The organism is Pseudomonas sp. RGB, from assembly GCF_007713445.1.
Taxonomy (GTDB): Bacteria; Pseudomonadota; Gammaproteobacteria; order Pseudomonadales; family Pseudomonadaceae; genus Aquipseudomonas.
The window spans coordinates 227,560-283,074 of sequence record NZ_VMSH01000006.1 but is presented as its reverse complement, the minus strand read 5'-3'; the positions used below and the strand labels follow the sequence as shown (position 1 = coordinate 283,074).

Below are 55,515 nucleotides of genomic sequence, written 5' to 3'. Positions count from 1 at the left end.
ATCACCACGTCGGGGAGTTTCAGTGCGTCGTCGCGCTCGAAGCTGTCGGCCAGCAGGTCAGGGGCGGGCAGCAGCAGCAAGGGCAGGGCAAAGCGAAGGCGGTTCATGGGCTGTCCATAGCATTTATCAGCAATACAAAACCAATGTGGGAGCTGGCTTGCCTGCGATGCAGGCACCTCGGTTTGTCAGTAAGACCGAGGTGATGCTATCTCAGGCAAGCCAGCTCCCACATTTTTTGAGCCGGTTTCTACAGGCCTAGCAGTGCCATGCGCGCGCGCACCGACGCTTCAATGCCAGCCTCGTCCAGCCCACATTCCGCCAGCATCTGCGCCGGCTTGGCGTGTTCGACGTACACATCCGGCAAGCCCAGGTGCAGCACCGACTTGAGGATGTTCTCCCGCGCCAGGAATTCACTGACTGCCGCACCCGCGCCGCCCATGATGGCGTTTTCTTCGACGGTCACCAGCAGCTCATGGCTAGCGGCGATGTCGCGTACCAGGGCGTCGTCCAACGGTTTGACGAAACGCATGTCGACCACGGTGGCGTCGAGCTTCTCAGCGACTTTCAGCGCTTCGGCCAATTGCACGCCGAACACCAGAAACGCCGTCTTACTGCCCTGGCGCCGCACGATCCCTTTACCGATCTCGATCGGCGCCAGGTCTTTCTCGATCACTGCATTCGGGCCATTGCCGCGCGGGTAACGCACGGCGGCCGGGCCGTTGTACAGGTGGCCGGTGCTGAGCATTTTGCGCAGTTCGTTCTCATCACTCGGCGTCATCACCAGCATGCCGGGAATACAGCGCAAGTAGGACAAATCGAAACTGCCGGCGTGGGTCGGGCCGTCTTCGCCGACCAGGCCGGCGCGGTCGATGGCAAACAGCACATCGAGGTTCTGCACCGCCACGTCGTGAACCAGTTGGTCATAACCGCGCTGCAGGAAGGTGGAGTAGATCGCGACCACCGGCTTGGCGCCTTCACAGGCCATGCCGGCGGCGAACGTCACGGCGTGCTGCTCGGCAATCGCCACGTCGAAATAGCGCAGCGGGAAACGCTCGCTGAACGCCACCAGGTCGGAGCCTTCCTTCATCGCCGGAGTAATGCCCACCAGGCGCGAGTCGGCGGCGGCCATGTCGCACAGCCATTCGCCAAACACACCGGAGTACTTCGGCCCGCTGGCCTTTTTCGGCGCGGCGGCGGGGGCGTTGAGCGGTTCGAGTTTGGTGATCGCGTGGTAGCCGATCGGGTCAACTTCGGCCGGGGCGAAGCCTTTGCCTTTCTTGGTGACGATGTGCAGGAACTGCGGGCCCTTGAGGTCACGCATGTTGCGCAACGTGGCGATCAGGGTTGGCAGGTCATGGCCATCGATGGGGCCGATATAGTTCCAGCCCAGCTCTTCGAACAGGGTGCCGGGCACCAGCATGCCCTTGGCGTATTCTTCGGTGCGGCGGGCAATTTCCCACGCGCCGGGCAGACGCGAGAGCACCTTTTTGCTGCCTTCGCGCATGCTGGCATAGGTGCGGCTGGAAAGAATTTTTGCCAGGTAATTCGACAGGCCACCGACATTGCGCGAAATCGACATGTCGTTGTCGTTGAGGATCACCAACATGTTGGCGTTCACTTCCGGCGCATGGTTCAGGGCTTCGAACGCCATGCCGGCGGTCAACGCGCCATCACCGATCACCGCGATTGCCTTGCGATCGCTGCCTTGCAGGCGGGCGGCAATGGCCATGCCCAGCGCTGCGCTGATGGAGGTGCTGGAGTGGCCGACGCCAAAGGTGTCGTACTCGCTCTCGGCGCGACGCGGGAAGGCGGCCAGGCCGTCCTTCTGGCGCAGGGTGCCCATGCGCTCGCGACGGCCGGTAAGGATTTTATGCGGATACGCCTGGTGGCCCACGTCCCACACCAGCCGGTCGTCCGGGGTGTCGAACACGTAATGCAGGGCGATGGTCAGCTCGATGACGCCCAGGCCGGCACCAAAATGCCCACCGGTCTGACCGACCGTGTAGAGCAATTCCAGGCGCAACTCATCGGCCAGGGTTTCCAGCTCGGCTTCACCCAGTCGACGCAGGCCGTCCGGCGTGGCAGCACGGTCGAGCAGTGGCGTGGACGGGCGTTTGCGGGGAATCTCTTGAAACGTCGTGGGCATCAGGCGAATCGTTATAGGTATAGAAGAGGCGGCAGTTTACCTCAAGCGGTGCAAACTGCCCACGCAGAGCGCCGAACTTGGCCGATATGCGGCTGCAATGGCCGCCATTCTCAGTGGCGGCGTTCGACGATATACCGCGCCAGGTCGCGCAGAGGCTCGGCCGCCGCGTCGAAAAGTCGCAGGGCATCCAGGGCTTGGTCGCGCAGTTCCAGGGCATATGCCTTGGCTGCGTCAAGGCCAAGCAGGGCTGGATAGGTCGGTTTGTCGCGTGCGGCATCCGCGCCTTGGCGTTTGCCCAGGGTCGCGGTGTCACTTTCGACGTCGAGAATGTCGTCCTGCACCTGAAACGCCAGGCCGACAGCCCGGGAATAGGTCTGCAGGGCGGCCAATTGCGCAGCGTCGGCACGGCCACTGGCCAACGCACCCAAGTGCACGGCGGCTTCGATCAGCGCGCCGGTCTTGTGGCGATGCATATGTTCCAGGGCCTGTTGATCCAGCTTGAGGCTGACCGAACCCATGTCGATCGCTTGCCCGCCGACCATACCGGCCGGGCCTGCGGCCAGGGCGAGGGCGGTGACCATGCGCAGGCTGTTTTCTGCGTTCACGCTATTTAAGCGCGGGTCCAGCAGGGCGCTGAACGCCAGGCTCTGCAGGCCATCGCCGGCCAAAATGGCATAGGCTTCATCAAAGGCTTTGTGGGTGGTCGGCTGGCCGCGACGCAAATCGTCGTCGTCCATCGCCGGCAAATCGTCATGCACCAGGGAATAGGCGTGAATCAGCTCCACCGCACACGCCGCGCCATTGGCCTGCTCGGCCGGCGCGCCCAGCGCTTCACACGCCGCATACGCCAGCAACGGGCGCACACGCTTGCCGCCATTCATCACGCTGTAGCGCATGGCATCGTAGAGACGCTTCATTTCCGGGCTTGGCGCAACAAACAAGGGCTCGAGCGCCGCGTTGACCCGGGCTTGGCTACTGGCCTGATACGCGTCGATCATTCCGGCTGTTCCGCATCGAAAGGTTCTTCGGCCAACTCCCCGTCACGTTCCAGCAGAACCTGGACCTTCTGCTCCGCCTGCGCCAACGCGCTCTGGCAGTCGCGCGTCAGGCCGATGCCTTGCTCGAACGCCGTCAACGAGTCTTCCAGCGACAACTCGCCGTTCTCCAGACGCTCGACCAGTGTTTGCAGGTCAGCGAGGGATTGTTCGAAATCGAGTGCAACTTTTTTGCGGGCCATGGCGGCTATTCCGGTAGACGGTAAACCGGCGCGACACTAGCAGACATGGGGATTGTGGGCAAATGAGCGGGTGGCTTCAGTCGCTTCAGCCATTGATTTGATAGCGCGTACTACGGCCTCCGCCAGGCAAACGGACCAGGCAGTTTTTTTCCAACAGATCAGTAAGATGCCGGGTTGCGGTGGCCTTGGACACCTTCGCCACTGCCTGGTACTGCGCGGCGTTAATGCCGTGTTCGAAGCCTTTTTCACCGCCGTCGAGCAGGCGGTTGAGTACCTTGATCTGTTCGGCAGATAACGAGAGGTCGCGGTGCTGCTGCCAAAACCGGGTCTTGGCCAGAACTCGGTCAATTCGCGCCATCGCCTGCTCCAGGCTGCGCAGCAAGGTTTTCAGGAACCATTCCAGCCAGTCGGTGATATCCAGTGTGGCCTTCTGGCTGGATTCCAATGCGTTGTAGTAACCGGCGCGATCCTCAAGAATGCTGGCTGACATGGCATAAAAACGGATGGCCTGATGCTCGCCTTGTGCCAATGCCAAGTCAGTGATTGCGCGGGTCAGGCGACCATTGCCGTCATCGAACGGATGCAGCGTGACAAACCAGAAGTGCGCGACGCCTGCGCGAACCAACGGGTCCAGCTCTGGCTGGTTGCGGCTGGTTTCGAACCATTCGAGGAAGTCATCCAGCGCTTGCTCCAGTCCCCGGCGCGGTGGCGCCTCGAAATGGACCGTCGGTCGATCCAGTCGCCCCGAGACCACCTGCATGGGCTCATCTCCCCTCAGAGCGCCGACATTGAGCGCGCGCGCGGCAAAGCCCGCTTCCGGGGTCGGGAACAACCAGTGATGCCAGTTCAATAAGCGCGCAAGGGTGAACGGCTGTGCGAATTGTTTGGTGGCGTCCATCATCAATTCGGCGAGGCCTTCACTGCGGCGGCTCACCTGGCCATCTTGCAGTGCCTCCAGGCCCAAGCGGAGCGCCAAAGAGGATCGCACGGAGCCGACATTCAGCTGCTCGCCTTCGATTGCCGAAGACGTCAGGATGTTTTGCAGCAAAGCATCCAGCTCATTCTGCGCACTGACCGCCTGACTAACGGCGCCGAGCATGCCTAGCAGCTTGCCTTGGGCTTGCGTGCACTCGCGCAGCAAGACAGCCAGGCGTCCGGGCTGCCAATGGAAGTGAGGCCAGTCAGTGTGTTGCCAGATCCAGGAAGGAGAATCCATGAAGGCGTGCCTAGGTGCGTGAGCCGAATAAATGGGCTATTCGGCTCATTCAGTGAGCCGATTGTGCATTCTATTCGGCTCATCGTGCTGTTTTCAAACTATTCGAGAGAGTCATTAGCCGCTTGCTCCAAGCCTCGGCGTGGATATGCTTCAAAATCTAGAGCTTTGCGCTGGACGCCTTTTTGTGAATACAAAAAGGCGATGGGGGCTGATCTCACTGTCAGGCTCAGCGAAAACTAGCGTCAATTCTTTGAACTTTTAATTTAATAAAGTGCTCGTTACATTCGGGGTGTTCGTAGTGGATATCTTCATCGCTCAGCGAAGTGAAGGTAAGAAAAATCTCATTGAGTAGCTCTCCGTAGAGGAAGTAGCAATAACCATAATTCGCCTTTTCAACCAGTATTTTCCTCGGTTCAACCCGTTCAATCTCGTAGTCGTCGGAAAGGTTTAGGGTGAGTTCTATGTCGTAGGTTTCTCCAACTTCGATAGTGTAGGGGCAGTAGCTGACAAAACAGTTTATAGCTGTTCCCTCAATGAGAAATATCACATCATCATTTGCATGCTTATTGAGTGCTATCACTTTTCCTTTTTTATAGTGGTTTGTTATAGGGTCTGATGACTTTTTCAGTAGAGTAATCATTTGTCGTCCTTCAGAAGTCTTTTTGGCATACGGAGGGGGATACGGTCGGTTTTATTTCTCGCCGGTTCTCATATGAACCCTGCGTTGGAGGACCGCGCGATAGTAGTGGTGATGTTTGCCTGGGCGATCAGCGATTCGGTGCTGGAGAGGTGTTTAAAAAACTGGGCGGGTGGAGGTTGGTGCGGTTGGATACGTATTTTCATTTGCCGTTTTGTTCGGTGTCGGGGTTGTTGATGGCCGCGTGAGGGAAAGTTGTTTTTCAGGGATAAGCCCAACTAACGCAATCATGCTCGTCCATGTAGATCAGAAATCCAAAGCTCATGTCCGTCATCCAGAATGGGTATCCAGTGGTATCAGATAAAATACGCTCAAGTTGTTGGGGAGAGGCGATTTCCCATGCTCTATAGGACGTGTCGAACACAACGAAAATCAACTGATCACTTTGAATGTGCTTTGATACCTCTTGCCAGAAATCAGGGTTGTACTCCGTGCGGTTAACCCGTAACTGAGTTGGATCAAGATGGTTGGCACTCTCGCAGAAAAACGCGTTGCCAAGAGATGCGATTAATATATCTAAGTCTTTGGGGGCAAGTTTTCTACTCTGAATACCTAAGTTTTCTAAGCTTTCGTCGATCTCTGCTTCTAGGTAACTCATTGTGCAATACCAATCCTGGAGCGGTTGACGGGGGTTAGGTTCAGCAAGATATGGGCTCTTTTGGCACCTCCGTTACCGCGCTTTCCGGCAGTCTGGTAGCCAATATGAGGTGAGCGTGGGCCGTTGGTACTCGGGACCAGCAAAGGGTTATCTATATGTTGTCGACGCTTTTGCTGATGCGCCGACCAAATGGGTCATAGCGGTAGCTGGCTGTTTGCCCGTTGGGTTGGGTGATGCTAATTAGCCGGTGCTGACAGTCGTAGCGATATTCGGTGACGAGTTGATTGGGGCGCCGGGTTCACTCATTTTTTGAGGGTGAACTTTGGTATCTGGTGAGTAGGTTTGTTGTGATGAGCAGGCTTATTGTGGCGAGCAGGCTTGCCCTGGGTTTGGCTTGGGAAACGCGTAGGGTTTATTGGGGCTGCTTCGCGGCCCAACGCGAGCAAGCTCGCTCGCCAACAACGTTACGGTTCATGCGTTTGCTTCTAAGTTGTAACGTATAAGGCACTCAAGCAATACTTTCATGAACTGTCTTTTATCAATGATTTCGTCATTGAAGTAAGTGTCGAAAAGGTAAAAAACAGCTTCGAATGTTTCCTCAGTGTTTAGAAAGTATTCTAGGGTCTGGATGTGTCGCTGTCTTTCCTCATGTTTATATCTGATAAATTCTGGTCTGGTCAGCTTGTCGAACAGGTCTTTAAGCTCTTTCGAGTTGTTAACATCTGTGAAAGCAATAAGCTCCTCTCTGTCAGGGTTTCTTGCATTTTCGATGCAATATGTAAAAAGCAGACCTTGGATTGTTGAAAGGCTTGGTTTGATTTTCATTCGAAATCCGTAAAGGCTGTTATGGGGTTTCCGTCTTCATTCAAAAAAACTCTGGCTTTTTTCTGTTTTCCATATTCGTAGCCGTCCCGTTTGTATCCTTCTCCGATTATCTTTCCCATGTTCATTGGTGCTGTCCTCTGCATGGCTGACCGAATCCAGCGCCCGCGCATACCAGGCGCTCATCTGCTGGCGATACTCCGCCAGGCTCTGATGGAAGCCATTGAGCTCATGTTCGATAAAGGCAATATGGGCAGCGTGGGTCATCCGTGACGTCTCGGCAAAAGGGCAAGGCGTCGGAGCATGCCGCAGGAAAAAGCGCCTGGATGAACGGCTGGAAAAATCAGAAAGGGACTGCGCAGAGAACGAAAAAGTCGGTGTCAACTCAAGGCTGACGGCTACCTCAACTAGCGAAAATGCTTATTGACGGGCACTGCCCTTGCGCGTCCTTGAGCTGCGCTTCAAACGCCATCAACTCCGCCTGCATCTGCTGCAACCTGGCAATCTGCCCGGCCAGTTCGCGCTTCTTGCTGGCGATAGCCTGGTCTGCACGCTCCCAAGGCAAAACATCGCCCTCGCGCCCGTGCAGAATTCCCTGCAACTCCTTGAGCTTGAACCCCAACTGCTGGGCGCACTTGATCAACGCCAGCAGCTCGACACTTTGCGCCGAATAGACCCGATAACGCCCCTCCCGCTTCGGCGCTGGCAACAGGCCTATCGCCTCATAGTGACGAATCGCCTTGATGGTCGTGCTCGACAGTTGCGCGGCTTTGCCGATGTACATGAAAACTCCCTTTTCCCATTAGTCCGCCAGCCTGAGTCAGCCACTTTGCCCGCTGCGCTGGCGTAGAGGCCAGCACCGGCCCGAACATCAACGTCTTGGTCGGCTTGATGCCGCAAAACGCCAGTGTGGTGCTGCGCACCTGATGAATGCCGGGCATGCGGTAGAACCAGCGGTAATACCACGGCGGCGTGTCCAGGGTCACCAACACGTGCGCGGTTCGGCCGAGCAGCAGCTTGTCAGGAAACGACTTGCCTTCGCGGTATTTAAAGGCAAAGCCGGGTAGGAAAATACGGTCGATAAAGCCTTTCAATAACGCCGGGATGCCACCCCACCAGATCGGGAAAACGAATGCCAGATGGGTGGCCCAGAGGATGTCGGACTGGGCGCTGAGCAAGTCAGGTTCCAATGGTTGGATCTGTGTGTAGCCGTGGTGAAGCACGGGGTCGAAAGTGAGGTCGCCCAAGGGTAGGACGCGTACCTGGTGGCCGGCGATTTTTGCACTGTGGATGTAGGCATCGGCCAAGGCTGAGCAGAAGCTGGTGCCGCGAGGGTGGCCGAGGATGACCAGGATGCGCTGGGGCATGGGGTGATGTCCTGAAAAGGAAGCTTTCAGGGTAGGGTGTGCCGTATAGGGGAGAGTCAAGCGCCGGACCATACCGCGCCTCAAGGCCGCTCAGTTAGGCGAGCGCAATACGCCACGCAGCGACGATCAACTGTGGGAGCGGGCTTGCCCGCGAAGACGTCGGCCCAGCAAACAATGATGTTGACTGAACCAGCGCTTTCGCGGGCAAGCCCGTTCCCACAGGGATTTACGCTTGACTGAACAGCATGGGCTTGGCTGATAAATGCCTACGCAACATCAAGCCGTGTGCTTGCTCCCCGTTTCCATGTCCGTGCTGCCCCAAGGCCGCCAGTCGTCGGTGTGCCGTTCACTGCCGTGCGGCCGGCTGGAGCTGGTGCCGCCTGCGAGGAATTTTTCCCATAGGTTTTTGCTGTCCGGGTCGCTGTCTTTGTGCAGGTAGGGCGCCAGTCGCGCCAGCGAGCTGCCTTTTTTGTCTTCGGTTTCCTGGAAGTGTTTCCACTCGTCCGACTGATACTCGAACATCGACTTGTCGTCCGGCGTGTCGCGGCCGCCGTACATGTAGGTGGCATAGCGCGCGTATTCGAGCTTGTCGCCCCAGTCGTCCTTGGTCACGCCGGCGTCGGCGAGGTCTTTGAAGAACTTGCCTTGGGAGTCGGTGAGTTTTTGCATTTTGGCATGCTCGACCGCCTCGGCAATCAGGGTGCCTGCGACCCCGAAGATCACACCCGCCACGGCGAAAACCGGACCCGCCACACGCGCGCCGATGGCGAGCCCGCGTATCACCGTCGCGGCAACATCACCGGCCAGTTTGCCTGCCAGGTGAGCACCTTTGGGGGCGAACATCGCGATGGTATTAGCGATCGCCATACCCGTACCGGAAGCACCCCCGCCCAACGTGAAGGCAGCGTCAGTTTTTTCCAGTGCGGTCTTGGCGTTTTTCAGTTTGCGCGCGCCGGAAACGATGTCCATCACGCCGCCGGTCAAGTCCAGGCCGGAGCCGCCCATAAACCGCAGGAACGAGCGCCCGGAGGCGATCGCAATTTCGGATTTTGAAGCCGGCGTACCTTTGCCGGGGAGGTCCTTGACGCCCATGTGTTCGCCCAGGGTTTTGGCGGCGCTGTCGTACTCCTTCACCTCATCGGCCGACAGATTGCCCACGTCGAGTTTCTTGAGAGTGTCGGAAGCTTCCTTGACACGGGTGCTGATGGATGCGGCCAGCGCGTCAGATTTTTCTGTGGTTTTCTTGCCCCAGATGTCCGGAAGATTCTCATCGATCAGCCCGAGCCATTCAGTGGCCTTGATTTTTGCCGGGCCTTTACCGTCTTTGTCCACGTCAGGTTCATAGGGTTTGGTGCCACCCAGGGTTTCCACAATGTTCGAACCGAACTTGAGGAAGTCGTTGGTGAAGCTCAAGCCGGCGACCAGGTCTTTCGCGGCGGCGATCTTCTGGTCGTCGGTCATGTTGCCGCCGCCATTGGCGAGCTGCAGCGCGCCGCTGACCAGGTTCATGGTGCCCGCCATGGCACTGAGCCCGCCGGTGGAGCTGGCGGTGTGCAGCACTGTCTTCAGGGAGCCAGCGGCCGCTTCGCGATTGGCGCCCAGGCCCTTCAATTGAGTGTCGACCACCTTGTCGATGGCTTTCGGGTCGCCGCTGGCAGCCGCGAGACGAATGGCCGCTGCGATCTGTTTGTTCTCTGCCGGTGTCAGCCCTTTGATATGGCCGTCGAGGATGTCGATCTCATCCTTCATCTTTTTGTACATGTCGTAGGCTTTGTCGCCCTTGTCCAGGCCACCCAGGGCGGCGTTGATACCGCCCTTGATCATCGTGAACGAGGCCTTCAGCCCACTTTCGGTATTTTCCGGCGAGACCTTGTCGGGGTTTTCCATGTAGGTGTTGAGCTGGTGCGTCATCATGTTCTGGTCGAACGTCTGTTTGCGCGCGGTGTAGCTGTCCGGTTCGAGAATGCGCAGCGACTCGAAATAGCGGTCTACATCCAACTCGGCCATTTCCGATTTCTTCGGATCACCCGAGTCATTCATCGCGATCACATATTCCTCGAAGTTCAAGTTGGCATCACGGGTGCCGTCTTTGAAGAGGGCCGGGAATACTTGTTCGCGCACTTCATTCAACCGATCTTGCGACAAACTTCCGACACTTTTCTGTAGTTCTGCGTCGTAGCGGTCCTTAATCCCTTCCTTGCCCATCAACGTGGAAATTTCTTTGGCGAGTTTGTCCTCGTCGACCATCTCTTTGACGTCTTTGCCGTTCAACTGCGTCGGCGTCTTATCCGTCTCACGGTAAGTGCCGCTGCCCAGGTTGATGCTCTCCGCGTAGCCGTACAGTTCGTAGCCGTTGTCCAGCGCGGCCTGGGCGTCCATCAGCTTGACGATCTTGGCTTCATCCGAGTCTTCGGCCAGCTTGCCGCTCTTGATGTCATCGCGGATGCCCTGCACAAAGTTCTCGGCCGTCTGGCCGCCCACGGTCTTGTCGTTGGGCAACTCCATGTCCATCAGGCCTTCGGCGCCGAAGGTCGGGATGTTGTATTTGTCGCGCAGGGCCTGCACGTCTTCGGGCTCATCAGGCGGCGCGGCCTTGTCGGTGTGCGTCGCGTCTTTGACGTGCATCAGGTCGCCTTTGAGGCTCGAATAGCCGTACTTGCCGAAATCCTGCAAGCGCCCGGCCTCGGTGCCATGGCGGGCTTCCTTGTCTTTGGTGAAACCGTCGATGCTGTCGTTGTCTTTATTCCTGGCATCGACGCCAGTGAGCAAATGGCCGTTTTCATCGATGCTCACCACATGTTCCAGCACCTGGGTGGCGCGGTACGCGGCGTCGGCGTCGTTCTCGAAATCGCCCACTTGCTTCTTGAGGTTGTCCTTCACGTTGCTCTGGTTGCCGAGGTTTTTCAGCAGCGGTGTGGCGTCGATAATCTCCTTGGCCGAGCGCGTGTCACCGTCGGGGCGCTTCTGCTGGTCGCCCAAATCCGACTTCACCACCTCGCCGCGCAGGCTGGAATAGCCATACTTGCCGAAATCCTGCAGCCGGCCCGCCTCAGTGCCATGCCGCGCCTCGCCATCTTTGGTGAAGCCGTCGATGCTGTTGTTGCCCACATCCTTGCCATCGGTCAGCTTGCCGTCTTCGTCGATGTATTCGACATGCTCCAGCACTTTGGAGGCGCGATAGGCGGCGTCCGCGTCTTTCTCAAAATCGCCGACCTGCTTTTTAAGGTTGTCCTTCACCCCGCTTTGATTACCGAGCTGGGCGAGCAGCGGCGTGTCATCAATAATTTGCTGGGCCGAGCGGGTATCACCTTCGGGGCGTTTCTGGCCTTTACCCAACTCGTCCTTGGGTGCAGACGCTTTTTCGACGGATTTTTCCCAGGCAGCGACGGAGCTTTTTTGAGTGACCGCTGCGTCCTTTGGGGTCGTTTCTACCTTCGCTACCATGGTACTTCTCCTGATCTAATTATTACGCCTGCCACTTTTAAAACGCGCAGGGCCGCACAACTTCCCAGGTAACTTACCCGAGGCGGTTTATTGAATAACGAGAGGGCGGCCTTAGTTGGTTGGCCGCTGGGCGTTGCTGCTGTGAAAGATGACGTCACGGAACTTAGCACGGACTATTAGCCCATTCGCAAAGCCTTCACAACAATTCACAACGTTGAGGTTATTTCGGAACATTTATGGAGTAGGGCGGGTATTGGCAAAAGAGCCTGACGTTCAACGCGGGCTTATCGTAGAGCGCGGCAAGCTGGGTGATGGTGCGCCGCCTCCGCCCAAGAACCGTTCATCAGATTTCAATGCCGGCAGAGGCATTCTTGAGCGGAGGGTGCTTTTTGACCGGCGCGACGAACCAGGAAAAATCTCACGCGTGAGCTATTGAGCATCGCCAACATTGCCTGTAGATTTTCTCACGCGTGAGTTTTTCACAACGAGGTCAGCACCATGAAAAGCAGCTCTCCATCGAGCCCGCCTGCAGGGCCCGATCCTGATTCAGCAAGCCGCAAGGGAGAGCGCTTGAAGTCGCCCGCGAAAAAACCATCGAGCTTTTACATGAAGCAGATGCGCGCGGGCCTGACGGCCGCCGGTTATGTGAAACACGAGACTTGGGTGCTTCCCGAAAACCGAAGCCTGCTCAAGCAAATGGAGAAACAGCTTCGCCAACCGATTCTGGCTGGCTCATTCATGTCGGAGAATTTCATGAGCGCAGGTACTAACTGGAATATCGATCGCCTCTTCACAGCGCTTCAGGCCTTGGATGAAGTGGTTTCCAACGACATTACGCTTTCTCTCGTTCAGGGCGCCGAGTCCAGCATCAAGCTGGAAATGAACGACTTCGGGGGCTTGCCGATTTACATCGCGGTGGTCGGCGAACAGATCATCGTGGACACCGTGCTGGTCGACGTCGAGTCCATCAATGACGTAACGGCATTCAATGACGCGGTGCTGCGCAGCCGCGAAATGTTCCCGCTTTCGTCGATCGGCATCGAGTCCATGCCTAACGGCCAAGTTGTTTACAACATGTTCGGTGCATTGAGCTCCGACTCCAGCCTGACCAACATCGTGACTGAGGTGAAAACCCTGGTCGACAACGTGCAGCGCGCCAGCGAAGCCTTCGAACGTTTCTTCAATTAAGTATTCGGGAGTATCCAATGACTCAGTCCATCTGGAGCAAATTGTTCACCGCGCTGCGTGGCGGTGCCAGCGAAGTCGGCGAATCGATCGTCGACCAACAAGCCCTGCGCATCCTCGACCAGGAAATTCGCGACGCCGACACGGCGCTGGCCAACGCCAAGCGTGAGCTGGTGAGCATCATGGCCAAGCACAAACTGGCGACTGATCGCGTCGGTGAGTACGACGCCAAGATCAAGGACCTGGAGTCCAAGGCCATGGCCGCTATCCAGGCCAATCGTGAAGACCTGGCCATGGAAGTGGCCGAAGCCATTTCGACCCTGACCAACGAACGTGACGTCGAGCAAAAGCAGGCCACCGAGTTCGGCGGTTACGCCGACGGCATGCGCAAGGACATCACCAAAGCCGAAAGCCGGATCAAAAGCCTGCGCCAGCAAGTGGACATGGCCAAGGCGCGCGAAAGCGTACAGAAGGCCCAGGTCAGTGCGTCCATCGCCAGTGGTGGCGCCAACGGCAAGCTGGAAACCGCCGTCGGTACCCTGAATCGCTTGCAGGCCAAACAGCAGCAACGTGCCGCTGAACTGCAAGCCCAGGATGAACTGGCTGAGGCATCCACGGGCACCGACCTGGAGCGCAAGCTGCGCGACGCCGGCATCACGCCGGACACAGGCAGCGCCAATGCGATTCTGGAACGCCTGAAGCAAAAGTCGGCTGAGTAAGCCGCGCCGAAGCAAGAAGGGCAGGCGCTGCCCTTCTTTTTTTACATCGAGGTCAGGATGGATGCCCTGAAGGGTTTCAAGACAATCGCAGGCGTGGCGCTGTTGATGGTCGCGCTGCAACTGGTCAATGTGGCGACCGGTTACAGCCTCATGGCATTCGGCCTGATCCCGAGAACGGTGCAGGGGCTGCTCGGCATCCTCACCTCACCGTTTTTGCACGCGTCGTTTGCTCATCTGAGCGCAAACCTGATCGCCTTTTTGGTCCTGGGCACCTTGGTCATTGTCGAAGGAAGCCATCGTTTCATTGCCGTCAGTGCGATCATTATTTTGCTGGGCGGTTCGCTGGTCTGGCTGTTCGGTTTCAGCGGCGTACATATCGGTGCCAGCGGCTGGGTATTCGGCCTATGGGCCTACCTTTTGTCTCGCGCCTGGTTCCACCGAAGCTGGAGCAACCTGATAACGGCCGGCGTTGTGGCGGTCTTGTATGGTGGCCTGGTCGTGGGTTTCCTGCCTCGTCAGGGGATCTCGTTCGAGGGGCACTTCTTTGGCGCGTTCGCCGGGTTTATTGCAGCCAAGGTACTTCTATCCTCGCCGCGCAGCAGGTTTAATGCCGGGTGAACGCGCTTGAGCCTCCACACGCCGAGGCGATCTTGTCATCCGCAATCAAATACCCAGGGAGTCAGGGGCCAAATGTCGATGTTTCTTTTGTTGCGCCTGCGCGCCGCCTCCCTCTTTCCCCGCTTCTGCATCGCCTCCGCTCGCCTCAAGGAAATCTCCAATGGGATGGTTTAAACAATTGATGGGGCTTGAGGCCCCGAAAGCGAATACAGCGTCGCAATGGACAGCCGGCAACACCCAGCCGGTCACCGGCCCACTGGGCCTGGCACCCGGCAAAGGCGTGATGTTCGACGCGAGCCTGAAATTGTTGCTCGATGAAAAAACCACGGTAGTGATCCCCGGCTCCCAGGAAATCTGGGCCAACGGCACCGTTGATCTCGGCCAGTCGACCTGGCTGTCGCGCTACTACATGAACGACGAAGATTACTGGCTGCAGGTGCACACCACCGGCGAGATCGCCGGGCAGGTCGAGTCGGTGATCCTGTTCAATTACCTCAGCGTCGTCACCATCAGCAGTGAAGCGGAACTGCGTCGGCTTGCGGGGCCACAAAGCCTGATCGGGCTGCCGACCTACACCCACAACGGCGTGGAGTACACACGTTTGTGGGGCAGCGAGGCTGGCCAGACAGAGTTGGTGGCAATGACCGAGCAGGTTGTAAACCCCGAGGACGCCTACAGCGTCGAGCACCGTTCGATGCTGTACGCCCGCGACACCGGCCTGACTGATCGTCGCGAGTTTCTGCTGTTTTCCGTCGAAGAAGACGCAGAGGGCACCGTCAGCCTGAGTACGTCGCTGGGCATTTCGCTGTACACAACCGACCTGACTACGCTTTAAAAAAGGAAAACCCCCATGCTGGAAGCTCTCTCTATCTCCCTGAACAAAGCCGCTGTGTTTGGCTTTGTCACCTACATCCTCGGTGCGGCTGTGCTGTTCGCACTGTTCCAGTTCATCTACACCCGCATCACGCCGCACAAGGAGTTCGAACTGATCCGTGCGGGTAACGTGTCGGCTGCGGTCGCCCTGGGCGGCGCTATCATCGGTTTCGCCATTCCGGCCAGCAACGTGATTGCCTACTCGATCAGCCTCCTCGACTTCGTCGTCTGGGCGGTGATCGCCGCCGTCGTCCAACTGTCGGCGTTTCTGCTGACCAGCCTGGTGCTCAAAGGCACGTCCGAGCGCATCAAGAATGGCGAACTCGCCGCCGGTATCTACGTGGCCGCCGTGTCCATCAGCGTCGGCATGTTGAATGCCGCGTGCATGACGCCTACCCAGAACTGATCGCGCACGGAGCTCCCGATGAAACGAAGCAAGTACGTCCAGTTGTCGCTGGCAGCGTCGGTCGCGATGGCGATATCCGGCTGCGGGCCGACCGAAAAAACCTACGATTTGCAAAAGAAGTACAACTTCCAGTCGGTTCAGCAATGCGCCGATGAAAAGCTGCCGGTGGACGTGTGCTCGGACGCCTACATGACCGCCATGGCCGAGCATCGGCGCATTGCCCCGGTGTACGACAGCCAGGCCGATTGCGATGCCGACTTTGTCGCCAACTGGTGTCAGCAGGACTCCAACGGCAAGTTCATCCCCAAACTGGGCGGTTTCGAACTGACTGCCGCCGGCCAGGTGACGCAATCCCAGGTCGATGCCGCCAACGCGCAAGTCGGCGGCGCCCAAGCGAACAGCGGCGGCTCAGGCTTCTCCACCAGCAGCCTGCTGACGGGCCTATTGATCGGCAACATGCTCAGCAACAATCGCAACAGCTACCGCTCCGAGCCGGTGTACCGCTACCGCGATGATCGCGGCGATTACGGCTCTTCGACGCTCAACCAGCGGGTCTCGAATGGGGCGACATTCGGCCGGTCCAACCAGGCCAGGTACGGCAGCAGCAATTACGCCAACACGCTGCGCTCCTCCAGCAAGCCGGTGTCCGTGGCGTCCTCTACCTCCCGTGGCGGCTTTGGCAGCAAAGCCAGCGCCCGCAGCGGCTGGGGCGGCGGCGGGTCGAGCAGTTAAGGAAACCGGGCCATGAAAAAGATCCACTGCGCAGAGCGTCATGACTGGAAACAGACCGCCGACAGCCTCGGCTTCCTGTTCCACACCATCGACGACGAACCCTACTGGGACGAGAGCGCGTACTACCAATTCACGCTCGAGCAAATCGAGCGCAACCTCGAAGACCCGACCACCGAGATCCATGACATGTGCATGGACCTGGTGGGCCGCGTGGTGCAGAGCGAAGAGTTGCTTGAGCGGCTGAGCATTCCCGCGCCGTTCTTCGACATGATCCGAACCTCATGGCTCGAAGGCCACCCGCACCTGTACGGGCGCATGGACTTTTCCTACAACGGCAGCGGGCCCGCCAAGCTGCTCGAACTCAACTACGACACACCGACCAGCCTCTATGAGGCGGCTGCGTTTCAATGGGGCTGGCTGGAACAATGCATCGAACGCGGCCTGCTGCCCAAGCACGCTGACCAGTTCAACAGCATCGACACCAAACTGCATCAGGCCTTCGCCCAATTGCAGGTCAACCAGCCGTTCTACTTTGCCTCGATGAAAGACTCAGTCGAAGACAAAGGCACCACCGACTACCTGCGCCTGGTCGCGGAAAAGGTCGGCATCGAATCACGCCACATCGACATCGAAGACATCGGCCTGACCAGTGATGGCCGTTTCGTCGACCTCGAAGATCGCTGGATCCCGCACCTGTTCAAACTGCACGCCTGGGAATTCATCTTCCACGAGCCCTTCGGCGCCGCGATTGCCCAGTGCGATACCCAGTTCTTCGAGCCCGCCTGGAAATCCATCCTCTCCAACAAAGGCATCCTGCCGCTGCTGTGGGAATTCAACAAAGGCCACCCCAACCTGCTCGCGTCCCACCTGGATACCGACCCCGGCAAAGCCGTGCCAAAGGGCTGGGTGCGCAAGCCGTTCTTCTCCCGCGAAGGCGCCAACATCGAACTGCACACCGCCGACGGCCTGATCGTAAAAGAAGACGGCCCCTACACGGATGCGCCGTTTATCCTCCAGGAGTTTGCGCCGCTGCCGCGCTTTGGTGACAGCTACACGCTGATCGGCTCCTGGGTGATCGGCGATCAAGCCGCCGGCATCGGCGTGCGCGAAGACAACAGTTTGATCACCAAGGACTCTAGCCGGTTTCTCCCGCACCTGATCCTCGACTGATCGCGCGGGCTTGCCCCAATACTCAAAGCAGCAAAGAACAAATGTGGGAGCGGGCTTGCCCGCGAAGACGGTGTCTCAGCCACCGAATATATCGACTGATTCACCGCCTTCGCGGGCAAGCCCGCTCCCACAGGTTTTTTGGGAAACCCTGTCAACCTCAGCCCTGACGCGCCGTCACCGCCGCATACCCATTCATCAAATTCCGATAGTTAGGAATCCGCTGAGACAACAAATTCCCCAACCCTTCCATGTCATTGCGCCAGTCGCCCTGCAACTCACACGCCACCGAAAACCAATTCATCAACTGCGCACCGGCCTGCGTCATCCGGCTCCACGCCGCCTGCTGCACCGTGGTATTAAACGTGCCCGACGCATCCGTCACCACAAACACCTCAAACCCTTCTGCCAGCGCCGACAACGTCGGGAACGCCACACACACATCCGTCACCACACCCGCAATGATGATCTGCTTGCGCCCGGTGGCCTTGACCGCCTTAACGAAATCCTCGTTATCCCACGCATTAATCTGACCCGGGCGAGCGATATATGGCGCCTGCGGGAACATCTCCTTCAGTTCCGGCACTAACGGGCCGTTAGGGCCCTGCTCGAAACTGGTGGTGAGGATGGTTGGCAGGTTGAAGAACTTAGCCAGGTCGGCCAGGGCCAGCACGTTGTTCTTGAACTCGTTGGGGGAGAAGTCCTGCACCAGCGAGATCAGACCGGTTTGGTGGTCGACCAGCAGGACTACGGCGTCGTCTTTGTTCAAGCGGCTGAGGGTTGGAGTGCTCATGGTTGAAATCCTTTTTTGTTTAGGTTGGTTTGGCGTTGCGTTCAACATGGGCACAGATTAATGGGTGGGGGGTGAGGGATAAATCGGGTGGGAGGGGTAAGACTGTCAACTCAGAGGTGACAGTGGTTGGAGGGCCAGCAGTACCGGTCCCTTTCATTTGCAGGACGTTTCCTAGAGAATCCCAGCGGCTTGCGCCAGCAAAATCCCGCGACTAGGCTGCGGACCGTCACTGCACATTCAGTGGTCGGGTTTAGTCGCCCGGATTCGATTGGTACACACTTTCTGATTGGAGTTGTGCCATGGAAAACGTTATTTCGGATGCGCCCTCATCGGCTGTGACTAAGCCATTTACTGTCAATGAAGAGCTGAGCTTCGAGGATGCCTGGGTGCGCGTGGCGGAGTTGCTGCAGTGTGCGGTGGCTACGTCGAATGCGATTGGTGAACCGCTAGGTGCGCCGCATCGGGCGGTGATGCATTTGGTGGAGATGGCGAAGATGGTGGCGGATCGGGCTGTGGAGTGTTTGCAGGCTAAGTGATACGACGTCGTCTGTTCAGTCTTCATCGTTCAGGCGACTCAATACTCAATGTCCTTCAGTACGGCTCAGGCGTACGTCTTAAAGTCGTTGCTGTCACGAATTAGTAGCTGCATCAGCTTGGGATGAATGAAGAGCTTTTCCTTGCCAACCTGAACCTCCTGTAGGACGCCAATCGAGACCAACTCTTTGAGGTAACGAGAGGCGGCCTGACGTTGAGCGATCTGCTTATCGACGACGTTGCTAATGCGGCAGTAAGGCTGCTCGAAAATCACATCCACCAATTCTCGGGTATAGGTTTTCGGCAGACGTTCACGAACAAACTGGCTGGTGTGCTCGGATAGGCTGCGAATGGCGGCAATTTTGGCACTGGTCCAGCGGGCGGTTTTTTCTACGGCGGTGAGCATATACAGCAGCCAGGGCTCCCAGGCTTGATCACGCGTAACATCAAGCAGTAGTCGGTAGTAATCGGCTCTATGCGCAATGATGAAATGGCTAAGGTAAAGAATCGGTAGATTCAGCAGACCTTCCTGAATCAGATACAGGGTATTGAGTACTCGCCCAGTACGGCCATTGCCGTCGGTGAACGGGTGAATGGCCTCGAATTGATAGTGCCCCACGGCCATTCGTACCAAAGGATCGAGGTCTGTCTCGTTATGTAAAAAACGTTCCCAGTTGGCTAGCAAGTCGCGTAAGCGATCTTCGCCCTCTGGTGGCGTGTAGATGATCTCGCCGGTGCGGTCATTGGCTAGCTGGACGCCTGGCACTCGGCGGATGTCCATGTTCACGCCCTTGAGCGTGCGACAGATTTCTACTGCCGTGCCGGTAGAGAGTGGGCGCTCAGCTAATGATTGGTAGCCGTTATGCAGAGCCTTGCGGTATCGCAAGGCTTCTTTGGTCGCGGGGTCAGCATGGTTGGCTCCATCCTGGGCATGCTGGAAGAGCAAGTCCGTGGTAGTGACGATACTTTCGATCTCGGAGCTGTCCTTGGCTTCCAGCAACGGGATTGTATTGATCAGCATCGTTTGGTTAGGGATCAGCTCGGCAGCTTGTTTCAATTCGGCCAAAGCTGCTCGGGCTTCAATGCAGCGCTTGAGTACTGCCCGGGTTTCCAGCTCAACTGTCGGTGGCAAGAGCGGAAGCTGGTTGTAGGGCTTATCGGCCTGCCAAGGGGAATGGGGTATAGCCATGGGGGGGGCACGCTCACTAGGTCGTCCATTTAAAGGCGAGGCCGTTTTTATATGTGCCCCTTTCATGTCGTCAGTGTAAGCATATGCACAGGACGTGTCGCCGTTTTTAGATTTTTGCGACATGTTTCATGCTTGTGTCGCTTTTAGAGACATGTGTATACGAACCAGCCTTCAGCATATTTGGGTTGCAGCAATGATAAAGAAAAAATACACTAAATATGTGTTTTAACTCATCTTTGTTGTTTTTATGAGGTTGGCGATGAAGCGATTGCAAGAATTGCGAAAGGGGATCGGGTTCACGCAGGCTGCCTTGGCTCAAGCGCTGGGCGTGTCTCAACAGGCAATCGCCCGCTGGGAGAAGGGTGATTCAGAACCGAACATAGCGATGTTAAGAGACCTCGCAACTGTCATGGGGACCAGTGTCGATGACTTGATTGAATTCGATAGGGGAGGGAGCCGGGTAGTTTCTCAACATTGGCAGCCTGCTGACGACCAAGTGGTTGATGGCTTCTGGGGGCATCTCGGAGTGCTTTTACCTGGACATACTGACTGTCATTGGTACCCGATTACAAAAGGGGAGCAGGCTAGAGTTAGTCGCAATTTAGACGGGGCTGTGGAGGCTTCGGCTTGGATGGTCATTGCGACCTTGAATAATCGAGTATTGCTGATCAACCCCGCATTAGTGCAGCGCATAAGGCTATTGGATGATGCAGCTGACCAACCAGGTGATGATGGCTGGAATCTGACGTGGGATGGTTACCAGGGCTTATCGCCGGAAATCTACCATGCGATTGATGATTATTTTTTTAACGAATCGGCTTTCACCGCTGATTATTCGGAGACCCTTCAGAAGCTCGCACTTGATCAAATCGAGGAGCACGAAATAGATGATGAGAAGGCTTACAGGTTGCTTGAGTGGACTTCTGTTTACCTGGAAAGTGGCTTAGAAGTGACTTTCTGTGGAGAAGAAGAGGAGTTGTATTCGTTGACGCTTGATGCGGATTGCCAGGCGCTTGAACGTGTTGTTTTGAGTGATCAGGACAGCGGCGAGCTGAATTTCTTCCCTGCTCATCGAGTCGCTCTCATCAGCATGCCTTTGACTCAATACCAAAAAGCTGCTCGAGCAGAAATGGACGAACTTGGATTTGAGGGCAATTGATTTTTACCTCATTGGGCTGCCCCCAGCATTGTAGACATCTTCACTCTATAGCTAACACGAAATTCTGCAGGCATTAAAAAGCCGGCTTGTGGCCGGCTTCTCGGGGACTGCCTCAGCTTGTTTTTGACAAACCTCACCAGCCTTCAAATCGCTCAGCCAACTTACCGTCTGACTGAATAGTAGGGGCATCCGCGGGAACTCCTCCGCATCGCCAGGCAGGATGGATAGCGCAAAGCCACCCCCTGCCAAATGTGCGGCGGATGATACCCACATTCACTTTAAATGCCTACCTCCGGGTCCGATTTAGAGCCTTCCCAGCCGAGCAGGTGTTCGTCCAGTGGGACCGGTCGGCGGTTGTTGAGGGTGGACCACCAGAACACCCAGCCCACGATCTGAAAATTCTGCTCAAAGCGTTGCTCGTGGGTGAGGTATTCGTCCGGGTGTTCGCTGGCGTTGTGGCTGCGCATTCGCAGGCCGCCGCCGGGGCGGTTGTAGAGGTATTTGATGCGCAGCATGCCGTCGTGTTCGACGGCGTAGATTTCGCCGTCGGTGATTTGGCTGCGGCCGCGGTCGATGGCGAGGGTGGCGCCTTGTTGGATGATGTCGATCATGCTGTTGTCGACCATGTAGGCGCCTATGGCACGGTCGGGGTTTACGTTGAGGGTTTCCAGAGTATGCAGGGAGACGCGGATGCGCTCGGTGGAGGTGAAGGTGGGGTGGAGGGCGATCTCCACGTCGATTTTTTCCGGGAGGCAGGCGGGGCCTGTGAGGTATTTGCCGCTTTCTTCGCGGGTGGGCAGTCCTTTGGTGGTGCCGGGGCCTTCCAGCAGGAAGTTGGCCGGTGGGTGTTTGAGGCCTTCGCCGGTGCGTAGCCAACGGCTGGAGACGCAGAGCAGTTCTGCGATCTCGTTGAGTCGGCCCATGGGCACGCCGCGTTTGAACCAGTTGTTCACGTGTTGAGGCGTGACGCCGCGGTTCTTGGCGAAGTCGGAGGCGGAAAGATGAACTTCCCGTAATAACGCTTTTAGTCGATCACCTGATGTATTCATAAACGCAGAGTTTACTGGCCGGAAAAAGACATCAAATAAACTATGCGTTGAATTGCGCGTGTAGGGATTTACTTAGTTGTAGGTCGATATGTCAGTGTCTTAACGCTGTTAAACATGGCGCATTAAATATTGCACTTGGAGTTTAATTTTTCCCACAAAAAAAGCCCCGAATAGTCGGGGCTTTTTTGATTGCCGGGGCAATGAGGAGCGGGTATCAGCCTTTGTAGGCAGCCACCGACTTCATGATCTCGGCGCGGGCGGCGTCTGCGTTGCCCCAACCGTCGATCTTCACCCATTTGCCTTTTTCGAGGTCTTTGTAGTTCTCGAAGAAGTGCTTGATCTGTTCCAGCAGCAGTGGCGGCAGGTCGGTGTATTCCTTCACGTCCACGTACAGCTGGGACAGCTTGTCGTGTGGCACTGCGATAACTTTGGCATCGCCGCCGCCGTCGTCGGTCATGTTCAGGATGCCGACTGGGCGCGCGCGGATGACCGAGCCTGGGGTAACCGGGTAAGGGGTTACGACCAGCACGTCGAGGGGGTCACCGTCGTCAGCCAGGGTGTTGGGGATGAAACCGTAGTTGGCCGGGTAGAACATTGGGGTGGCCATGAAACGGTCAACGAACAGGCAGTCGCTGTCTTTGTCGATTTCGTATTTGATCGGCGCGTGGTTGGCCGGAATTTCGATGGCGACGTAGATGTCGTTCGGCAGGTCTTTGCCAGCCGGAATCTTGCTGTAGCTCATTGGGCGATGCCCCCGTAGTTGGCCATGAAACATGGCCGGATTGGCCTAAAAGTGGCGGCGATTATAGGCATATTCTGACGCCGATGCCATTCGTCAGACGTCGTACGGCGCGTGGCGTTCCGTCTGATAGCGTGCGTCGCTGGCTTGCAGTTGGTGCAGGCGGGCCAGGGGATCCTGGCGATAGAAGCGGCTCAGTTGCGCGTACACCTGTGGATAAGTGCTGACCAGTAAATCCGGGGCGCTGAAAAAATATTCGCTGGTGACGGCAAAGAACTCCGCCGGGTTTTCGGCGGCGTAGGGGTCGATCTCGGTGTCGGCGTCCGGGTTGGCGTTCAACTGGCGATTGAGGTCATCAAAGGCGCTTTGCATCACGCTGGCCCATTCCTGCACGCGCATGTCGTGTTGCAGCGGCGGCAGGCCGTTGGCGTCGCCGTTGAGCATGTCGAGTTTGTGCGCCAGCTCGTGGATCACCAGGTTGTAGCCTTCCCACTGGCCGCTGGCCAACACGCCTGGCCAGGCGAGAATCACCGGGCCTTGCTGCCAGGCTTCGCCGCTGTGTTCGCCGTCCCACTCGTGCTCGACGCCGCTGGCATCGCGATGGCGTTGCGGGCTGACGAAGTCGTCGGGGTACAGCACGATTTCGTGGAAGCCCTGGTACCAGTCGAGGTCGCCCAGGTTCATCAACGGCAATTGCGCCTGGGCGGCGAGCAGCAGGCGCTGTTCCTGGTGCAGCTCGACGCCGGGCAGGGCGGTGAGGTGTTTTTCGGCGAGGAAGATCACGCAGGCTTCGCGCAGCCACTGGTCTTGCTCGGCGCTGATGCCGTCGAGAAAGCTCAGGTGGTGGCGCACCCGTTGCCAGGTGTCATCGGCAATCGGGTGCTTGGCCAGCAGGCGCCGGCGACGCCAGGCGCTGAGGGACCACATCGCAGGTTACTGCGGTTTGGCTTCGGAGGACGAGCGGCCAAAGCGGCTGCGGAACACACCGATGATCATCGGGATCAGCGACAGCAGGATGATAAAGACCACCAGCAGCGACAGGTTCTTCTTGATGAACGGCACATTGCCGAAGAAGTAACCCAGGGTCACCAGGCCGCCGACCCACAGCACGGTACCGAACACGCTGAACCCGAAGAAGCGCGGGTAAGGCATTTTGGCGATGCCGGCGACGAAGGGTGCGAAGGTGCGCAGGATCGGCAGGAAACGCGCCAGGGTCACGGTTTTGCCGCCGTGCTTGTCGTAGAACTCGTGGGTTTTTTGCAGGTAGTCGCGGCGGAAGATTTTCGAGTTCGGGTTGCTGAACAAGCGTTCTCCCACTGTTCGCCCGATCACGTAGTTGGTGCTGTCACCCAGGATGGCCGCCAGCATCAGCAAGCCGCCCAACAGGATCGGGTCCATGCCGCCGCCTGCCGCGATAGCGCCAGCGATGAACAGCAAGGAATCACCGGGCAGGAATGGCATGACCACCAAGCCGGTTTCGCAAAAGATAACCAGGAACAGAATGGCGTAGATCCACACTCCGTAGTTTCTCACCAGCATGTCGAGGTACACGTCGAGATGCAGGATAAGGTCGAGCGGGTTGAAATCCATGGATGGCACCTGTGTGAATGGCCCGGCTCAGCAGGCCAGTGCGGGGTCTACGGGTAAGTAAGGCTACAAGTGTATGCCGTATTTCTTACAACCCTGAAAGGTCCGCATTATACGTATTGAGAGGTGAAAAGCGTGTGGGTTTTGTAGCGGGGCATGTCGTGGGTATGTCCGATCTACATTGATTCAAATAGGGGAGCGGGCCTTCTGTGGCGAGCGGGCTTGCCCCGCGTTGGGCTGCGAAGCAGCCCCCCGAGAAGTTCTGCATTCCTTCAGTTATAACTCGGCGTTTGGTTTTGGGGCTGCTGCGCAGCCCAACGCGGGGCAAGCCCGCTCGCCACACTCAGCCTGCTCGCCACTGTAAGGCCGTTCACCACAAGGGGAAGCCGAAGCCATTCGGCGTTATCAGTTTTCGCTGATCGGCAACACGTAGTTCTTGAACTCCGTATCTTCGCGGAAGCCGATCGACTCATAAGTCTTCTGCGCCACCTCATTGTCACTGCTGGTCGACACCCGCAGCCGCACCGCCTGGGTTTCCTTGGCCATTTTCTTGGCCGTGCGCATCAGGTTGTCCGCCACCAATTGCCGGCGCGCATCTTCGGCCACATAGATATCGTTGAGGATCCACACGCGTTTAAGCGACAGCGACGAAAAGCTCGGGTACAGCTGACAAAAGCCCAGCAACCGCTTGTCATCATCGTCGGCCAGGGCCAGGTAGATCACCGACTCCTTGCGGCGCAGGCGTTTTTCCAGAAACGCCCGCGATGAATCCGGAAACGGCAGCGCGCCATAGAACTCGCGGTATTTGACGAACAACGGGGTCAACAGGTCTAAGTGTTCCAGGGTCGCTTGAGTAATCCGCATGCCAGGCCTCAACTTCCAAAGGGGGGATGACCACACAAGCGGCCGTGACCGGATGCTGCCTAATGGCGCGAAAAAGCGCAATCGTGCGGCTATCGTTCATTCCGGCGGGCTGAGCAGGAAATTGCCTTTCATCAGGTCAGGATCATCCGACTCGAGGGTCTGCACCTGTGCCTCGTCCTTGAGATTGACCCCCGACAGCTGCCGGCGACACGCCTCTTTCATCAAGTAAAGCAGGCGGTGCGCGGCCATGCCGTAGCTCAGGCCTTCCAGGCGCACATTGGAAATGCAGTTGCGATACGCATCGGTAAGCCCGACCTTGGGGTTGTAGGTGAAATACAGCCCCAGGCTGTCCGGCGAGCTGAGCCCCGGCCGCTCGCCGATCAGAATCACTACCATCTTGGCGCCCAGCAATTGGCCGATCTCATCGGCCACCGCTACGCGGCCCTGTTCCACCAGGATGACAGGCGACAAGGACCACCCTTCGGCGTGAGTCTGTTCTTCCATGCGTGTCAGAAACGGTAACGTGTGTTTATGCACGGCCAGCGCCGACAGCCCATCGGCCACCACCACGGCCAGGTCCACCCCGCCAGGGTTGGCGGCGGCGTAGTCGCGCAAGCTCTGCGCCGACTCATCACTGAGGCGTCGCCCCAGGTCCGGGCGTTGCAAATACATATGCCGGTCAACAGCGGCACTGTGCAGCAACAGGCTCTCACGGCCGCGCTCGGCCAATTGGCTGCTCAGGCCTTCATGGTCAAAAGGCAGGTGCACCGCATCGCGCGCCTGGGCGTGGGCGAATTGGAAGTCCAGCTGCGCGCTGGTGGGAATGCTGGTGCCGGTGCGGCCCAGAGCGATGCGCGCCGGGGTCAGGCGGCGCAGTTCCAGCCACGGGTTGTCAGGCAGTTCTACTTGCACAGGCGGCTCCTTCATCCCAATTGCTTCAAGGCGTGGCGAAACGCCGGTGGCAGGCTGTTGCCGAAGTGCACCTTGCCATCGGCTTGCGTGAAGATGCCCATCTTGGCCAGCCACTGTTCAAACTCCGGCGCCGGTTTTAAACCCAATGTTTGCCGGGCGTATAACGCGTCGTGAAACGAGGTGGTCTGGTAGTTGAGCATGATGTCGTCGGAACCGGGGATGCCCATGATGAAGTTGATCCCGGCCACGCCCAGCAAGGTCAGCAGGGTGTCCATGTCATCCTGGTCGGCTTCGGCGTGGTTGGTGTAGCAGATGTCGCAGCCCATCGGCACGCCGAGCAGCTTGCCGCAGAAGTGGTCTTCGAGGCCGGCGCGGATGATCTGCTTGCCGTTGTACAGGTACTCGGGGCCGATAAAACCTACAACGGTGTTGACCAAAAACGGCTTGAAATGCCGCGCAACGGCGTAGGCGCGGGTTTCACAGGTTTGCTGGTCGACGCCAAAGTGCGCGTTGGCCGACAAGGCGCTGCCCTGGCCGGTTTCGAAATACATCAGGTTCTGGCCCAAGGTGCCGCGGTTCAGGCTCAAACCCGCGTCGTAACCTTCCTGCAGCACGCTCAGGCTGATGCCGAAACTGGCGTTGGCCGCTTCGGTGCCGGCAATCGACTGAAACACCAGGTCCAGCGGTACACCCCGGTTGATGGCCTCGATGGACGTGGTCACGTGGGTCAGCACGCAGGCTTGGGTGGGGATTTCGTAGCGCTGGATGATCGCATCGAGCATCTCGAGCATGGCGCAGATCGAGGCGATGCTGTCGGTGGCCGGGTTGATGCCGATCATGGCGTCGCCGTTGCCATAAAGCAGGCCGTCGAGAATGCTCGCGGCGATGCCCGCCGGTTCGTCTGTAGGATGGTTGGGCTGCAGGCGCGTCGACAGGCGCCCGCGCAGGCCCATGGTGCCGCGAAACTGGGTGACCACGCGGATCTTTTGCGCGACCAACACCAAGTCCTGCACGCGCATGATCTTGGAGACGGCGGCGGCCATTTCCGGTGTCAGCCCCGGCGCCAGGGCGCGTAGGGAATGTTCATCGGCCGCGTCGCTGAGCAGCCAGTCGCGCAGGCCGCCGACGGTCAGGTGGCTAACCACGCTAAACGCCTGTTTATCGTGGGTGTCGATGATCAGCCGGGTGACTTCGTCGCTTTCGTAGGGGATCAGCACTTCTTCGAGGAAGTGTTTCAGCGGGATGTTCGCCAACGCCATCTGCGCGGCCACGCGTTCGCCGTCGTTCTGCGCGGCCACGCCGGCCAGGAAGTCCCCGGAACGCGCCGGGCTGGCCTTGGCCATCACGTCCTTGAGGCTGTCGAAGCGGTAGGTCTGTGCACCCACCGCGTGGGAAAAGCTTGCCATACAGTGTCTCCTTGGCGACGCGGGCCAGCTGCCCGCGTCGAGGTTTACGGCATTCAGTGCAAGGCGGCCTCTGCGGCCTGGATCGCGGCGAATTCTTCTTCGGGCGTGCCTGCTACCAAGTGATGCCGGCTGTAGAAAGCAAAGTAAGCAATTAATACTCCATAGATGATCGCGGCGCCAATCACCACCCGTGGATCCACCAGAAAGCCCGCCACTACCGCTACGCAGGCCAGTACCAGCGCGACGCCTGAGGTGAAAATACCGCCCGGTGTGCGGTACGGACGGTCCATTTTGGGGCGGCGGATGCGCAGGGTGATGTGCGCGGCCATCATCAGTACGTAGGAAATGGTCGCGCCAAACACCGCCACCAGGATCAGCAAATCACCCTGGCCGGTCAGCGACAGGCCAAAACCGATGATGCCCGGGATCACCAGCGCCAGCACCGGCGCCTTGCTTTTGTTGGTCTGCGACAGCTTGCGCGGCAAGTAACCGGCGCGGGACAAGGCGAAGATCTGCCGCGAATACGCGTAAATAATCGAAAAAAAGCTCGCGATCAAGCCTGCCAAGCCGACCAGGTTGACGAAGCTACCCATCCAGGTCGAACCGCCGTAGGACAGTGCCAGCGCCTCAACCAACGGGTTGCCCGACTTGATCAACGCGTAAGTGCCCGCGCCGCCGGGGGCGATGACCAGAATCAACAGGGCAAAACTGGTCAGCACCACAATGGCGCCGATCAGGCCACGAGGCAGGTCACGCTTGGGGTTCTTGGTTTCTTCGGCAGCCAACGGCACGCCTTCGACGGCGAGGAAAAACCAGATTGCATAGGGAATCGCCGCCCATACGCCGACGTAGCCGAACGGCAAGAACGTGCTGGCGCCTTTGGCCTCGGTCACCGGGATGTCCAGCAGGTTCGCAACGTTGAAGTGCGGCACCATCGACACCAGGAACACGCCCAAGGCAATCGCCGCTACGGCGGTAATCACAAACATCAGCTTCAAGGCTTCGCCCACGCCGAAGATGTGGATGCCGATAAAGATGATGTAGAAGGCCAGGTAAATCATCCAGCCGCCAATGCCGAACAGCGACTCGCAATAAGCGCCGATAAACACCGCGATGGCGGCGGGGGCGATGGCGTATTCGATCAGGATCGCGGTGCCGGTGAGGAAGCCGCCCCAGGGGCCAAAGGCGCTGCGGGCAAAGCCGTAGCCGCCGCCGGCGGTGGGGATCATGGAAGACAGTTCGGCCAGGGAGAAGCACATGCACAGGTACATGGTGGCCATCAGCAAGGTGGCGAGGAACATGCCGCCCCAGCCACCTTGGGCCAGGCCGAAGTTCCAGCCGGCGTAGTCGCCGGAGATCACATAGGCAACGCCAAGGCCGACCAACAGCACCCAGCCGGCGGCGCCTTTTTTCAGTTCGCGTTGTTGGAAGTAGTCGGTGCCGACTTTTTCGAAGTCGACGGAAGAGCCAGTAGGTTCGCTAGGCATGGGAAAGTACCGTCCATTCTTATTGTTTTTAACTCGGCCTCTTTGTGCCGAATGCGAGTTGCGAGTACTTGCGAAGATCTAATGTGGGCGCTGGCTTGCCTGCGAAAGCAGTGTGTCAGCCACCACACGCTTAGTTGATACACCCCCATCGCAGGCAAGCCAGCTCCCACACTTGATTGCATTTCAAGTTGAGAACTGGTCGCCCGTTACAGGTTTAAGTTAGAAAAAGCCCAACGGATTAATGTCGTAGCTCACCAGCAAGTTCTTGGTCTGCTGGTAGTGATCCAACATCATCTTGTGCGTCTCACGGCCCACGCCGGACTTCTTGTAACCGCCGAACGCGGCGTGCGCCGGGTACAGGTGGTAGCAGTTGGTCCACACGCGGCCGGCCTTGATCGCGCGGCCCATGCGGTAGGCGCGGTTGATGTCGCGGGTCCACACACCGGCGCCCAGGCCGAACTCGGTGTCGTTGGCAATTGCCAGGGCTTCGGCTTCGTCCTTGAAGGTGGTGATGCTCACCACCGGGCCGAAGATTTCTTCCTGGAACACGCGCATTTCGTTGGTGCCCTTGAGCAGCGTCGGCTGGATGTAATACCCGCCGGCCATGTCGCCGCTGAGCTGCTCGACCTTGCCGCCGGTGAGCAGCTGCGCGCCTTCGCCCTTGGCGATTTCCAGGTAGGACAGGATCTTGTCGAACTGCTGCTCGGACGCCTGGGCGCCGACCATGGTGTCGGTGTCCAGCGGGTCGCCGCGTTTGATCTGCTCGATCTTTTTCATCACCACTTTCATGAAGTCGTCGTAGATCGACTCTTCCACCAGCGCGCGCGATGGGCACGTGCACACTTCGCCCTGGTTGAAGAACGCCAGCACCAGGCCTTCGGCGGCCTTTTCGATAAACGACGGTTCGGCTTTCATGATGTCGGCGAAGAAGATGTTCGGCGACTTGCCGCCCAGCTCAACGGTGGACGGAATAATGTTCTCGGCCGCCGCGTGCATGATGTGCGAGCCCACCGGGGTCGAGCCGGTAAAGGCGATCTTGGCGATGCGCTTGCTGGTGGCCAGGGCTTCGCCGGCTTCTTTGCCGTAACCGTGCACCACGTTCAGCACGCCTGGCGGCAGCAGGTCGCCGATCAGCTCCATCAGCACGTTGATGCCCAGCGGCGTTTGCTCGGCGGGCTTGAGCACCACGCAGTTACCGGCGGCCAGTGCTGGCGCAAGTTTCCACGCGGCCATCAGCAGCGGGAAGTTCCACGGGATGATCTGGCCGACCACGCCCAGCGGCTCGTGGAAGTGATACGAGGCGGTCAGTTCGTTGATTTCGGCGCTGGTGCCTTCCTGCGCGCGGATGCAGCCGGCGAAGTAGCGGAAGTGGTCGGCCGCCAGTGGGATGTCGGCATTGAGGGTTTCACGCACGGCTTTGCCGTTGTCCCAGGTTTCGGTGATGGCCAGCAGTTCGAGGTTCTGTTCGATGCGGTCGGCGATTTTCAGCAGCACCAGCGAGCGGTCCTGAGCCGAGGTCTTGCCCCAGACATCTGCGGCGGCGTGGGCGGCGTCGAGGGCTTTGTCGATGTCTTTGGTCGTGGAGCGCGGGAAGTCGGCGATAGGCTTGCCGTTGACCGGCGAGGTGTTGGTGAAGTAGTTGCCATCCACCGGCGCGACGAATTCGCCGCCGATGTAGTTACCGTACTTGGCCTTGAACGAAACGATCGCGCCTTCAGTACCGGGATGTGCATAACGCATGGTGGGTATCTCCTGACTTTTATGTTTATTGGAGTTCAGCGGTGTTGCGCTTGATAAAGCGTAGAGCAAAGGTCGGGCCACTGCTTTGCAGGCCAGGTAAATCAAGGGCTTGAGGTTTATTGCAAAGCGTTGCTGTGACAGGGCTGGTACAGGCGGGGTGACAGTGTGTGCCATAAACGGTACAGCCTGTGACCGGCGGGTCTGCCCGGGATTGCAATGCCTGGATGGCTGGGGGATGCTGGCTGTTCTCACGCAGAGAGAATAATAAGAACATGCAAAACGATCATTTCAGTCGCCATGCCCAGCAAGTCCTCACCGTCACCCGTGGGCAGGACCTTGCCCAAGGCCCCGGCAGCGACCCGTCCATCGCCCGCTCCTGGCTGCGTTGCCTGGAGGATTATCACCTCGACCCCGCGTTGAGCATCGCCCCCACCGTGCTCGAACATGGCCGCCTGCTGGAAAGCCGCGAACGCCTGCAGCAGGTGCTGCACATTGCCGGCAGCGAAATGAACAGCCTGCATCAGCAGCTTTCCGGCGCCGGCCATGCGGTATTGCTCACCGATGCGCGTGGGGTGATTCTCAACTGTGTGACAGCACCTTCGGAACGCAAGATTTTCGAGCGCGCCGGGCTGTGGCTGGGCGCCGACTGGAGCGAAGCGTGCGAAGGCACCAACGGCATCGGCACCTGCCTGGTGGAGCGCCAGTCCCTGACCATTCACCGTGATGAACATTTTCGCGGCCGCCACACCGGCCTGACCTGTTCGGCAAGCCCGGTGTTCGACCCTCAGGGTGAGCTGTTGGCCGTGCTGGACGTGTCGTCGGCGCGTGAAGCCGTGTCGCGTCAGAGCCAATTCCACACCATGGCGCTGGTGAACCTGTCAGCGAAGATGATCGAGAGTTGTTACTTCCTGCGTCATTTTGAAAACCAGTGGTTGCTGCGTTTTCACCTGCAGGCCGAATCCGTGGGGCTGTTCAGTGAAGGGTTGCTGGCGTTCGATGGCGAAGGGCGGATCTGCGCCGCCAACCAAAGCGCGCTGAACCTGCTGGCACAGGCGCGTGGCGGTTTGCTGGGGCAACCGGTGGAAGCGTTTTTCGAGTGTTCCCTTGATCAGCTGCTCGGCCGTGCCAGCGCCAACGCCACGGCCAGTTGGCCACTGCGTACCCGTGATGGCCGGCATCTATTCGCCGCATTGCGCGGCCAGGCGCGCAGCGTACCGGCACCGCTGGCCAAGCCCGAGGCGCCGCGCCTGGCGGGCATCTGCCTGGGCGACCCGGTGCTGCAGAATGAGTTTCGCAAGGCGCTGCGGGTGTTCGAACGTGACGTGCCGTTGCTGATCAACGGTGAAACCGGTTCGGGCAAGGAAGCCTTCGCCAAGGCCGTGCATCAGGCCAGTCAGCGGGCCGACAAGGCGTTTGTTGCGCTCAATTGCGCCGCCATCCCTGAAAGCCTGATCGAAAGCGAGCTATTCGGGTATCGCGGCGGCAGTTTTACCGGCGCGCTCAAGGAAGGCATGCGCGGCAAGTTACAGCAGGCCGACGGCGGTACCTTGTTTCTCGACGAGATCGGCGACATGCCCCTCGCATTGCAAACCCGTCTGCTGAGGGTGTTGGAAGACCGTCTGGTCGTGCCCATCGGCGGTGAGCCGCAAGCAATCAATGTGCGGATCATTAGCGCAACCCACCGTGATTTGTTGGCGCGCGTAGCCAGCGGCAGCTTCCGCGAAGATTTGTACTACCGCCTCAATGGCCTTGAAATTGACGTGCCGCCTCTGCGTGAGCGCAGCGACAAAGCCCAATTGCTGGACTTTTTGCTCGCCGATGAGGCGCCAGGGCAGGCCGTGTTGCTCGACCAGATAGCGCGCCAGGCGCTGCTGGACTTTGCCTGGCCGGGCAACGTGCGGCAGTTGCGCAACGTATTACGCACCTTGGCGGCGTTGTCCGAGGATGGGCGAATCAGGTTTGACGACTTGCCGCCAATCATTCGCCGGGCCCGCCCCGCCGTGGCCTCTGAACCGGTTCCCGGTCTTGCCTTGAACGATGCGGAGCGCGTGGCCTTGCTCGAAGCGTTGCAGCAACACCATTGGCACATGACCCACACCGCTGAGCATTTGGGGGTGAGCCGAAATACGCTTTACAGAAAGTTGCGCAAACACGGGATTGAACGAAGTTCTTGAGCTTAATCAGGCCATTAACGCCGGTTATGTGTTGCGTAATGTAGAGAGAGAAACAAACAGTAATTGACATATCCGAACGCAGACTTTTCGGCAGTCTGTTGTGATGTTTGTAGGCGGTTGCACCACTCAGTGCGTGAACAGTCAGCCAGACTGTTTTGCCTGCGAGGTGTTGAATGACTAATGTTTCGAAGTTTAGTCCACAGTCAATCTTTGCAACTCATGCAGCGGCGCCGGTCGTGAAGTCCGCCCCGGCGCCTGCCGATAACCCTGCCATTGGACAGGCGCGCAATACCGCGTTGCCGGACAGCATCGAGTGCCGTGCCACGGGGGATACCCAGTTGGCGAGGTTCTTCGCAAGCGCATTGGCCACGCGTTCCTACCAGACGTCGGGGATGTCGCCTGATGTTCAAGTGCCCGCGGGGTCCACGCTTGGGCGTTGGCGCGCCCAGCTGGACAGCGCGTTCAAAGCCCCTGGGTTCCTCGCATGGGCAAAAGGGCAGGGGCTTGATACGGCGGGCATGCAGCTGGACCCGGCACGCGGGGAGCTTGCCGGCATCGTCGACGGCAAGGTGCAGACTTTTACGCTGCGGGACGATTCGGGGTGGTCCGATGTTTCCCGAACACTGTTGTCGATTGCCAGGGTGATCGCGCCTCAACCCGGGCATGGGTTCAGTTACCCCTGGCCGGAAGGCAAAGTGCCGTTGTACACAGTGGGCCGGTTTTACAACCAGCCGATAGACCTCACGCCGGCGCAAGCGGCCTTGCACCGCAAGAAGCTGGCGAATAAGGCGCTGTTTGAATTCGCGCCCTCGGCTTATGCATCGCTGCGGTCTGCAGAGGCGTTGGCCCAGCAGCAGACGGCGCTGGGTGATGACGCTGACCGTCATGCGCTCATGACTGCGCTGAGGTCTCAGGCAGACGACGCCAGCGGGAGCATCGACCTGGACCAGGTCATGCTCCAGATCGACCCGCGTTCCAGCCGATTTGCCAGCGAGCAGCGCCGCCAGATGAGCGTGGCGCAAATGCTCAGGCAGGATGGGCATAAAGTGCCCGTCAATAGTCAGCAGGCCCAGGGTTTGGCGCTGGCGTTATCGTTTGACCTTGCCCATCGGGCGCCGCGGGCGAATGCAGGTGGGGCAAGGCCGATCGCGGGTTTATTGAGCGCAACCTCACTGCGCAAGGTCCGCGCAACGGTAGTTCAATGGCACAAGGCCCAAGTGACCCACCGTTCAAATCCTCAAGCGGGTGCCGGTGCGGGCAGCTTGTTACGAGGGTTGATCAGTGAGCTTCCTCAGGCCACCAGGGCGACGATGGCGAGCAACCCTGCGTCGGCATTGGACCAACTGATTCGATCACCCAAGGCGCGGGCCTTGGGTCAGGAGATACAAAAAAAGATCAAGGTGATCCAGACGCCCACCAGTGTCATTGAGAGTGTAAGTGTCGCCCTGGTGCATGAGCTTGATCCTGGAATGGGCAAGTCTTGCTTCAACCTGGCGGGCTACAACCTGTATCAAAGGGACAACGCAGGTTACTCACCGGCAACCATCGTCAAAAGTTTCATCACTCACCTTGAGCGTAAGGTCGGGGTTGAAGCGGCGCCTCTTGCTGCGCAGCTGTTATTAGCGGCAGCCGCCCCGGAGTTTTTGGTAAAAGACATACCGCCTAACCTTGTTTACGGCTCTCATACATGGGCGAACTTTTCCATCGAAGTTTCACGTATAGAGCAACAAGTGCCTGGCGCTTCGGGGAACATGACGTTCAGCCAGGTCATGGCGTTTGGTGAAGCGCCGCTTACATCCCTGGAAAGCGAGGATCAGCTGAGCGCTGCGTCAGGTATTGCAATTATTACCTGGGGCCTGGCCAACGGCGTTATCGCGCATAAACCCGACCACAACTATACGTACACCGACGTCAAGCGTTCCCAAGAGGCGTTGAATAAACAACAAAAAGAGCTGGCATGGGCGCGTGATACCTTGTCAGCGCCTGCGACGACGCGAGAGCAGTTGGCGGCGGCTGAGTTGAAACGGGTGTTTCCTGAGTTGGACCCCACCCAAAAAGTATTGCAGGCACCGTGGGTCAAACATGACCCTGTTTCGCTGCTTGATGTCTATATGAGCGGGCCGATCAAGCCAGAGCGCTGGCGGTCGCTGAATAACAAAGCGCTGCCTTGGGCGGCAATAACGCCACGCCTTACTCAACTTGTTCCCAATATCAATCAGGTATTTTCTACAACGTTTGAGAACTATAAAGTGGCGCACGACAGTGCCTGGGCCATTCAGTTTAAGTATCAGCTTTCGCTTTTACCCAGGGAGGATCAAGCGCGTATTGAACAGTCCGCGGTCAGTTTTATCGAGGTGTCTCGCCCCTTTCTCAATACAGCGCCTGCACCGGGATTATCCTGGAACAGTGCAGAGCCTGTATCAGGGCTTTCCTTGCACGCCGATATCAAGCCCCGAACGCCCACAGTACAAGAGATCGAGGCACTCAAAGGCCGGCATGGTTTGCTCATGAAAGTAGCGGGGAGTGCGGGCCAGGCCAGCTACTACAGTTACTTCCCGGCATTGGGGCGGTTCGTCAAGGAAAGCGGGTTTCCGGGTGAACACACCAATGCTAACGATGGCGCTTATTTTGGCGGGAGCACCCAAGGCCGTGTTCCGGGCACGTACAACGTCTATACGCAATACGGCGCGACCCACCACGGGCCTGATCCCCTTGAACGCCCCGGTACATTACACGGGACGTATTTTTCCGCCAAAAGCGGTGCCCTTGGTATCACCGCAGCCAGCTTTTTTACCCGTGACTATGAGGCGCTAAAGTCCAAGGCGGCCGGCATGACAGCGATAGAAAAGGGAGAGCGCTACGACAAACAGTTGAAGGCTTTTTTTCTTGGGCTTATCCCTTTCTACGACGGTATTCAGGACGCGATTAAGGGTGACGTATCGGGCGCGATCTTTAATATCGGCTTCGATATTTTAGGCTTTGCGCTTCCGGCGCTTAACACGGCTCGAAAAGCAGTCAAGGGCGGTCAGTCGCTCGGCAATGTCATCAAGAGTTCGGTCTTTTCCGGTGTCGGCGCTTCGGTGGGCTATACCGATGCGGCCGATATTGCAAAAAACCTTAATCGAGGGGCGAGCGCTGGGTATAAAGATATCAAGTACGTGCTTGAACATGGCGACGAGGTGTTGTCCCGATTAAGAGGGCGCTGGCGTAGCTATGATGTGACAAAAGTTTATAAGGACGATGATATCGTTAAGGGGTTTCATCGCACGCAAAGCAATAATTTGTGGGTGCCCGTGGTTGCTGTTTTCAAGAAAAGTGCGTGGTACGCCTACAATATTCTCACTAATACGCCGTTTGGGCCTCAGTTGCTGCAGTTTGGTGTAGTGAGTGCGATAGCCCCTGCGGCCAAATAATTTAGCAGGTAGTTACATTGTGTTAAGTGATAGTCTCTTCGTATTTGAGAAGTTATGGCTGTGGGTAAGTGGTATGCTAATTAATCGGTTGTATATTTATGGGCTCTGGTCGGAACGTTATTAGTTGTTTTGCCACGTATTAAATGAAGGAAATGGATGACTTTCTAATGTTAATCAACCATTAGGTAAATCATTATGATGTTTTCAAATTCAATCTCGCGGCCATTGGCATTCTCAAAGATCGGCGATCTTTTCTCCACGGGTTTTAACAGGGTGGATGTCTCGGGTGTTCCTTCCGGTTCTACGCGAGTGATTGACGCGCCGAAACTGGAAGGCGGGGCAGGCAGTAAACCCGGGGCTGGCAATCAGGCCTATGATCAGCAGTTCGTGGACGCACACGTGAATGGCTTCAGCGCGCCAGGCCATGCGAGCGGTACCCGCACGCCGGGAGAGGCACCTGATACGCCTGACACACCGGAAATGGCTGATTATCACGCCAAGCATCAAAAAGAATGGCAAGCCCAGAAAGATGCTGGATTGCGAGATAAGCTGTTTGCGCAGCCGACGCCCGGTCGAGTAGAGGGCCAGGAAGTCGAACCGTTTTCTGCACAGGGCCTGGAAGAAAACGCAGTAGAGTTGGTGAAAGCCAGCAGTGCGAAAGCGGACCGCGCGCTTCCACTTCAGCGCAAGGACATTGCAAAAGTCGCCAGCATCACGGCCGCGGTCACAGTACCGCTGTCGACGGTCGGCGTGGTCGTCAGCGGAGCCATTCTGGAGGTTGTAAAACCCCTCATCAGTTCGACGCAGACGGCCGCCACCGAGCAAAGTGTTCAGGATGGGCGTTTGGTGGATCATAGTCAGAAGAGCGTATTCCTGTTGGCGAATACCTTGGCGGATCTTCGTTCCGAGCCGCATGTACAGCCAGGCTTGGAATGGGTAGCGAAAACAAATGAAGAGCGAATGGATTATCTCGAGGAGATGCTTGATTACATTGAGCCGGCATTTGCCAACGAAGCGCAGAAGCTGAGTATTTCCTTTCAGGCCGCCTCAACCGGTGCCGCAAAAGACGACATCAAAAGCCGGGCGCTTGGCTTGGAGTCCAGGATGGCGGCCCTTACCGCATTGATGGGGGCAATGAAAGTCAAGCATAGGGCCAGCGCCGCCTAGGTGATCGCCGACGTTCCAGGCTCCGAGCCACGGAGCCAGCAATGAAAGAAGTGCTGTTGTGTTCGATGGGTTGCGTACTGGCAACCACAGCGTATGCGGCGGCACTTCTTTTTTGGTAAACGGACCTCGGGATTGACCCCCGTCAGCGCTGCACGCCGGCAGCTAAAGAGTGCGATTTTCCCCTCCCTGCGCTAACCTGCCTCGATGTTTTACGAGGTCAACCATGCACATTCATATTCTCGGTATTTGCGGCACCTTCATGGGCTCGATGGCGGTTCTGGCCAAAGAACTGGGCCACCACGTCACCGGCTCCGACGCCAACGTTTACCCGCCCATGAGCACGCAACTGCAGGCCCAGGGTATCGAGTTGACCCAAGGCTACGATCCGTCGCAATTCGACCCGGTGCCAGACCTGGTGGTGATCGGCAACGCCATGGTGCGTGGCAACCCAGCGGTCGAGTACGTACTCAATAAAGGTTTGCCTTATGTCTCCGGCCCGCAGTGGCTGGCGGACCACGTGCTGCAAGGTCGCTGGGTACTCGCGGTGGCCGGCACTCACGGCAAGACCACCACCAGCAGCATGCTCGCCTGGGTGTTGGAGCACGCGGGCATGAGCCCAGGCTTTTTGATTGGCGGTGTGCCGCAGAACTTCGCGGTGTCGGCGCGCCTGGGTGACACGCCGTTCTTTGTGATCGAGGCGGATGAATACGACAGCGCGTTCTTCGACAAACGCTCCAAGTTCGTTCATTACCGCCCGCGCACGGCGATCCTGAACAACCTTGAGTTCGATCACGCCGACATCTTCCCCGATCTGCCGGCCATCGAACGCCAGTTTCACCACTTGGTGCGCACCATTCCGAGCGAAGGCCTGGTCATCCATCCGACCACCGAGCCGGCGTTGCAGCGCGTGATCGACATGGGCTGCTGGACCCCGGTGCAAACCACCGGCGCGGGCGGGCAGTGGCAGGTCAAGCTGCTCAGCGAAGACGGTTCCAGATTTGAAGTGCTGTTTGAAGGGCAAGCCCAAGGCATCGTCGAGTGGGGCATGACTGGCCAGCACAACGTCGCCAACGCGTTGGTCACCCTGGCGGCCGCGCGACACGTGGGCGTGGTGCCCGCCATGGGCATCGCCGCGTTGAGTGCCTTCAAAAGCGTGAAACGCCGCATGGAGAAAGTCGCCGACGTCAACGGCATTACCATCTACGACGACTTTGCCCACCACCCGACGGCCATTGCCACCACGCTGGATGGCCTGCGCAAGCAGGTCGGCGATGCGCCGATCATTGCCATTGTCGAGCCGCGCTCCAATTCCATGAAGCTGGGCGCGCACCGCGATGGCCTGCCGGAAAGCGTCAACGACGCCGACCAAGTGGTCTGGTATGCGCCGCCCAACCTTGGCTGGGACCTGCCGGGCATTGCTGCGCTGTGCACCGTGCCTTCCACCGTCTGCGATTCCATCGAGGGCATCATTGAACACGTCAAGCATCAAGCCACGCCGGGCACCCACATCGTGGTGATGAGCAACGGCGGCTTCGGCGGCCTGCATGGCAAGCTGGCCGAGGCGCTGAAATGAGCGGCCCGGAACGCGTCACGCTGGCGATGACCGGTGCCTCCGGCGCGCCCTATGGCCTGCGCCTGCTCGATTGCCTGGTGCGCGAAGACCGCGAGGTGCATTTTTTGATCTCCAAGGCCGCGCAGTTGGTGCTGGCCACCGAAACTGATGTCGCGCTGCCGCCCAAAGTGCAAATGATGCAAGCCTTCCTCACCGAATACACGGGGGCGGCGGCAGGGCAGATCAAGGTTTACGGCAAAGAGGATTGGATGTCGCCCGTGGCCTCAGGCTCCGGAGCGCCGGCGGCGATGGTGGTGGTGCCGTGCTCTACCGGCACCTTGTCGGCGATTGCGACGGGCGCCTGCAACAACTTGATCGAGCGCGCGGCGGACGTGACCTTGAAGGAGCGCCGCCAGCTGATTCTGGTGCCGCGCGAGGCGCCGTATTCGAGTATCCATCTGGAGCACATGCTCAAGTTGTCGAACATGGGCGTGACCATCTTGCCGGCTTCGCCTGGCTTCTATCACCAGCCACAGACCATTGATGACCTGGTGGATTTCGTGGTCGCGCGGATTCTCAACCTGCTGAATATTCCCCAAGACATGCTGCCGCGTTGGGGCGAGCACCATTTGAGCAGCGATGAATAAGGCGCTGCTGGTGATGCTGGCGCTGCAACTGACGGGCTGCGCCACCGCGCGCACGCTCGACGCCGCGCAGCCTGGCGCGCCGGTGGTGTACGCCGGCACACGGCTGGATTTGTATGCGATTAACGGCGGCTGTTGCGCCAAGGACCGGTTTGGCGCTGAAGCGCCGAGCTACCCGCACATCGACCTGCCGGCCAGTGCGTTGCTCGACACGCTGCTGTTGCCGTTGTCGGCGTTGACGGTATTGGGCGTGGGTTTCAATGCAACCGGTGGTCTGTAGCTCTGACCTCGCAGGCAACACAAAACCAATGTGGGAGCGGGCTTGCTCGCGAAGGCGGCGTGTCAGTCGATGCCTAAGTTGACTGGTCCACCGCCTTCGCGAGCAAGTCCGCTCCCACCGTTTGTTGCGTGCCAGAGCTCAACGACGTTACTTGCCGAGTTTGCGTAGCTCATCCGACTCGACCACCCGCACCCCGTCCTGCTCTTCCAGCGCCAGGCGCCACATGGCCCGGGCCAGCTCGCAGACTTCAATGCCGTGGTACTTGCCTGGAATCAACCGCGACAACGGCCCGGCGAGCTGTTCAGCCAAGCGTGGTTCCAGGCGCTCTCCCAGCAGCAGCGAAGGGCGCGCGATGGTCAGTTGCGGCCAGTCCTGAGCCTTCAACGCCTGTTCCATTTCGCCTTTGACGCGGTTGTAGAAGATCGAGGATTTCGGGTCGGCGCCAATTGCACTGATCACGATCAGGTGCCGCGCGCCCATTTCCCGAGCGCGCTTGGCGAAGGCCACGACCATGTCCAGATCGACGGCGCGAAAGGCCGCTTCGGAGCCAGCCTGTTTGATTGTGGTGCCCAGGCAGCAGAAGGCGATATCGACCTGGCCGCTCAGTTGCGGCAGCAACGCCACTGGGTCACCCACCGGGTTTTCCAGGTGCGGGTGTTCAGCCAGCGGCTTGCGGCTAGGCGCCAGTACGCGGGTCACGGTAGGTTCGTTGAGCAGGCGGTCGAGCAGGTGTTCGCCGGTGAGGCCCGAGGCCCCGGCGAGCAAGATATGTTGTGGTGTCAGGTACATGGTGTTTCCCCCTTGTAACACGTTACAGCTTAGTTGCCTTTGGCTTCCTTGCTATTCATTGAGACGCTTTCGAGCGCCTTTCGTGCCTGCTGTTTACGTAATAACTGCCAATGGGCGATCACGCCTTTGGGCGCCCAGATCTGCGGTTCGGACGCTTCGAAGTTGTCCGCCTGTTCGCGCTCGGCCACGTGCATTTGTGCCAGTTTGAAAGCCTGCTGTAAGTCATCTGTCTGGTTTAAAGCTTGTGCGAAAAGGGCATCGCCAAAGTAGGTGAAGTCCGCTTCCTCGGAGCAGCCGAATGACACGCGATCGGCGCGCGAGGCGGTCATGATCAGCGTGCGCTCATCTTTGAGCGCCGGGATAAACCCACCGGAGTAGCAGGCGGAAATCACGATGACCTTGTCGCGGTTTTTCAGCGGGGCGAGCACGGCGGCGAGTTCATCGGCCGGCAGGTCGGCCAGTTCCATGCGCGGTTGGTCGAGCACCAGTTCGTGTTCGTGGGTGCCATGGCTGGTCATGTAGATAAACACCAGGTCTTCCGGCCCCGTGCGCTCGGCAAGGGTTTGCACGGCGCGGCGCAGGCTTTCGCGCGTGGCCAGAGGGCGGTCGGCAATATGGTCGCGGTGGTTGACCAGGCGAATCTGCCCGCGCGCGCCGAAACGGGTGGCGAGCATGTTGCTCACGTAATCGGCTTCGCGCAGGAACACGCTTTGCTTGCCGTCGCCGGCCAGCACCAGAGTGTACAGCTCGACGGCGGGGGTGGAGGCGGGTACGGCGGCAAGGGCGGCATCGAGCAAGCGGCCTTGGGCCAGTATGCCGATTTCCAGCGGGTCGGGCAGCAGCTTGCCGTCGGCGTCGCGCACGCGCATGCCGTTGACCCAGGTGCCGGCCTCTACCGTGCCATCAGTGAGCACGAGGGTGCCCTTGCCTTGATAGCTGTCGCTGTCGAACCCCCCGATATAGAAGCTGCCGTCGGTGAGGTTCAAGCGGCCTTCGCCGGTGAAGCGCCAGTCGCTGAACTGGCCGACATAGTGGCTGCCGTCCACGCCGATCAGCTCGCCTTTGCCGCTGAGGGCGCCTTCCTTGAACTGGCCGATCCACACGTCGCCATCGGCGTTTTCATAGCGGCCTTTGCCGTTGAGCTGGTTCTGTTTGAACTGGCCGACATAGATGTCGCCGTCGGCGCTGTTGAACGTGCCATTGCCTTCGAGTTGGCCATCGACAAAGTGGCCGCTGAACTGGTTGCCACTGTCGTCGTTACGCTGACCTTCGCCATTCGGTTTGCCGTGGGCGAACTGGCCCTGGTATTGGCTGCCGTCGGCCAGCTCGAGGCGGCCAAGGCCGGAATATTGATCGTCCTTGAATTCGCCGCGATAGGTCATTTGGCCCTCTTTGAGGGTGCCCTCGCCGTTGCGCCGGCCATTTTTGAAACCACCGACGTAACTGCTGCCCGCCGTGGTCAGGCTGCCCTGGCCATCGAACAGGCCTTGCTTGAACTGACCTTTATAGACCTCGCCGTTACTGCCATGCCATTCACCCTGGCCGTGCCATTGACCTTTGTCGAACTGGCCGGCGTACCAACTGCCGTTGGGGTAGTCGACCCGGCCTTGACCTTGCAGCAAACCATTGACCACATCGCCCCGGTAACGGCCGCCGTCGGGCAGGCGCGCATCGGGCGGCAACAGCGATTCGCCGTCTCCGCAAGCGGTGAGCAACAGGGCAAGGGCAAGGGGAGCGAGTGGGCGCATAGCGGGATCCGGATAATTGAGCGCCGAGTATGCCGCAGCTGCGAGTTTCATACATAAATTTACATACGCTGTGGTGAGGTTTATATCCCCACCACAGGCGCGGGCTTACACGAAGTAGAGCGACAACGACTCGGCGACGTAAGCCGGTTTTTCCTGCCCGTCGATTTCCAGGGTGGCGGTGGCTTTGAGTAGCCATTGGCCAGGCTTTTTCTCGGTGACGTCATTGAGCGTCACGTTCAGGCGCACCTTGGAGTTGACCTTGACCGGTTGGATGAAGCGCACGCTGTCCAGGCCATAGTTGACCGCCATCTTCAGGCCCTCAGGCACGATCAGGAGGTCTTCCATCAGCTTGGGTATCAGCGACAGCGACAGGAAACCGTGGGCGATGGTGCCGCCGAACGGGGTCTGCGCGGCCTTGACCGGGTCGACGTGGATGAACTGATGATCGCCGGTGGCCTCCGCAAACAGGTTGATACGCGCCTGGTCGATGGTGAGCCATTCGGAACGTCCCAGTTCCTTGCCGACATAATCTTTGAGCTGCGCTACGGGTACATAGGGCATTGCGACTCTCCTTGGTTCATCGTTTTTATAGGTGGGCCAAATCCAGGGTAGATCATCATGGGCAACCCACCCGGTCAACCCTCCATGCTTTTGGCGAATGCCGAAGCATAGAGCCGGCGTGCTTATAATGCGGGCGGGTTTTGAGGGGGAGATAAGCGATGCTGTTAAGGGGCCTGACATGGCTGGTGCTGTTTCAATTGATCGGCACCGCGATCAACCATTTGCTGGTGCCGGTGCTGCCTGGGCCGATCATCGGCTTGCTGCTGATGCTGGGCTTTCTGATCTGGCGCGGTGAAGTCGGCGAGCCCTTGAGCCTGGCCGCCAGCAGCCTGTTGCGTTATTTGCCATTGCTGCTGGTGCCGCCGGCCGTGGGCGTGATGGTGTACGCCAGGGACATCGCCGCCGACTTCTGGGCTATCGTCGGCGCGCTGGTGTTGTCGCTGGTGATCGCCATGGGCTTCGTCGGTGTGCTGATGCAGCAGATGGTCAAACGCAAGGAGAAGGACCAATGACCTTCGATTGGCAAGGCGCATGGACGGCGGTCATTCATCACCCTCTGTTCGGCATCGGTATCACCCTTGGCGCCTATCAACTGGTGTTGGCGGCTTTCGAGAAAACCCGCTGGATCTTCCTGCAGCCGGTGCTGGTGTCCATGCTGCTGGTGATCGGCGTATTGCTCAGTTGTGGCCTGACTTACGTCGAGTACCGCAAAAGCACCGAGATCATGGGCATCCTGCTCGGCCCGGCGACCGTGGCCCTGGCGGTGCCGCTGTTTCTGAACCTGCGGCGGATCCGCCAATTGTTCTGGCCGATTTTTACTACGCTGGTGGTAGGGGGCGTGTTGGCCACTGGTCTGTGTGTGCTGCTGGGCTGGTGGTTTGGCGCTGAGCATAGGATGCTGATGACCATGGCGCCCAAGTCGGTGACTTCGCCGATTGCCATGCTGGTGGCCGAGCAGATCGGTGGCGTGGCGGCCCTGGCGGCGGTGTTTGTGTTGATCACCGGTGTGGTCGGCGCGATGATCGGCCCGGCGTACCTGTCGCGCCTGGGCGTGCACAGCCCCGAAGCGCGCGGCATGGCCCTGGGCATGACCGCCCATGCGGTCGGCACCTCGGTCGCGCTGCAGGAAAGCGAAGAGTGCGGCGCCTTCGCGGCGTTGGCCATGAGTCTGATGGGCGTGGCCACGGCGGTGTTCCTGCCGCTGGCCGTGTCCGTGATCGTTTAAACCGGGTTTGAAGGAAACCTCTATGAGTCTGGCGCTGTTCCCGCTCAATACCGTGCTGTTCCCTGGCTGCACCCTCGACTTGCAACTGTTCGAGGCGCGCTACCTGGACATGATCAGCCGCTGCATGAAAAAGGGCGAAAGCTTCGGCGTGGTGTGCATCTTAAGCGGCAGGGAAGTGGGCATGGCCCCGGACGGCTACGCGCTGATCGGCTGTGAAGCGCTGATTCGCGACTTCAAGCAACAGGACAACGGCCTGCTGGGGATTCGCGTCGAAGGCGGGCGCAGGTTCCGCGTGCGTGATACCGGCGTGCAGAAGGACCAGCTACTGGTCGCCGAGGTGCAGTGGCTCGAAGAGCTGCCGGATCAACCGCTGGAAGAAGAGGACGCCGACCTGCTGGCATTGCTCCAGGCGCTGGCTGAGCATCCGATGGTTGCGTCGCTGGACATGGGCACCCACGCCGATGGCCAGCAAGCCTTGGGTAACCAGCTGGCCTATCTGCTGCCGTTCACCGAGGCCGACAAGATCGACCTGCTGCAACTCGACGACCCGCAGCAACGCCTGGATGCCATCCAGATGTTGCTCGACGAGTTGCAGGGCGAGCTCTTCACTCAGTAGGCGTAGCGCAGCAGGGCGTGGGGGGTGCCGGTCAGGGCGATAAAACTCATGAGCGCCACCAGCACCGGCAGCAGCAGCCACCAGGTCGTGCGCGGCATGGCCGGCAGCGGGCTTTGATACTGGGTGACGGTCAGGCTGAACGCACACACCGTCATCGCCAGCAACGTGCCGGCCAGGATGTCCGTGGGCCAATGCGCGCCGAGATAGACGCGCGACAGCGCAATGAAGGCCGCCGGAATACAGCCCAGCAGCATCCAGGTCAGGCGCAATCTTGTGGGTTGGCCGCGACCGGCCAGTACCGCCAGCGCCAGGAAAAACGCAAATGCGCCGGAGGCGTGGCCGCTGGGCATGCTGAAACTGGTCAGCGGGTCGGTGAGGATTTCCGGTCGGCCACGGGCGAAAAACAGCTTGGTGCCGGTGTTGATCACCGCCGCGCCAGCCAGCGTCGCGCCGACGAACACCGCATGACGCCACTGCCGAGCCAGCAGCAACAAACCGGTGAAGATGGCGCTGGCGACAAACATCTTCCTGAACTCACCCAGCTGGGTGATCCGCACCATCACCTCGTCCAGCCATAGGCTACGGTGTTCCTGCACCAGTGCGCTCAACCCTTGATCAAAGTCATTGAGGTGCGGGTAGCCAATGAACAGGGCGATCAATAGCGTCAGGCTGGCGCAACCCATCCACAAAGTGGCGCGACGATGGCCGCGCAGGCTGCTGTTCAAGCTCAGGCCCAGCAACACCACCAGGCAGGCCGCGACGATACCTGCCTGCGGCCAGAAAGCGGCCGGCAGTGGCAGGCGAAAGGCCGCGCCGGTGGCCCAGCCCGGCAGCAGATAGGCCACCGACCAGCCGGCTGCCGCCAACACGCTCACGGCGGCAAAGCGCGGGAAGGGCATGTCGCACATCCCGGCCACCATCGGCAGCATCGGGCGCAACGGGCCGATGAAACGTCCTACCAACAGGCTGGCGATGCCGTACTTGTGGAAGTAGGTTTCTGCGCCGTTCATCCATTCAGGATGGTGGCGCAGGCCGGGCAAGCGTCGGATGTTCTGATGGAAATGTCGGCCCAGGTAGTAGGAAACCCCGTCGCCCAGCAAGCCGCCGAGGAAACCCAGCAACAGGGTTTCACTCAAGGACAGCGCGCCACTGCCGGCCAGCGCCGCAATGGCAAACAGCAGCACCGTGCCCGGCACGATCAGCCCGGCGATGGCCAGGCACTCCACGCACGCGACGATAAACACCGCGACGGCCAGCCATTGCGGGTTCAGGGTCAGCCAGCCGGTAATGCTATCGAGCCATTGGCCCATACAATCAACTCCATATCTGTATTGCGAAACCTGAGACAGTGAAGATCAATTGTGGGAGCTTGCTTGCTCGCGAATGCGGTGTCTCAGTGAAGGAATCCGCCGCTGACACACCGCATTCGCGAGCAAGCCCGCTCCCACATTGGATCTGCTGTGTGGCTGGTATCAATGACCCGCGCGAGCAGCAGTCTCAGTCTGTTCAAACCAAAAAGTAATCGCGGCCTTCGACCTGGCCCCGGCGCAGTGGGTTCCGGGTGCAATACGGTGCATAGCCCGCGTCCACAAAGCGGTACATCAAATGTTCATCGCGCCCGCTGGGGATGCCCAGGCGCGTGGTCTGGATGATCTGCGACGGCGCCTGGCCGACGTCTTCAACGTAGAGCAGTTCCTGGTCAAAACGCTTGGCATCCCACATCGGCACTTTCAATCCCAAGGCTTTGCACAGCAGCGTCTGGCCCGCACAGAGTTTCTGCGCGGGGCGAGGGTGGCCGTTGGCGTCGGGGTTGTTCAGCAGCATCTGCGCCAGGCTCGCCGGGCCGGAGAGCTCATCGACCCACGGATACGCCGATTTGATCAGCACGGCATTGCCTGGGCCCTGGGCGCTGAAGTTCAGCGAATCGCCGCCACGGGCGTAGTACATGTAGATGTGCCCGCCATCCAGAAACAAAGCCTTACGCTTTTCTGTGTAGCCGAGCGACGCGTGACTGCCTTTTTCGGCCACGTAATAGGCTTCGGTTTCAATAATTCGCGCTGAAAGCCAGATATCGCCCACGCGGTGGCGTATGACTTTTCCGAGTAATTCGCGCGCGAGTAGTTGCGCGTCGCGGTCGAAGAAGCTGTCGGGCAGGGCGCTGGCGGGGAGCAGAGGGGCAAAACTGGGCATGGCGATCAGGGTTAATGCGGCTAAATGTGACGGAATAATAACAACTCCCACCTTAATTACCGCTGAACCCCAAGTTTTTACAGTTCATTTCGACCATCCGCCCCTCACCGCTGTCAGTCGGGCGGCGTCACAGCTATAATCTGCCGCTTTCCTCTTTGCCAAGACTCCCTGACCATGACTGAGTCCGTTCTTGACTACATGACCCGCCTGGGTCGCGCTGCCCGGCAGGCCTCGCGGTTTATCGCCCGTGCGAGCACTGCGCAGAAGAACCGTGCCCTGTTGGCCGCCGCCGATGCTCTGGATGCTTCGCGCTCCGAGCTGGCCGCCGCCAATGAACAGGACCTGGCCAATGGCCGCGCCAATGGCCTGGAGCCGGCCCTGCTGGACCGCCTGGCGCTGACCCCGGCGCGTATCGACGACATGATCGAAGGCCTGCGTCAGGTGGCCAAGCTGCCTGACCCCATCGGTGAAATCCGCGACATGCGTTACCTGCCGTCCGGTATCCAGGTCGGCAAAATGCGCGTGCCCCTGGGCGTGATCGGCATCATCTATGAGTCGCGCCCGAACGTGACCATCGACGCCGCGAGCCTGTGCCTCAAGTCGGGCAACGCTACGATCCTGCGTGGCGGTTCCGAAGCGATTAATTCCAACCGCGCCATTGCCGCCTGCATTCAGCAGGGCCTGGCCGTGGCCGAGCTGCCGGCCGAAGTGGTGCAAGTGGTGGAAACCACCGACCGCGCCGCCGTTGGCGCGCTGATCACCATGCCGGAATTTGTCGACGTGATCGTGCCGCGCGGTGGCAAGAGCCTGATCGAGCGCGTGAGCCGCGATGCCAAGGTGCCAGTGATCAAGCACCTGGACGGCGTGTGCCACGTGTACATCGACATCGCCGCCGACATCGACAAGGCGATCCGCATCGCCGACAACGCCAAGACCCACCGCTATGCCCCGTGCAACACCATGGAAACCCTGCTGGTGCACGTCGGCATTGCCGATCGCGTGCTGCCGCCGCTGGCTGCCATCTACCGTGACAAGGGCGTGGAACTGCGCGGTTGTGAGCGTACCCGTGCGCTGTTGGGCGCGGACGTGATCGAGGCGACAGAGCAGGACTGGTACACCGAATACACGGCGCCGATCCTGTCGATCCGCATCGTCGACGACTTGGACCAGGCCATCGAGCACATCAATAAATACGGCTCCAAGCACACCGATGCCATTGTTTCCGAGCATTTCAGCGATGCCCGGCGTTTCCTCAACGAAGTGGATTCCGCTTCGGTGATGGTCAACGCCTCGACGCGTTTTGCCGACGGCTTCGAATATGGCCTGGGGGCGGAAATCGGCATCTCCACCGACAAGCTCCACGCACGCGGCCCGGTTGGCCTTGAAGGCCTGACCAGCGAGAAGTACGTGGTGTTCGGCGACGGTCACGTGCGCACTTGATGGCTAAACGCATTGGGCTGCTCGGCGGTACCTTCGACCCCGTGCACATCGGCCATTTGCGCAGTGCCCTGGAAGTGGCGGACGCCCTCGCGCTGGATGAGCTGCGGGTGATGCCCAACGCGCGGCCGCCGCATCGCGATACGCCGCAGGTATCACCGCAACAACGCCTGGAGATGGTGCGCCTGGCGGTAGACGGCATTGCGCCGCTGGTGGTGGACGACCACGAGCTCAAGCGCGATAAACCGTCCTACACTGTCGATACCCTGGAACTGATGCGTGCCGAGTTGGCCGCAGACGACCAGTTGTTTCTGCTTTTGGGCTGGGACGCATTTTGCGGCCTGCCCTCTTGGCATCGCTGGGAGGAACTCCTCCAGCATTGCCACATCCTGGTTTTGCAACGCCCGGATGCCGACAGCGAACCGCCGGATGCCTTGCGCAACCTGCTGGCCGCGCGGTCGGTAAGTGACCCCTTGGCCCTGACCGGGCCAAACGGGAATATTGCATTCGTCTGGCAGACCCCGCTTGCGGTGTCCGCCACCCAGATCCGTCAACTGCTGGCCAGCGGGAAGTCGGTACGTTTCCTGGTGCCTGACGCGGTCCTGGCCTACATCGATGCGCACGGGCTTTACCGTGCGTCGAACTGAAAAGGCGCGTTTGATCGCACGCACAGTCGTGCAGCAAGTGCCCGAACATACGAGCAAAACGAGTTTTATATGACGAACAAAGACGTAAGCAAAGTTAAGCGCAAAGGCACTTTCAAAAGCGCCCCGCTGCCAGTTGAAGCGCACACCGGCCCTGAGCTGGCTGGCGAAGAGCTGGTAAAAGTCGCCGTGGCTGCCCTGGAAGACGTTAAGGCCCAGGACATTCAGGTGCTGGACGTGCGCGACAAGCAAAGCATCACCGACTTCATGATCATCGCCACCGGTACCTCCAACCGCCAGATCGGCGCGATGCTGGACAAGGTTCGCGAAGCCGTCAAAGCCCAAGGCGTGAAGCCGCTGGGTGAAGAAGGCAAGGGCGACAGCGACTGGGTGCTGCTGGACATGGACGACGTGATCGTTCACATGATGACGTCCAACGCCCGTCAGTTCTACGACCTGGAGCGTCTGTGGAAAGGCGCCGAGCAGAGCCGTGCTGCTGATGGCAAGCACCACAGCCCGGAAGTGGGCCACGCGCACTTCGACAAGCTCAACAAAGACCAGGAATAAGGAACGGCTGTGCGCCTGCGTCTGATCGCTGTCGGTTCACGCATGCCCAAGTGGGTGGAAGAAGGTTGGCACGAATATGCCAAGCGTCTGCCCGCTGAGCTGTCGCTGGAACTGGTGGAAATACCGCTCAACACCCGGGGCAAGAATGCCGACGTGGCGCGCTTTATCCGTCAGGAAGGCGAAGCCATGCTGGCCAAGGTCGGCCCCAACGAGCGCATCGTCACCCTCGAGGTGCACGGCAAACCCTGGAGCACCGAGCAATTGGCGGTGGAGCTGGATCGCTGGCGCCTGGATTCGCGCACGGTCAATTTCATGGTCGGCGGCCCCGAAGGGCTGGCGCCGGAAGTCTGTGCGCGGGCGGACCAGCGCTGGTCGCTGTCAGCGCTGACGCTGCCGCACCCGTTGGTAAGGATTCTGATCGGTGAACAGCTGTATCGCGCCTGGACAGTTCTGTCCGGGCACCCTTACCACAAATAATCTGCGCCCCTGCCGATGACCCAGCCGATCCGCATCAAGGACCACGAGAAAGACGCACGTCTGGTACGCGCGCGGGTCGTGTTCGGCGCCTTTCTGGTGGTGGGGCTGATCGGTGTGCTGATTGCGCGCCTGTATTTCCTGCAGGTGATCCAGTACGACTATCACTCCACGCTGTCGGAAAATAACCGGGTGCATGTGCAGCCGATTCCGCCGACCCGTGGGCTGATTTTCGACCGCAATGGCGTGGTGGTGGCCGATAACCGGCCCAGCTTCAGCCTGAGCATGACCCGCGAGCGTTCCGGTGACTGGCAGCAAATCCTCGACGTGATCGTCGAGGTGCTGCAACTGACGCCGGAAGACCGGGTGATCTTCGAAAAACGCATGAAGCAGGGGCGCCGGCCATTCGAGCCGGTGCCGATCCTGTTCGAGCTGACCGAAGAGCAGATCGCGCGAATCGCCGTGAACCAGTTCCGCCTGCCTGGTGTGGAAGTGGTGGCGCAGTTGGTGCGGCATTACCCGCAGGGGCCGCATTTTGCCCACTCCGTCGGTTACATGGGGCGCATCAACGAGAAAGAGCTGAAAAGCCTCGATCCGGTGAATTACAGCGGCACCCACCATATTGGTAAAACCGGCATCGAGCGTTTCTACGAGCCGGAGCTGCATGGCCAGGTGGGTTACGAGGAAGTCGAGACCAACGCCCGCGGCCGCGTGCTGCGCGTGCTCAAGCGCACCGACCCGGTGCCGGGCAAAGACATCGTGTTGAGCCTGGACATCAAGTTGCAGGAAGCGGCCGAAATGGCCCTCGGCGGCCGGCGTGGCGCGGTGGTGGCGCTGGACCCGAGAACCGGCGAAGTGCTGGCGATGGTCAGTCAGCCAAGCTTCGACCCCAACCTGTTCGTTACCGGCATCAGCTTCAAGGCCTATGCCGAGCTGCGTGATTCCATCGACCGGCCGCTGTTCAACCGCGTGCTGCGCGGGCTGTATCCGCCGGGCTCGACCATCAAGCCGGCGGTGGCGATTGCCGGCCTGGATTCGGGCGTGGTCACCGCGTCAAGCCGTGTGTTCGACCCGGGCTACTACATGCTGCCCAACTACGATCACAAATACCGTAACTGGAACCGCACCGGTGACGGCTATGTCGACCTGGACACCGCGATCATGCGCTCCAACGACACCTATTTTTACGACCTGGCCCACAAGCTGGGCATCGACCGGCTGTCTGCCTACATGGGCAAGTTTGGCCTGGGTCAGAAAGTCTCCCTGGACATGTTCGAAGAATCCCCCGGCCTGATGCCGTCGCGGGAGTGGAAACGCGCAACCCGTCGCCAGGCCTGGTTCCCGGGCGAAACCCTGATTCTTGGTATCGGCCAGGGTTACATGCAGGCAACGCCTTTGCAGCTGGCGCAGGCCACGGCGCTGGTTGCCAACAAAGGCATCTGGAACCGTCCGCACCTGGCCAAGACCATCGAAGGCGAAAAGCCTGTGGATGAAAACCCGATTCCCGACATCTTGCTGCGTGACCCGTCCGACTGGACCAAGGTCAACCACGGCATGCAGCAAGTGATGCACGGCGCTCGTGGCACCGCGCGCAAAGCGGCGGCCGGCGCGCAATACCGCATTGCCGGCAAGAGTGGTACCGCGCAGGTGGTGGCGATCAAGCAGGGCGAAAAATACGACCGCTCCAAGGTTCAGGAACGCCACCGCGACCACGCCTTGTTCGTCGGTTTTGCCCCGGCAGACGACCCGAAAATCGTCGTGGCGGTGATGGTCGAAAACGGCGAGTCCGGCTCCGGCGTGGCTGCGCCCGTGGTGCGCCAGATCATGGACGCCTGGCTGTTGGCCGATGACGGCCGGCTCAAGCCCGAATATGGCGGCCCCCCTTCAAGCACCGAGGTTACGGCCCGTGAAGAGTAATTTTGACCGCATCCTCTCCAGCGAGGATGTGATGCGTCGCCGCGCGACGTTATTGCAGCGCATGCACATTGATGGCCCGTTGCTGATCCTGCTGCTGACCCTGGCGGCCGGCAGCCTGTTCGTGCTGTATTCGGCCAGCGGCAAGAACTGGGACCTGCTGATCAAGCAGGCGTCGTCGTTCGGCCTGGGCCTGTTGTCGATGGTGGTGATCGCCCAGCTCGAACCGCGTTTCATGGCGCGCTGGGTACCGCTTGGTTATGTCGCTGGCGTGTTGCTGCTGGTGGTGGTGGACGTGATGGGCCACAACGCCATGGGCGCGACGCGCTGGATCAACATTCCAGGGGTGATTCGCTTCCAGCCGTCGGAATTCATGAAGATTTTGATGCCGGCAACCATCGCCTGGTATTTGTCCAAGCGCACCTTGCCGCCGCAGCTCAAGCACGTGGGCATCAGCCTGATCTTGATTGGCGTGCCGTTCATCCTGATCGTGCGCCAGCCTGACCTCGGCACCTCGTTGCTTATTCTCGCGGGTGGCGCGTTCGTGCTGTTTATGGGCGGCTTGCGCTGGCGCTGGATCCTCAGCGTGCTCGCGGCCGCCATCCCCGTGGCCGTGGCCATGTGGTTCTTCTTTATGCACGACTACCAGAAGCAGCGGATCCTGACGTTCCTCGACCCGGAGAGTGACCCGCTGGGCACCGGCTGGAACATCATCCAGTCCAAGGCCGCCATCGGTTCCGGCGGAGTATTTGGTAAGGGCTGGTTACTGGGCACGCAGTCGCACCTGGACTTTTTGCCCGAAAGCCACACCGACTTCATCATTGCTGTGATGGGCGAAGAGTTCGGCCTGGTAGGCATTTGCGCGCTGTTGCTGATTTATCTGCTGTTGATTGGTCGCGGTTTGGTGATCACTGCACAGGCGCAGACGCTGTTCGGCAAACTGCTCGCCGGCAGCCTGACCATGACTTTTTTTGTTTACGTTTTCGTCAACATCGGTATGGTCAGTGGCCTGCTGCCGGTGGTTGGGGTGCCGTTGCCGTTCATTAGCTACGGCGGAACTTCGCTGGTGACATTGCTGTCAGCGTTTGGGGTTTTGATGTCGATTCACACGCATCGCAAGTGGATCGCACAGGTTTGAATAAGGTGAAGATGTCAATGCAAGTAATGCGCGGCTGGGCGACTCGGCATGCGTCCTGGATGAGCCTGATTGGGCTGCTGGGCGCGACGCAAGAGGCGCAGGCCGGTGACTACGATGGCTCACCCCAGGTCGCCGAATTTGTCGGTGAAATGACCCGCGACTACGGTTTCGCCGGTGAACAGCTGATGGGCGTGTTCCGCGAAGCCCAGCGCAAGCAGGCGATCCTTGATGCGATCTCGCGTCCCGCCGAGCGCGTGAAACAGTGGAAAGAATACCGCCCGATGTTCCTCACCGACGCTCGCGTGGCGCGGGGTGTGGACTTCTGGCGCCAGCATGAAGCCGCGCTGGCCCGCGCCGAGCAGGAATACGGCGTGCCGGCCCAGGTTATCGTCGCGATCATCGGCATTGAAACCTTTTACGGGCGCAATACCGGCAGTTACCGGGTGATCGACGCCTTATCGACCCTGGGCTTCGATTACCCGCCGCGCGCCGACTTCTTCCGCAAGGAGCTGCGCGAATTCCTGCTGCTGGCCCGCGAAGAACAAGTCGACCCGCTGACCCTCAAGGGCTCCTACGCCGGTGCGATGGGCTTGCCGCAGTTCATGCCGAGCAGCTTCCGGGCTTACGCGGTGGATTTCGACGGCGACGGCCACATCAATATCTGGAGCAATCCGGATGACGCCATTGGCAGCGTGGCCAGCTACTTCAAGCGCCATGGTTGGGTGTCCGGCGAGCCGGTGGTGATCCGTGCCGATGTCACCGGGGAGCGCGCCGACGAAGGTTTGACCCAGGGAATCGAACCGGTCAAGACCGTCGGGGAGTTGCGAGCCCTGGGCTGGTCGAGTCAGAATGCGCCACGCGATGATATGCCGGTGACGGCGTTCCGCCTGGAAGGCGAAAACGGCCCGGAATACTGGATGGGCCTGAAGAATTTTTACGCAATCACGCGTTATAACCGCAGTGTGATGTACGCCATGGCCGTGCATCAGCTGTCAGACATGCTGGTCCAAGCACGGGGCAACAAGTAATGCGGGCATCGCCGTTCAATAAACCGCTCAAGCTGGTGGCGTTTGCCGCGTTGTCCTTGCTGGTTGTCAGTTGCTCTTCCACCACCACCAAAAGCCGCGCGCCGGCCCAGAAGAGCGGTGGCGGTATCGTCCGCGCCCAGCCGGGCCTGGACATCAACCGCGCGCACAAAGACGGCGCGCCGTGGTGGGATGTCGACGTGTCGAAAATCCCGGATGCCACGCCGACCCTGCACACCGGGCCTTACAAGGCCAACCCGTATACCGTGTTGGGCAAGAATTACTTCCCGCTGCAGGATTCCAAGACCTACGTCCAATCGGGCACGGCGTCCTGGTACGGCACCAAGTTCCATGGCCAGAACACCGCCAACGGCGAAGTGTATGACCTGTACGGCATGAGCGCGGCCCACAAGACCCTGCCGCTGCCCAGCTACGTACGCGTGACCAACCTGGACAACAACCGCACGGTGATCCTGCGGGTCAACGACCGTGGGCCGTTCTATTCGGACCGGATCATCGACTTGTCCTACGCCGCCGCGAAGAAACTCGGTTACGCCGAAATCGGCACCGCGCGCGTCAAAGTCGAAGGCATCGACCCGGCGCAGTACTGGGCCCAGCGTGGCAAACCGGCGCCGTTGATGCTCAACGAGCCGCAAACGCCACAGCCGCAAGTGACCGCGTCAACCGGCAAGATCGAACAGTGGACACCGCCACCGGCGCAGCACGCACCGGACACGGTGGTCGTGCCCCACGCAGCGCCGGGCGCTTCCACGGTGGGCGGTCAGTACCTGCAGGTCGGCGCTTTCGCCAACCCGGATGCGGCAGAACTGTTAAGGTCCAAGCTGAGCAGCATGGTCAATGCGCCGGTTTTCATCAGCTCCATCGTGCGTAACCAGCAGACCCTGCACCGTGTGCGCATGGGGCCAATTGGTTCGCCAAGTGAAGTGGCGCAAGTACAGAACAGCGTGCGCCTGGCTAACCTGGGGCAACCCAGCGTGGTCACCGCCGAATAAGAAAGATTGATGGCTCAGGCGCGTGCGCGGGTCTGGGCCCTGGTTGTTGGCTCGTTGAACAATAAAAACCCAGGGGCAAGGGGTGAGCGGGCAACCGAACACGTGACAGTCTGGCAGCGGGCTGTCTGAATAGTTTTGCCCGCGAGGGCAAGTTTCCATAAGCAATTTCGAGAGACGGATGAACATCACCACCTTAGCCAAACGCACGTGCCTGCTTCTTTCGCTGATCATCACCCCGGCCGCCTGGGCGGTTGAAAT

Annotated in this window: 56 protein-coding genes and 1 pseudogene (2 of these 57 cut by a window edge); 27 read left to right on the top strand and 30 right to left on the bottom strand. The window is 59.4% G+C overall.

The genetic code is table 11. From position 1 onward, the window contains the following. From FPT15_RS15595 to FPT15_RS15525, 14 genes and pseudogenes are all read right to left on the bottom strand, one after another. Nucleotides 1-107, bottom strand: partial view of a TonB-dependent receptor domain-containing protein gene (locus tag FPT15_RS15595; RefSeq protein WP_145162600.1) — the start only. 1,795 nt of this gene lie to the left of the window's left edge; only the first 107 of its 1,902 coding nucleotides appear in the window; the start codon lies at nt 105-107; its stop codon lies beyond the left edge, outside the window. Nucleotides 108-247: 140 nt separating this feature from the next. Then, the gene (dxs, locus tag FPT15_RS15590) at nt 248-2,146 is read right to left on the bottom strand and encodes a 1-deoxy-D-xylulose-5-phosphate synthase (protein WP_145162597.1); all 1,899 of its coding nucleotides are present in this window, start codon (nt 2,144-2,146) and stop codon (nt 248-250) included. Between the two features lie 110 nt (nt 2,147-2,256). Next, a complete protein-coding gene (locus FPT15_RS15585; RefSeq protein ID WP_145162594.1) occupies nt 2,257-3,144 on the bottom strand; it encodes a polyprenyl synthetase family protein in 888 nt (295 codons plus the stop codon). Continuing rightward, nucleotides 3,141-3,383, bottom strand: coding sequence for an exodeoxyribonuclease VII small subunit (locus tag FPT15_RS15580; protein ID WP_003176346.1), 243 nt, complete (start codon nt 3,381-3,383; stop codon nt 3,141-3,143). Before FPT15_RS15580 ends, FPT15_RS15585 begins: the two co-directional genes overlap by 4 nt. Before the next feature lie 85 nt (nt 3,384-3,468). Further along, nucleotides 3,469-4,599, bottom strand: a complete 1,131-nt coding sequence (locus FPT15_RS15575) for a Fic family protein (RefSeq protein WP_145162591.1) — start codon at nt 4,597-4,599, stop codon at nt 3,469-3,471. 226 nt (nt 4,600-4,825) lie between these two features. Beyond that, nucleotides 4,826-5,239, bottom strand: a complete 414-nt coding sequence (locus FPT15_RS15570) for a hypothetical protein (protein ID WP_145162588.1) — start codon at nt 5,237-5,239, stop codon at nt 4,826-4,828. 259 nt (nt 5,240-5,498) lie between these two features. Further along, nucleotides 5,499-5,894, bottom strand: a complete 396-nt coding sequence (locus FPT15_RS15565) for a hypothetical protein (protein WP_145162585.1) — start codon at nt 5,892-5,894, stop codon at nt 5,499-5,501. Next, nucleotides 5,891-6,037, bottom strand: a complete 147-nt coding sequence (locus FPT15_RS15560) for a polymorphic toxin type 47 domain-containing protein (RefSeq protein ID WP_178119702.1) — start codon at nt 6,035-6,037, stop codon at nt 5,891-5,893. Before FPT15_RS15560 ends, FPT15_RS15565 begins: the two co-directional genes overlap by 4 nt. Nucleotides 6,038-6,051: 14 nt before the next feature. Beyond that, nucleotides 6,052-6,177: pseudogene (locus FPT15_RS15555) on the bottom strand (RHS repeat domain-containing protein); the annotation flags it as partial. A 188-nt stretch (nt 6,178-6,365) separates the two neighbouring features. Next, nucleotides 6,366-6,719, bottom strand: a complete 354-nt coding sequence (locus FPT15_RS15550) for a hypothetical protein (protein WP_145162582.1) — start codon at nt 6,717-6,719, stop codon at nt 6,366-6,368. Between the two features lie 36 nt (nt 6,720-6,755). Further along, nucleotides 6,756-6,983, bottom strand: coding sequence for a hypothetical protein (locus FPT15_RS15545; RefSeq protein WP_145162579.1), 228 nt, complete (start codon nt 6,981-6,983; stop codon nt 6,756-6,758). Nucleotides 6,984-7,119: 136 nt separating this feature from the next. Further along, complete coding sequence (locus tag FPT15_RS15540) at nt 7,120-7,500, bottom strand: MerR family transcriptional regulator (RefSeq protein ID WP_145162576.1); 381 nt, start codon at nt 7,498-7,500, stop codon at nt 7,120-7,122. Further along, nucleotides 7,439-8,083 (bottom strand): NAD(P)H-dependent oxidoreductase, encoded by a 645-nt coding sequence (locus FPT15_RS15535; RefSeq protein WP_145162573.1) that lies wholly within the window; start codon nt 8,081-8,083, stop codon nt 7,439-7,441. Before FPT15_RS15535 ends, FPT15_RS15540 begins: the two co-directional genes overlap by 62 nt. A gap of 276 nt (nt 8,084-8,359) precedes the next feature. Beyond that, nucleotides 8,360-11,527 (bottom strand): hypothetical protein, encoded by a 3,168-nt coding sequence (locus FPT15_RS15525; protein ID WP_145162570.1) that lies wholly within the window; start codon nt 11,525-11,527, stop codon nt 8,360-8,362. Between the two features lie 606 nt (nt 11,528-12,133). On the opposite strand from FPT15_RS15525, the gene FPT15_RS15520 reads away from it, so the two are divergent. The 7 genes from FPT15_RS15520 to FPT15_RS15490 all read left to right on the top strand — a co-directional run bounded on the left by FPT15_RS15520 (nt 12,134) and on the right by FPT15_RS15490 (nt 17,230). After that, nucleotides 12,134-12,715: a YjfI family protein gene (locus FPT15_RS15520; protein WP_145162716.1), complete on the top strand. Its 582-nt coding sequence runs from the start codon at nt 12,134-12,136 to the stop codon at nt 12,713-12,715. Between the two features lie 17 nt (nt 12,716-12,732). Next, complete coding sequence (locus FPT15_RS15515) at nt 12,733-13,431, top strand: PspA/IM30 family protein (protein ID WP_145162567.1); 699 nt, start codon at nt 12,733-12,735, stop codon at nt 13,429-13,431. A 57-nt stretch (nt 13,432-13,488) separates the two neighbouring features. Further along, a complete protein-coding gene (locus tag FPT15_RS15510) occupies nt 13,489-14,049 on the top strand; it encodes a rhomboid family intramembrane serine protease (RefSeq protein ID WP_145162563.1) in 561 nt (186 codons plus the stop codon). Between the two features lie 160 nt (nt 14,050-14,209). Next, nucleotides 14,210-14,884, top strand: a complete 675-nt coding sequence (locus FPT15_RS15505; protein WP_145162560.1) for a DUF2491 family protein — start codon at nt 14,210-14,212, stop codon at nt 14,882-14,884. A gap of 15 nt (nt 14,885-14,899) precedes the next feature. Then, nucleotides 14,900-15,328: a DUF350 domain-containing protein gene (locus tag FPT15_RS15500; protein WP_145162557.1), complete on the top strand. Its 429-nt coding sequence runs from the start codon at nt 14,900-14,902 to the stop codon at nt 15,326-15,328. An 18-nt stretch (nt 15,329-15,346) separates the two neighbouring features. Then, on the top strand, nt 15,347-16,060 hold the full coding sequence (locus tag FPT15_RS15495) for a DUF1190 domain-containing protein (protein ID WP_145162554.1): 714 nt from the start codon (nt 15,347-15,349) through the stop codon (nt 16,058-16,060). Nucleotides 16,061-16,072: 12 nt separating this feature from the next. Next, nucleotides 16,073-17,230, top strand: coding sequence for a glutathionylspermidine synthase family protein (locus FPT15_RS15490; protein ID WP_145162551.1), 1,158 nt, complete (start codon nt 16,073-16,075; stop codon nt 17,228-17,230). Nucleotides 17,231-17,387: 157 nt separating this feature from the next. Here the strand turns inward: FPT15_RS15490 and ycaC are convergent, their stop codons facing one another. Continuing rightward, a complete protein-coding gene (gene ycaC / locus FPT15_RS15480) occupies nt 17,388-18,020 on the bottom strand; it encodes an isochorismate family cysteine hydrolase YcaC (protein ID WP_053258211.1) in 633 nt (210 codons plus the stop codon). 299 nt (nt 18,021-18,319) lie between these two features. Between ycaC and FPT15_RS15475 the strand changes: the two genes are divergently transcribed. Further along, nucleotides 18,320-18,556, top strand: coding sequence for a hypothetical protein (locus FPT15_RS15475; RefSeq protein ID WP_145162548.1), 237 nt, complete (start codon nt 18,320-18,322; stop codon nt 18,554-18,556). Nucleotides 18,557-18,621: 65 nt separating this feature from the next. Here FPT15_RS15475 and fic read toward each other — a convergent pair whose 3' ends face one another. After that, nucleotides 18,622-19,743: a protein adenylyltransferase Fic gene (gene fic, locus FPT15_RS15470; RefSeq protein ID WP_145162545.1), complete on the bottom strand. Its 1,122-nt coding sequence runs from the start codon at nt 19,741-19,743 to the stop codon at nt 18,622-18,624. 259 nt (nt 19,744-20,002) lie between these two features. Here fic and FPT15_RS15465 point away from each other — a divergent pair, with 259 nt between their 5' ends. Further along, entirely contained in the window at nt 20,003-20,902 is a 900-nt protein-coding gene (locus tag FPT15_RS15465) for a helix-turn-helix transcriptional regulator (RefSeq protein ID WP_178119701.1), read from the top strand. Between the two features lie 278 nt (nt 20,903-21,180). Here the strand turns inward: FPT15_RS15465 and FPT15_RS15455 are convergent, their stop codons facing one another. The 9 genes from FPT15_RS15455 to FPT15_RS15415 form a co-directional block, all read right to left on the bottom strand. Continuing rightward, nucleotides 21,181-21,951, bottom strand: a complete 771-nt coding sequence (locus tag FPT15_RS15455; RefSeq protein WP_145162536.1) for a S24 family peptidase — start codon at nt 21,949-21,951, stop codon at nt 21,181-21,183. A gap of 214 nt (nt 21,952-22,165) precedes the next feature. Further along, nucleotides 22,166-22,693: an inorganic diphosphatase gene (gene ppa, locus FPT15_RS15450; RefSeq protein ID WP_003176323.1), complete on the bottom strand. Its 528-nt coding sequence runs from the start codon at nt 22,691-22,693 to the stop codon at nt 22,166-22,168. A gap of 93 nt (nt 22,694-22,786) precedes the next feature. Beyond that, complete coding sequence (locus FPT15_RS15445; protein ID WP_145162533.1) at nt 22,787-23,617, bottom strand: zinc-dependent peptidase; 831 nt, start codon at nt 23,615-23,617, stop codon at nt 22,787-22,789. Between the two features lie 6 nt (nt 23,618-23,623). After that, the gene (locus FPT15_RS15440) at nt 23,624-24,280 is read right to left on the bottom strand and encodes a DedA family protein (RefSeq protein WP_106579396.1); all 657 of its coding nucleotides are present in this window, start codon (nt 24,278-24,280) and stop codon (nt 23,624-23,626) included. A 402-nt stretch (nt 24,281-24,682) separates the two neighbouring features. Then, complete coding sequence (locus tag FPT15_RS15435) at nt 24,683-25,141, bottom strand: N-acetyltransferase (protein WP_145162530.1); 459 nt, start codon at nt 25,139-25,141, stop codon at nt 24,683-24,685. A 96-nt stretch (nt 25,142-25,237) separates the two neighbouring features. After that, nucleotides 25,238-26,068, bottom strand: coding sequence for an ethanolamine ammonia-lyase subunit EutC (gene eutC / locus FPT15_RS15430; RefSeq protein WP_145162527.1), 831 nt, complete (start codon nt 26,066-26,068; stop codon nt 25,238-25,240). After that, the gene (locus FPT15_RS15425) at nt 26,065-27,459 is read right to left on the bottom strand and encodes an ethanolamine ammonia-lyase subunit EutB (RefSeq protein WP_145162525.1); all 1,395 of its coding nucleotides are present in this window, start codon (nt 27,457-27,459) and stop codon (nt 26,065-26,067) included. Before FPT15_RS15425 ends, eutC begins: the two co-directional genes overlap by 4 nt. A 53-nt stretch (nt 27,460-27,512) precedes the next feature. Then, nucleotides 27,513-28,946, bottom strand: a complete 1,434-nt coding sequence (gene eat, locus FPT15_RS15420; protein WP_145162522.1) for an ethanolamine permease — start codon at nt 28,944-28,946, stop codon at nt 27,513-27,515. A gap of 219 nt (nt 28,947-29,165) precedes the next feature. Beyond that, a complete protein-coding gene (locus FPT15_RS15415; RefSeq protein WP_145162519.1) occupies nt 29,166-30,686 on the bottom strand; it encodes an aldehyde dehydrogenase family protein in 1,521 nt (506 codons plus the stop codon). Between the two features lie 272 nt (nt 30,687-30,958). On the opposite strand from FPT15_RS15415, the gene FPT15_RS15410 reads away from it, so the two are divergent. The 6 genes from FPT15_RS15410 to FPT15_RS15385 all read left to right on the top strand — a co-directional run bounded on the left by FPT15_RS15410 (nt 30,959) and on the right by FPT15_RS15385 (nt 39,916). Then, entirely contained in the window at nt 30,959-32,860 is a 1,902-nt protein-coding gene (locus tag FPT15_RS15410; protein WP_145162516.1) for a sigma-54-dependent Fis family transcriptional regulator, read from the top strand. A gap of 173 nt (nt 32,861-33,033) precedes the next feature. Then, nucleotides 33,034-36,273 carry a hypothetical protein gene (locus tag FPT15_RS15405; RefSeq protein ID WP_145162513.1) on the top strand — a complete coding sequence of 1,080 codons (3,240 nt, stop codon included), beginning with the start codon at nt 33,034-33,036 and terminating at the stop codon, nt 36,271-36,273. Between the two features lie 195 nt (nt 36,274-36,468). After that, nucleotides 36,469-37,440, top strand: coding sequence for a hypothetical protein (locus tag FPT15_RS15400; protein WP_145162510.1), 972 nt, complete (start codon nt 36,469-36,471; stop codon nt 37,438-37,440). A 223-nt stretch (nt 37,441-37,663) separates the two neighbouring features. Further along, nucleotides 37,664-39,013 (top strand): UDP-N-acetylmuramate:L-alanyl-gamma-D-glutamyl-meso-diaminopimelate ligase, encoded by a 1,350-nt coding sequence (gene mpl, locus FPT15_RS15395; protein WP_145162507.1) that lies wholly within the window; start codon nt 37,664-37,666, stop codon nt 39,011-39,013. Beyond that, on the top strand, nt 39,010-39,639 hold the full coding sequence (gene ubiX, locus FPT15_RS15390; protein WP_003219402.1) for a flavin prenyltransferase UbiX: 630 nt from the start codon (nt 39,010-39,012) through the stop codon (nt 39,637-39,639). The genes mpl and ubiX overlap by 4 nt, the downstream gene beginning before the upstream one ends. Continuing rightward, nucleotides 39,632-39,916: a YceK/YidQ family lipoprotein gene (locus FPT15_RS15385; protein ID WP_145162504.1), complete on the top strand. Its 285-nt coding sequence runs from the start codon at nt 39,632-39,634 to the stop codon at nt 39,914-39,916. The genes ubiX and FPT15_RS15385 overlap by 8 nt, the downstream gene beginning before the upstream one ends. A gap of 147 nt (nt 39,917-40,063) precedes the next feature. Here FPT15_RS15385 and FPT15_RS15380 read toward each other — a convergent pair whose 3' ends face one another. The 3 genes from FPT15_RS15380 to FPT15_RS15370 form a co-directional block, all read right to left on the bottom strand. After that, nucleotides 40,064-40,705 (bottom strand): oxidoreductase, encoded by a 642-nt coding sequence (locus FPT15_RS15380; protein WP_106579386.1) that lies wholly within the window; start codon nt 40,703-40,705, stop codon nt 40,064-40,066. A 29-nt stretch (nt 40,706-40,734) separates the two neighbouring features. Further along, nucleotides 40,735-42,453, bottom strand: a complete 1,719-nt coding sequence (locus tag FPT15_RS15375; RefSeq protein WP_145162501.1) for a C13 family peptidase — start codon at nt 42,451-42,453, stop codon at nt 40,735-40,737. Between the two features lie 105 nt (nt 42,454-42,558). Beyond that, complete coding sequence (locus FPT15_RS15370; protein WP_145162498.1) at nt 42,559-43,014, bottom strand: MaoC family dehydratase; 456 nt, start codon at nt 43,012-43,014, stop codon at nt 42,559-42,561. Nucleotides 43,015-43,172: 158 nt separating this feature from the next. Between FPT15_RS15370 and FPT15_RS15365 the strand changes: the two genes are divergently transcribed. The 3 genes from FPT15_RS15365 to FPT15_RS15355 are packed head-to-tail and all read left to right on the top strand — an operon-like array spanning nt 43,173 to nt 44,855. Next, a complete protein-coding gene (locus FPT15_RS15365; protein ID WP_145162495.1) occupies nt 43,173-43,526 on the top strand; it encodes a CidA/LrgA family protein in 354 nt (117 codons plus the stop codon). After that, nucleotides 43,523-44,239, top strand: a complete 717-nt coding sequence (locus FPT15_RS15360; protein ID WP_106579382.1) for an LrgB family protein — start codon at nt 43,523-43,525, stop codon at nt 44,237-44,239. Before FPT15_RS15365 ends, FPT15_RS15360 begins: the two co-directional genes overlap by 4 nt. A 22-nt stretch (nt 44,240-44,261) precedes the next feature. After that, on the top strand, nt 44,262-44,855 hold the full coding sequence (locus FPT15_RS15355) for an LON peptidase substrate-binding domain-containing protein (protein WP_145162492.1): 594 nt from the start codon (nt 44,262-44,264) through the stop codon (nt 44,853-44,855). Here the strand turns inward: FPT15_RS15355 and FPT15_RS15350 are convergent. Together FPT15_RS15350 and FPT15_RS15345 are read right to left on the bottom strand one after the other, a co-directional pair. Next, a complete protein-coding gene (locus tag FPT15_RS15350; RefSeq protein ID WP_145162489.1) occupies nt 44,849-46,165 on the bottom strand; it encodes a bifunctional DedA family/phosphatase PAP2 family protein in 1,317 nt (438 codons plus the stop codon). The genes FPT15_RS15355 and FPT15_RS15350 overlap by 7 nt on opposite strands. Before the next feature lie 196 nt (nt 46,166-46,361). After that, nucleotides 46,362-47,045 carry a DNA-3-methyladenine glycosylase gene (locus FPT15_RS15345; RefSeq protein ID WP_145162486.1) on the bottom strand — a complete coding sequence of 228 codons (684 nt, stop codon included), beginning with the start codon at nt 47,043-47,045 and terminating at the stop codon, nt 46,362-46,364. A gap of 174 nt (nt 47,046-47,219) precedes the next feature. Here FPT15_RS15345 and FPT15_RS15340 point away from each other — a divergent pair, with 174 nt between their 5' ends. The 9 genes from FPT15_RS15340 to FPT15_RS15300 all read left to right on the top strand — a co-directional run. After that, nucleotides 47,220-48,485 (top strand): glutamate-5-semialdehyde dehydrogenase, encoded by a 1,266-nt coding sequence (locus tag FPT15_RS15340; protein WP_145162483.1) that lies wholly within the window; start codon nt 47,220-47,222, stop codon nt 48,483-48,485. Beyond that, on the top strand, nt 48,485-49,129 hold the full coding sequence (nadD, locus tag FPT15_RS15335; RefSeq protein WP_106579377.1) for a nicotinate-nucleotide adenylyltransferase: 645 nt from the start codon (nt 48,485-48,487) through the stop codon (nt 49,127-49,129). The genes FPT15_RS15340 and nadD overlap by 1 nt, the downstream gene beginning before the upstream one ends. Nucleotides 49,130-49,198: 69 nt before the next feature. After that, the gene (gene rsfS / locus FPT15_RS15330) at nt 49,199-49,693 is read left to right on the top strand and encodes a ribosome silencing factor (protein WP_003215432.1); all 495 of its coding nucleotides are present in this window, start codon (nt 49,199-49,201) and stop codon (nt 49,691-49,693) included. A gap of 9 nt (nt 49,694-49,702) precedes the next feature. Then, nucleotides 49,703-50,170, top strand: a complete 468-nt coding sequence (rlmH, locus tag FPT15_RS15325; RefSeq protein ID WP_003176297.1) for a 23S rRNA (pseudouridine(1915)-N(3))-methyltransferase RlmH — start codon at nt 49,703-49,705, stop codon at nt 50,168-50,170. A 15-nt stretch (nt 50,171-50,185) separates the two neighbouring features. Beyond that, on the top strand, nt 50,186-52,084 hold the full coding sequence (gene mrdA / locus FPT15_RS15320; RefSeq protein ID WP_145162480.1) for a penicillin-binding protein 2: 1,899 nt from the start codon (nt 50,186-50,188) through the stop codon (nt 52,082-52,084). 31 nt (nt 52,085-52,115) lie between these two features. After that, nucleotides 52,116-53,219: a rod shape-determining protein RodA gene (gene rodA / locus FPT15_RS15315; protein WP_057703348.1), complete on the top strand. Its 1,104-nt coding sequence runs from the start codon at nt 52,116-52,118 to the stop codon at nt 53,217-53,219. Nucleotides 53,220-53,236: 17 nt separating this feature from the next. Further along, a complete protein-coding gene (gene mltB / locus FPT15_RS15310) occupies nt 53,237-54,247 on the top strand; it encodes a lytic murein transglycosylase B (RefSeq protein ID WP_145162477.1) in 1,011 nt (336 codons plus the stop codon). After that, nucleotides 54,247-55,257: a septal ring lytic transglycosylase RlpA family protein gene (locus FPT15_RS15305; RefSeq protein WP_145162474.1), complete on the top strand. Its 1,011-nt coding sequence runs from the start codon at nt 54,247-54,249 to the stop codon at nt 55,255-55,257. The genes mltB and FPT15_RS15305 overlap by 1 nt, the downstream gene beginning before the upstream one ends. 178 nt (nt 55,258-55,435) lie before the next feature. After that, nucleotides 55,436-55,515 carry the 5' portion of a D-alanyl-D-alanine carboxypeptidase family protein gene (locus FPT15_RS15300; RefSeq protein WP_106579372.1) on the top strand. 1,078 nt of this gene lie beyond the right edge of the window, so 80 of the gene's 1,158 nt are visible here — the first part of the coding sequence; it begins with the start codon at nt 55,436-55,438; the stop codon falls past the right edge of the window.

Excerpts from the sequence above, each read along its gene's own strand:
- dxs (WP_145162597.1), bottom strand. The coding sequence starts at position 2,146 with ATGCCCACGACGTTTCAAGAGATTCCCCGCAAACGCCCGTCCACGCCA.
- FPT15_RS15585 (WP_145162594.1), bottom strand. The coding sequence starts at position 3,144 with ATGATCGACGCGTATCAGGCCAGTAGCCAAGCCCGGGTCAACGCGGCG.
- FPT15_RS15580 (WP_003176346.1), bottom strand. The coding sequence starts at position 3,383 with ATGGCCCGCAAAAAAGTTGCACTCGATTTCGAACAATCCCTCGCTGAC.
- FPT15_RS15575 (WP_145162591.1), bottom strand. The coding sequence starts at position 4,599 with ATGGATTCTCCTTCCTGGATCTGGCAACACACTGACTGGCCTCACTTC.
- FPT15_RS15570 (WP_145162588.1), bottom strand. The coding sequence starts at position 5,239 with ATGATTACTCTACTGAAAAAGTCATCAGACCCTATAACAAACCACTAT.
- FPT15_RS15565 (WP_145162585.1), bottom strand. The coding sequence starts at position 5,894 with ATGAGTTACCTAGAAGCAGAGATCGACGAAAGCTTAGAAAACTTAGGT.
- FPT15_RS15550 (WP_145162582.1), bottom strand. The coding sequence starts at position 6,719 with ATGAAAATCAAACCAAGCCTTTCAACAATCCAAGGTCTGCTTTTTACA.
- FPT15_RS15545 (WP_145162579.1), bottom strand. The coding sequence starts at position 6,983 with ATGACCCACGCTGCCCATATTGCCTTTATCGAACATGAGCTCAATGGC.
- FPT15_RS15540 (WP_145162576.1), bottom strand. The coding sequence starts at position 7,500 with ATGTACATCGGCAAAGCCGCGCAACTGTCGAGCACGACCATCAAGGCG.
- FPT15_RS15535 (WP_145162573.1), bottom strand. The coding sequence starts at position 8,083 with ATGCCCCAGCGCATCCTGGTCATCCTCGGCCACCCTCGCGGCACCAGC.
- FPT15_RS15525 (WP_145162570.1), bottom strand. The coding sequence starts at position 11,527 with ATGGTAGCGAAGGTAGAAACGACCCCAAAGGACGCAGCGGTCACTCAA.
- FPT15_RS15520 (WP_145162716.1), top strand. The coding sequence starts at position 12,134 with ATGAAGCAGATGCGCGCGGGCCTGACGGCCGCCGGTTATGTGAAACAC.
- FPT15_RS15515 (WP_145162567.1), top strand. The coding sequence starts at position 12,733 with ATGACTCAGTCCATCTGGAGCAAATTGTTCACCGCGCTGCGTGGCGGT.
- FPT15_RS15510 (WP_145162563.1), top strand. The coding sequence starts at position 13,489 with ATGGATGCCCTGAAGGGTTTCAAGACAATCGCAGGCGTGGCGCTGTTG.
- FPT15_RS15505 (WP_145162560.1), top strand. The coding sequence starts at position 14,210 with ATGGGATGGTTTAAACAATTGATGGGGCTTGAGGCCCCGAAAGCGAAT.
- FPT15_RS15500 (WP_145162557.1), top strand. The coding sequence starts at position 14,900 with ATGCTGGAAGCTCTCTCTATCTCCCTGAACAAAGCCGCTGTGTTTGGC.
- FPT15_RS15495 (WP_145162554.1), top strand. The coding sequence starts at position 15,347 with ATGAAACGAAGCAAGTACGTCCAGTTGTCGCTGGCAGCGTCGGTCGCG.
- FPT15_RS15490 (WP_145162551.1), top strand. The coding sequence starts at position 16,073 with ATGAAAAAGATCCACTGCGCAGAGCGTCATGACTGGAAACAGACCGCC.
- ycaC (WP_053258211.1), bottom strand. The coding sequence starts at position 18,020 with ATGAGCACTCCAACCCTCAGCCGCTTGAACAAAGACGACGCCGTAGTC.
- FPT15_RS15475 (WP_145162548.1), top strand. The coding sequence starts at position 18,320 with ATGGAAAACGTTATTTCGGATGCGCCCTCATCGGCTGTGACTAAGCCA.
- fic (WP_145162545.1), bottom strand. The coding sequence starts at position 19,743 with ATGGCTATACCCCATTCCCCTTGGCAGGCCGATAAGCCCTACAACCAG.
- FPT15_RS15465 (WP_178119701.1), top strand. The coding sequence starts at position 20,003 with ATGAAGCGATTGCAAGAATTGCGAAAGGGGATCGGGTTCACGCAGGCT.
- FPT15_RS15455 (WP_145162536.1), bottom strand. The coding sequence starts at position 21,951 with ATGAATACATCAGGTGATCGACTAAAAGCGTTATTACGGGAAGTTCAT.
- ppa (WP_003176323.1), bottom strand. The coding sequence starts at position 22,693 with ATGAGCTACAGCAAGATTCCGGCTGGCAAAGACCTGCCGAACGACATC.
- FPT15_RS15445 (WP_145162533.1), bottom strand. The coding sequence starts at position 23,617 with ATGTGGTCCCTCAGCGCCTGGCGTCGCCGGCGCCTGCTGGCCAAGCAC.
- FPT15_RS15440 (WP_106579396.1), bottom strand. The coding sequence starts at position 24,280 with ATGGATTTCAACCCGCTCGACCTTATCCTGCATCTCGACGTGTACCTC.
- FPT15_RS15435 (WP_145162530.1), bottom strand. The coding sequence starts at position 25,141 with ATGCGGATTACTCAAGCGACCCTGGAACACTTAGACCTGTTGACCCCG.
- eutC (WP_145162527.1), bottom strand. The coding sequence starts at position 26,068 with ATGAAGGAGCCGCCTGTGCAAGTAGAACTGCCTGACAACCCGTGGCTG.
- FPT15_RS15425 (WP_145162525.1), bottom strand. The coding sequence starts at position 27,459 with ATGGCAAGCTTTTCCCACGCGGTGGGTGCACAGACCTACCGCTTCGAC.
- eat (WP_145162522.1), bottom strand. The coding sequence starts at position 28,946 with ATGCCTAGCGAACCTACTGGCTCTTCCGTCGACTTCGAAAAAGTCGGC.
- FPT15_RS15415 (WP_145162519.1), bottom strand. The coding sequence starts at position 30,686 with ATGCGTTATGCACATCCCGGTACTGAAGGCGCGATCGTTTCGTTCAAG.
- FPT15_RS15410 (WP_145162516.1), top strand. The coding sequence starts at position 30,959 with ATGCAAAACGATCATTTCAGTCGCCATGCCCAGCAAGTCCTCACCGTC.
- FPT15_RS15405 (WP_145162513.1), top strand. The coding sequence starts at position 33,034 with ATGACTAATGTTTCGAAGTTTAGTCCACAGTCAATCTTTGCAACTCAT.
- FPT15_RS15400 (WP_145162510.1), top strand. The coding sequence starts at position 36,469 with ATGATGTTTTCAAATTCAATCTCGCGGCCATTGGCATTCTCAAAGATC.
- mpl (WP_145162507.1), top strand. The coding sequence starts at position 37,664 with ATGCACATTCATATTCTCGGTATTTGCGGCACCTTCATGGGCTCGATG.
- ubiX (WP_003219402.1), top strand. The coding sequence starts at position 39,010 with ATGAGCGGCCCGGAACGCGTCACGCTGGCGATGACCGGTGCCTCCGGC.
- FPT15_RS15385 (WP_145162504.1), top strand. The coding sequence starts at position 39,632 with ATGAATAAGGCGCTGCTGGTGATGCTGGCGCTGCAACTGACGGGCTGC.
- FPT15_RS15380 (WP_106579386.1), bottom strand. The coding sequence starts at position 40,705 with ATGTACCTGACACCACAACATATCTTGCTCGCCGGGGCCTCGGGCCTC.
- FPT15_RS15375 (WP_145162501.1), bottom strand. The coding sequence starts at position 42,453 with ATGCGCCCACTCGCTCCCCTTGCCCTTGCCCTGTTGCTCACCGCTTGC.
- FPT15_RS15370 (WP_145162498.1), bottom strand. The coding sequence starts at position 43,014 with ATGCCCTATGTACCCGTAGCGCAGCTCAAAGATTATGTCGGCAAGGAA.
- FPT15_RS15365 (WP_145162495.1), top strand. The coding sequence starts at position 43,173 with ATGCTGTTAAGGGGCCTGACATGGCTGGTGCTGTTTCAATTGATCGGC.
- FPT15_RS15360 (WP_106579382.1), top strand. The coding sequence starts at position 43,523 with ATGACCTTCGATTGGCAAGGCGCATGGACGGCGGTCATTCATCACCCT.
- FPT15_RS15355 (WP_145162492.1), top strand. The coding sequence starts at position 44,262 with ATGAGTCTGGCGCTGTTCCCGCTCAATACCGTGCTGTTCCCTGGCTGC.
- FPT15_RS15350 (WP_145162489.1), bottom strand. The coding sequence starts at position 46,165 with ATGGGCCAATGGCTCGATAGCATTACCGGCTGGCTGACCCTGAACCCG.
- FPT15_RS15345 (WP_145162486.1), bottom strand. The coding sequence starts at position 47,045 with ATGCCCAGTTTTGCCCCTCTGCTCCCCGCCAGCGCCCTGCCCGACAGC.
- FPT15_RS15340 (WP_145162483.1), top strand. The coding sequence starts at position 47,220 with ATGACTGAGTCCGTTCTTGACTACATGACCCGCCTGGGTCGCGCTGCC.
- nadD (WP_106579377.1), top strand. The coding sequence starts at position 48,485 with ATGGCTAAACGCATTGGGCTGCTCGGCGGTACCTTCGACCCCGTGCAC.
- rsfS (WP_003215432.1), top strand. The coding sequence starts at position 49,199 with ATGACGAACAAAGACGTAAGCAAAGTTAAGCGCAAAGGCACTTTCAAA.
- mrdA (WP_145162480.1), top strand. The coding sequence starts at position 50,186 with ATGACCCAGCCGATCCGCATCAAGGACCACGAGAAAGACGCACGTCTG.
- rodA (WP_057703348.1), top strand. The coding sequence starts at position 52,116 with ATGCGTCGCCGCGCGACGTTATTGCAGCGCATGCACATTGATGGCCCG.
- mltB (WP_145162477.1), top strand. The coding sequence starts at position 53,237 with ATGCAAGTAATGCGCGGCTGGGCGACTCGGCATGCGTCCTGGATGAGC.
- FPT15_RS15305 (WP_145162474.1), top strand. The coding sequence starts at position 54,247 with ATGCGGGCATCGCCGTTCAATAAACCGCTCAAGCTGGTGGCGTTTGCC.